53 protein-coding genes (2 of these 53 cut by a window edge) are annotated in these 57671 nt (G+C 43.2%); 39 read left to right on the forward strand and 14 right to left on the reverse strand.

Annotation, left to right across the window (positions count from 1 at the left end; all coding sequences use genetic code 11):
* From FCL54_RS16370 to FCL54_RS16385, 4 genes are all read left to right on the forward strand, one after another.
* Positions 1-550 carry the 3' portion of an ABC transporter ATP-binding protein gene (locus FCL54_RS16370; protein WP_138127812.1) on the forward strand. 149 nt of this gene lie to the left of the window's left edge, so only the last 550 of its 699 coding nucleotides appear in the window; the start codon falls outside the window, past its left edge; the stop codon is at positions 548-550.
* A gap of 108 nt (positions 551-658) precedes the next feature.
* A complete protein-coding gene (locus FCL54_RS16375) occupies positions 659-1375 on the forward strand; it encodes a (Fe-S)-binding protein (protein WP_138127813.1) in 717 nt (238 codons plus the stop codon).
* A gap of 17 nt (positions 1376-1392) precedes the next feature.
* Entirely contained in the window at positions 1393-2820 is a 1428-nt protein-coding gene (locus FCL54_RS16380) for a LutB/LldF family L-lactate oxidation iron-sulfur protein (protein ID WP_138127814.1), read from the forward strand.
* Positions 2817-3524 carry a LutC/YkgG family protein gene (locus FCL54_RS16385; protein ID WP_138127815.1) on the forward strand — a complete coding sequence of 236 codons (708 nt, stop codon included), beginning with the start codon at positions 2817-2819 and terminating at the stop codon, positions 3522-3524. The genes FCL54_RS16380 and FCL54_RS16385 overlap by 4 nt, the downstream gene beginning before the upstream one ends.
* Before the next feature lie 415 nt (positions 3525-3939).
* Here FCL54_RS16385 and FCL54_RS16390 read toward each other — a convergent pair whose 3' ends face one another.
* Positions 3940-4842, reverse strand: a complete 903-nt coding sequence (locus tag FCL54_RS16390; protein ID WP_138127816.1) for a LysR family transcriptional regulator — start codon at positions 4840-4842, stop codon at positions 3940-3942.
* A gap of 483 nt (positions 4843-5325) precedes the next feature.
* On the opposite strand from FCL54_RS16390, the gene FCL54_RS16395 reads away from it, so the two are divergent.
* The 10 genes from FCL54_RS16395 (at position 5326) to FCL54_RS16440 (ending at position 18121) form a co-directional block, all read left to right on the forward strand.
* Complete coding sequence (locus tag FCL54_RS16395; RefSeq protein ID WP_138127817.1) at positions 5326-7500, forward strand: malate synthase G; 2175 nt, start codon at positions 5326-5328, stop codon at positions 7498-7500.
* Between the two features lie 308 nt (positions 7501-7808).
* Positions 7809-8495 (forward strand): FadR/GntR family transcriptional regulator, encoded by a 687-nt coding sequence (locus FCL54_RS16400; RefSeq protein WP_246055308.1) that lies wholly within the window; start codon positions 7809-7811, stop codon positions 8493-8495.
* A 69-nt stretch (positions 8496-8564) separates the two neighbouring features.
* On the forward strand, positions 8565-9860 hold the full coding sequence (locus FCL54_RS16405; protein WP_138127818.1) for an FAD-binding oxidoreductase: 1296 nt from the start codon (positions 8565-8567) through the stop codon (positions 9858-9860).
* Position 9861: 1 nt separating this feature from the next.
* Positions 9862-11262 carry a (Fe-S)-binding protein gene (locus FCL54_RS16410; RefSeq protein ID WP_138127819.1) on the forward strand — a complete coding sequence of 467 codons (1401 nt, stop codon included), beginning with the start codon at positions 9862-9864 and terminating at the stop codon, positions 11260-11262.
* A gap of 5 nt (positions 11263-11267) precedes the next feature.
* Positions 11268-12731, forward strand: coding sequence for an FAD-linked oxidase C-terminal domain-containing protein (locus FCL54_RS16415; RefSeq protein WP_138127820.1), 1464 nt, complete (start codon positions 11268-11270; stop codon positions 12729-12731).
* Between the two features lie 48 nt (positions 12732-12779).
* On the forward strand, positions 12780-13556 hold the full coding sequence (locus tag FCL54_RS16420; RefSeq protein ID WP_138127821.1) for a fumarylacetoacetate hydrolase family protein: 777 nt from the start codon (positions 12780-12782) through the stop codon (positions 13554-13556).
* A 102-nt stretch (positions 13557-13658) separates the two neighbouring features.
* Positions 13659-14426: an IclR family transcriptional regulator gene (locus FCL54_RS16425; RefSeq protein ID WP_138127822.1), complete on the forward strand. Its 768-nt coding sequence runs from the start codon at positions 13659-13661 to the stop codon at positions 14424-14426.
* 324 nt (positions 14427-14750) lie between these two features.
* Positions 14751-16541 (forward strand): L-lactate permease, encoded by a 1791-nt coding sequence (locus tag FCL54_RS16430; RefSeq protein WP_138127823.1) that lies wholly within the window; start codon positions 14751-14753, stop codon positions 16539-16541.
* A gap of 158 nt (positions 16542-16699) precedes the next feature.
* A complete protein-coding gene (locus FCL54_RS16435; protein WP_138127824.1) occupies positions 16700-17011 on the forward strand; it encodes a hypothetical protein in 312 nt (103 codons plus the stop codon).
* A gap of 264 nt (positions 17012-17275) precedes the next feature.
* Entirely contained in the window at positions 17276-18121 is an 846-nt protein-coding gene (locus FCL54_RS16440) for an STAS domain-containing protein (RefSeq protein ID WP_138127825.1), read from the forward strand.
* 61 nt (positions 18122-18182) lie between these two features.
* On the opposite strand, the gene FCL54_RS16445 is transcribed toward FCL54_RS16440, so the two are convergent.
* Complete coding sequence (locus tag FCL54_RS16445; RefSeq protein ID WP_138127826.1) at positions 18183-18884, reverse strand: aspartate/glutamate racemase family protein; 702 nt, start codon at positions 18882-18884, stop codon at positions 18183-18185.
* 142 nt (positions 18885-19026) lie between these two features.
* Here FCL54_RS16445 and FCL54_RS16450 point away from each other — a divergent pair, with 142 nt between their 5' ends.
* Both FCL54_RS16450 and FCL54_RS16455 read left to right on the forward strand, forming a co-directional pair.
* A complete protein-coding gene (locus FCL54_RS16450) occupies positions 19027-19641 on the forward strand; it encodes a PH domain-containing protein (RefSeq protein ID WP_138127827.1) in 615 nt (204 codons plus the stop codon).
* A 223-nt stretch (positions 19642-19864) separates the two neighbouring features.
* Entirely contained in the window at positions 19865-20503 is a 639-nt protein-coding gene (locus tag FCL54_RS16455) for a 3'-5' exonuclease (protein ID WP_138127828.1), read from the forward strand.
* A gap of 146 nt (positions 20504-20649) precedes the next feature.
* Here the strand turns inward: FCL54_RS16455 and FCL54_RS16460 are convergent, their stop codons facing one another.
* A complete protein-coding gene (locus FCL54_RS16460) occupies positions 20650-21339 on the reverse strand; it encodes a response regulator transcription factor (protein WP_138127829.1) in 690 nt (229 codons plus the stop codon).
* 146 nt (positions 21340-21485) lie between these two features.
* Between FCL54_RS16460 and FCL54_RS16465 the strand changes: the two genes are divergently transcribed.
* The 7 genes from FCL54_RS16465 to FCL54_RS16495 all read left to right on the forward strand — a co-directional run bounded on the left by FCL54_RS16465 (position 21486) and on the right by FCL54_RS16495 (position 28987).
* Positions 21486-22382, forward strand: a complete 897-nt coding sequence (locus FCL54_RS16465; RefSeq protein ID WP_138127830.1) for a R2-like ligand-binding oxidase — start codon at positions 21486-21488, stop codon at positions 22380-22382.
* Between the two features lie 68 nt (positions 22383-22450).
* A complete protein-coding gene (locus FCL54_RS16470; RefSeq protein WP_425467138.1) occupies positions 22451-23944 on the forward strand; it encodes an aldehyde dehydrogenase family protein in 1494 nt (497 codons plus the stop codon).
* A gap of 49 nt (positions 23945-23993) precedes the next feature.
* Complete coding sequence (locus FCL54_RS16475; RefSeq protein WP_138127832.1) at positions 23994-25205, forward strand: iron-containing alcohol dehydrogenase; 1212 nt, start codon at positions 23994-23996, stop codon at positions 25203-25205.
* 324 nt (positions 25206-25529) lie between these two features.
* On the forward strand, positions 25530-26129 hold the full coding sequence (locus FCL54_RS16480; protein ID WP_138127833.1) for a flavin reductase family protein: 600 nt from the start codon (positions 25530-25532) through the stop codon (positions 26127-26129).
* 114 nt (positions 26130-26243) lie between these two features.
* Entirely contained in the window at positions 26244-27143 is a 900-nt protein-coding gene (locus FCL54_RS16485) for an EamA family transporter (RefSeq protein WP_138127834.1), read from the forward strand.
* A gap of 189 nt (positions 27144-27332) precedes the next feature.
* Positions 27333-28244 (forward strand): ABC transporter ATP-binding protein, encoded by a 912-nt coding sequence (locus FCL54_RS16490; RefSeq protein ID WP_138127835.1) that lies wholly within the window; start codon positions 27333-27335, stop codon positions 28242-28244.
* Positions 28241-28987, forward strand: coding sequence for an ABC transporter permease (locus FCL54_RS16495; RefSeq protein ID WP_138127836.1), 747 nt, complete (start codon positions 28241-28243; stop codon positions 28985-28987). The genes FCL54_RS16490 and FCL54_RS16495 overlap by 4 nt, the downstream gene beginning before the upstream one ends.
* 192 nt (positions 28988-29179) lie before the next feature.
* Here FCL54_RS16495 and FCL54_RS16500 read toward each other — a convergent pair whose 3' ends face one another.
* The 4 genes from FCL54_RS16500 to FCL54_RS16515 all read right to left on the reverse strand — a co-directional run bounded on the left by FCL54_RS16500 (position 29180) and on the right by FCL54_RS16515 (position 31156).
* Positions 29180-29626, reverse strand: coding sequence for a PH domain-containing protein (locus FCL54_RS16500; protein WP_138127837.1), 447 nt, complete (start codon positions 29624-29626; stop codon positions 29180-29182).
* 132 nt (positions 29627-29758) lie between these two features.
* Positions 29759-30202: a hypothetical protein gene (locus FCL54_RS16505; RefSeq protein WP_138127838.1), complete on the reverse strand. Its 444-nt coding sequence runs from the start codon at positions 30200-30202 to the stop codon at positions 29759-29761.
* Positions 30203-30364: 162 nt separating this feature from the next.
* Entirely contained in the window at positions 30365-30715 is a 351-nt protein-coding gene (locus FCL54_RS16510; protein WP_171016884.1) for a hypothetical protein, read from the reverse strand.
* Positions 30716-30835: 120 nt separating this feature from the next.
* Positions 30836-31156 carry a YciI family protein gene (locus tag FCL54_RS16515; protein ID WP_138127840.1) on the reverse strand — a complete coding sequence of 107 codons (321 nt, stop codon included), beginning with the start codon at positions 31154-31156 and terminating at the stop codon, positions 30836-30838.
* Between the two features lie 507 nt (positions 31157-31663).
* Between FCL54_RS16515 and FCL54_RS16520 the strand changes: the two genes are divergently transcribed.
* From FCL54_RS16520 to FCL54_RS16540, 5 genes are all read left to right on the forward strand, one after another.
* A complete protein-coding gene (locus FCL54_RS16520; RefSeq protein WP_138127841.1) occupies positions 31664-33511 on the forward strand; it encodes a sigma-54-dependent Fis family transcriptional regulator in 1848 nt (615 codons plus the stop codon).
* Positions 33512-33751: 240 nt separating this feature from the next.
* Positions 33752-34708: a thiamine pyrophosphate-dependent dehydrogenase E1 component subunit alpha gene (locus FCL54_RS16525; RefSeq protein WP_138127895.1), complete on the forward strand. Its 957-nt coding sequence runs from the start codon at positions 33752-33754 to the stop codon at positions 34706-34708.
* Complete coding sequence (locus FCL54_RS16530) at positions 34708-35736, forward strand: alpha-ketoacid dehydrogenase subunit beta (protein ID WP_138127842.1); 1029 nt, start codon at positions 34708-34710, stop codon at positions 35734-35736. Before FCL54_RS16525 ends, FCL54_RS16530 begins: the two co-directional genes overlap by 1 nt.
* A gap of 511 nt (positions 35737-36247) precedes the next feature.
* A complete protein-coding gene (locus FCL54_RS16535) occupies positions 36248-37507 on the forward strand; it encodes a dihydrolipoamide acetyltransferase family protein (RefSeq protein ID WP_138127843.1) in 1260 nt (419 codons plus the stop codon).
* A 152-nt stretch (positions 37508-37659) separates the two neighbouring features.
* On the forward strand, positions 37660-38712 hold the full coding sequence (locus tag FCL54_RS16540) for a 2,3-butanediol dehydrogenase (protein ID WP_138127844.1): 1053 nt from the start codon (positions 37660-37662) through the stop codon (positions 38710-38712).
* Positions 38713-38810: 98 nt separating this feature from the next.
* On the opposite strand, the gene FCL54_RS16545 is transcribed toward FCL54_RS16540, so the two are convergent.
* Complete coding sequence (locus FCL54_RS16545) at positions 38811-38918, reverse strand: YjcZ family sporulation protein (protein ID WP_425467137.1); 108 nt, start codon at positions 38916-38918, stop codon at positions 38811-38813.
* A gap of 272 nt (positions 38919-39190) precedes the next feature.
* A complete protein-coding gene (locus tag FCL54_RS16550; protein ID WP_138127846.1) occupies positions 39191-40321 on the reverse strand; it encodes an NADH-dependent flavin oxidoreductase in 1131 nt (376 codons plus the stop codon).
* A 294-nt stretch (positions 40322-40615) separates the two neighbouring features.
* On the opposite strand from FCL54_RS16550, the gene FCL54_RS16555 reads away from it, so the two are divergent.
* Entirely contained in the window at positions 40616-41266 is a 651-nt protein-coding gene (locus FCL54_RS16555) for an SDR family oxidoreductase (RefSeq protein WP_138127847.1), read from the forward strand.
* Positions 41267-41348: 82 nt separating this feature from the next.
* Here the strand turns inward: FCL54_RS16555 and FCL54_RS24835 are convergent.
* Together FCL54_RS24835 and FCL54_RS16570 are read right to left on the reverse strand one after the other, a co-directional pair.
* Positions 41349-42895, reverse strand: a protein-coding gene (locus FCL54_RS24835) for an IS3 family transposase (RefSeq protein WP_425467139.1) whose coding sequence is annotated in 2 segments (ribosomal slippage) — positions 41349-42262 and positions 42262-42895 — 1548 coding nt in all. Because the reading frame shifts where the segments join, the coding sequence is not laid out codon by codon here.
* 145 nt (positions 42896-43040) lie between these two features.
* Positions 43041-44003, reverse strand: coding sequence for an acyltransferase family protein (locus FCL54_RS16570; RefSeq protein ID WP_171016885.1), 963 nt, complete (start codon positions 44001-44003; stop codon positions 43041-43043).
* 382 nt (positions 44004-44385) lie between these two features.
* Here FCL54_RS16570 and FCL54_RS16575 point away from each other — a divergent pair, with 382 nt between their 5' ends.
* The 3 genes from FCL54_RS16575 to FCL54_RS16585 all read left to right on the forward strand — a co-directional run bounded on the left by FCL54_RS16575 (position 44386) and on the right by FCL54_RS16585 (position 47335).
* Positions 44386-45045, forward strand: a complete 660-nt coding sequence (locus tag FCL54_RS16575) for an ArsR/SmtB family transcription factor (protein ID WP_138127851.1) — start codon at positions 44386-44388, stop codon at positions 45043-45045.
* A gap of 38 nt (positions 45046-45083) precedes the next feature.
* The gene (locus tag FCL54_RS16580) at positions 45084-46313 is read left to right on the forward strand and encodes an MFS transporter (RefSeq protein ID WP_138127852.1); all 1230 of its coding nucleotides are present in this window, start codon (positions 45084-45086) and stop codon (positions 46311-46313) included.
* A 302-nt stretch (positions 46314-46615) separates the two neighbouring features.
* Positions 46616-47335, forward strand: a complete 720-nt coding sequence (locus FCL54_RS16585) for a hypothetical protein (protein ID WP_138127853.1) — start codon at positions 46616-46618, stop codon at positions 47333-47335.
* 141 nt (positions 47336-47476) lie between these two features.
* On the opposite strand, the gene FCL54_RS16590 is transcribed toward FCL54_RS16585, so the two are convergent.
* Complete coding sequence (locus FCL54_RS16590) at positions 47477-48247, reverse strand: PAS domain S-box protein (RefSeq protein ID WP_138127854.1); 771 nt, start codon at positions 48245-48247, stop codon at positions 47477-47479.
* Between the two features lie 260 nt (positions 48248-48507).
* On the opposite strand from FCL54_RS16590, the gene FCL54_RS24085 reads away from it, so the two are divergent.
* The 3 genes from FCL54_RS24085 to FCL54_RS16600 are packed head-to-tail and all read left to right on the forward strand — an operon-like array spanning position 48508 to position 50358.
* Positions 48508-48657, forward strand: a complete 150-nt coding sequence (locus FCL54_RS24085; protein ID WP_171016886.1) for a hypothetical protein — start codon at positions 48508-48510, stop codon at positions 48655-48657.
* Positions 48658-48674: 17 nt separating this feature from the next.
* Positions 48675-49157, forward strand: coding sequence for an RNA polymerase sigma factor (locus tag FCL54_RS16595; RefSeq protein ID WP_138127855.1), 483 nt, complete (start codon positions 48675-48677; stop codon positions 49155-49157).
* A 13-nt stretch (positions 49158-49170) separates the two neighbouring features.
* Complete coding sequence (locus tag FCL54_RS16600; RefSeq protein ID WP_138127856.1) at positions 49171-50358, forward strand: hypothetical protein; 1188 nt, start codon at positions 49171-49173, stop codon at positions 50356-50358.
* Positions 50359-50538: 180 nt separating this feature from the next.
* On the opposite strand, the gene FCL54_RS16605 is transcribed toward FCL54_RS16600, so the two are convergent.
* The gene (locus FCL54_RS16605; protein ID WP_138127857.1) at positions 50539-51423 is read right to left on the reverse strand and encodes a hydroxymethylglutaryl-CoA lyase; all 885 of its coding nucleotides are present in this window, start codon (positions 51421-51423) and stop codon (positions 50539-50541) included.
* The gene (locus tag FCL54_RS16610) at positions 51420-52085 is read right to left on the reverse strand and encodes a GntR family transcriptional regulator (protein WP_138127858.1); all 666 of its coding nucleotides are present in this window, start codon (positions 52083-52085) and stop codon (positions 51420-51422) included. Before FCL54_RS16610 ends, FCL54_RS16605 begins: the two co-directional genes overlap by 4 nt.
* Before the next feature lie 214 nt (positions 52086-52299).
* Between FCL54_RS16610 and FCL54_RS16615 the strand changes: the two genes are divergently transcribed.
* The 4 genes in view from FCL54_RS16615 to FCL54_RS16630 are tightly spaced (at most 33 nt apart) and all read left to right on the forward strand, a layout consistent with a single transcriptional unit that may run on beyond the window.
* Positions 52300-53505, forward strand: a complete 1206-nt coding sequence (locus FCL54_RS16615; RefSeq protein WP_138127859.1) for a CaiB/BaiF CoA transferase family protein — start codon at positions 52300-52302, stop codon at positions 53503-53505.
* 11 nt (positions 53506-53516) lie between these two features.
* Complete coding sequence (locus FCL54_RS16620; protein WP_138127860.1) at positions 53517-54128, forward strand: isochorismatase family protein; 612 nt, start codon at positions 53517-53519, stop codon at positions 54126-54128.
* A 33-nt stretch (positions 54129-54161) separates the two neighbouring features.
* Positions 54162-56216, forward strand: a complete 2055-nt coding sequence (locus tag FCL54_RS16625; RefSeq protein WP_138127861.1) for a hydantoinase/oxoprolinase family protein — start codon at positions 54162-54164, stop codon at positions 56214-56216.
* Positions 56213-57671: the 5' portion of a hydantoinase B/oxoprolinase family protein gene (locus tag FCL54_RS16630; RefSeq protein ID WP_138127862.1), read on the forward strand. It continues 311 nt past the right edge of the window; 1459 of the gene's 1770 nt are visible here — the first part of the coding sequence; its start codon is at positions 56213-56215; the stop codon falls past the right edge of the window. Before FCL54_RS16625 ends, FCL54_RS16630 begins: the two co-directional genes overlap by 4 nt.

Here is a 57671-nt window from a genome sequence, read left to right on the forward strand (position 1 = left end):
ATTAAAACCGAAGCAAGGGACAATTACTTTTCTTGATGAAGATATTACGAATAAGAATCCGGATGAACTGGTTAGAAAAGGAATATCACTTGTGCCCGAGGGGAGAGCCATCCTCTCCGGCATGACAGTGCTAGAAAACCTGGAAATGGGTGCCTACCAACGGAAGGGCTCTATCAAACAAGACCTGGATAAGGTGATGGAACGATTTCCAATTTTGAAGGAACGCCAGTCGCAGCTTGGAGGAACACTTTCAGGCGGACAACAACAAATGCTGGCTATCGCAAGGGCGCTAATGGCAAAGCCAAAACTTCTATTGCTGGATGAACCTTCGATGGGCCTGGCGCCATTGATTGTAAAAGATATCTTCCAGATCGTAAAGGAAATTAATGAAGAAGGAACGACTGTTTTACTAGTAGAACAAAATGCACGGCAGGCGCTAAAAATTGCCGATCATGCGTATGTTCTTGAAACAGGCAGGGTCATAAAAAGCGGATCTGCAAAAGAACTGCTTAAAGATTCCAGTATTAAAGAAGCATACCTTGGACATTAGGGGCCGGGAAAGTTTGTCCTTCTTATGGAAGGACTTTTTTCTTTCAAAAGGAAAAGCGGAAATGTATTTAAATCATGATTTTTTCTTCTTAAATAGGAGGGCCGTACAATGAAAGTATCGTTGTTCATTACTTGTTTAGTAGATTTGTTTTCATCTGAGACCGGAAAAGATACGGTAGAATTACTTGAAAAGTTAGGATGTGAGGTCGAATTCCTTGAAGCCCAGACATGCTGCGGACAACCGGCATATAACAGCGGCTATATAAAAGAAGCGAAGGAAACGATGAAACATATGATCAACACCTTCGAAAACGCAGAGTATGTCGTGTCGCCCTCAGGATCATGTATCACGATGCTGAAGGAATACCCTGAACTGTTTAAAGATGAGCCAGCATGGCAAAGAAAAGCGAAAAATTTGGCGGACAAATCCTACGAATTAACGCAATTTATCGTGGATGTTTTAGGTGTTGAAAACGTTGTGGCGAAATATGAAGGAACTGCTACATATCACACCTCCTGTCATATGACCCGTCTTTTAGGAGTGAAAGAAAGCCCGATGAAGCTTTTGCAAAATGTCGAAGGACTCGATCTTGTCCCGTTACCCCATGCTCACGATTGCTGTGGTTTTGGAGGGACCTTTTCCGTTAAAATGCCAGATATATCTGAACAAATGGTAGACGAAAAGGTTCACCATATCGCTGAAACAAATGCCGATGTGGTAATCGGAGCAGATTGCGGCTGCTTGATGAACATCGGCGGAAGAATCAATAGGCTCGGAAAGCCAATAGAGGTTAAGCATATCGCGCAAATCCTGAATCGTTCCTGATAGGAGGAGGTCTATCAATGAGTATGAAAATTGGCCAGGAGCCTTTTACAAAACGGGTTTCAACTAGTTTGCAAGACTCATTTATGAGAAATGCCGTATCATCTGCACAGAGCCGGTTAACTGGCGTGCGGGAAGTGATTATAGATGAACTGGGCAATTGGGAAGAGTGGAGGGAACTATCTGCTTCGATCAGAAAGCATACGATTGAAAATCTGGACTATTATCTACACGAATTAAGCGAAAATGTCATAAAGAGAGGGGGCAATGTCTATTTCGCCCGGACACCTGAAGAGGCTAACGATTACATAACATCTGTTGTAAAGAAACAGGATGCCAAAAAGGTAGTGAAATCGAAATCGATGGTGACGGAAGAAATAGGACTGAACAACGCTCTTTCAAATTGCGGCTGCGAAGTAGTGGAGACGGACCTGGGAGAATATATCATTCAACTTGCTGAAGACCCTCCCTCCCACTTTCTAGCTCCTGCACTCCATAAAAATAGGGATCAAATCAAGGAAGTTTTTAAGACAAAACGGGGCTATGTAAACTCTTCAAATCCTGAAGAACTTACCCAATTTGCGAGAGAACAGCTGCGAAATGAATTTTTATCCGCTGATATAGGCATAACAGGTTGTAATTTCGCGATTGCCGATTCAGGAACGATTTCACTCGTGACCAATGAGGGAAATGCAGAAATGGTAACAACGTTTCCGAAAACGCAAATCTCAGTAATGGGAATGGAGCGGATCGTCCCTTCCTGGAAAGAGTTTGATATTGTTGTCAGCATGCTTGCCAGGAGTGCTGTCGGGCAAAAACTATCGACCTATGTTTCCACATTGACAGGACCCAGGGGAGAGGGAGAACAGGATGGTCCCGAAGAATTTCACCTGGTGATCCTTGATAACGGCAGGTCCAAAATGATCGGCACAGAATTTCAATCAGCGCTGCATTGTATCCGTTGTTCCGCTTGCTTGAATGTATGTCCTGTCTATAGGCATATCGGCGGCCATGCTTACGGCTCGATTTATTCAGGGCCGATCGGCGCGGTGATTTCTCCTATACTCGGTGGTTATGAGGAATATAAGGACCTTCCTTATGCTTCGACCCTGTGTTCGGCTTGCACGGATGCCTGTCCGGTGAAAATTCCGCTTCACGAACTACTTTTAAAGCACAGGCAAAACATCGTGGAAAAGGAAGGAAAAGCACCTTTCCAGGAAAAGATGGCAATGAAAGCGTTCAAGCTGGTAACAACATCAGAATCAATGTATCGTTTCAGTGCAAAGACAGCATCTTTCTTCTCAAAATCTTTCATTAAGGAAGATACGTTATCGAATGGCCCCTTCTCTTTAAAAGAATGGACAAGATCCAGGGAATTTCCTGCACCTTCAAAAGATAACTTCAGGACCTGGTATGCAAATAGAAAGAAAGGAGCCGTGGAAAAATGAGTACTCCGGGAAAGGTAGAAAATCGGGAAACGTTTTTAAAACATTTGACGGAAAAGCTGGGAAGAAAAGAGATGAGGCAGAACGTCCAACTGCCGGAATGGGAAGCGCAACCGCAATACAAAATATTAAAAGATGCATCACCAGAAGAACTCGTCGAGGTTTTTAAAGCAGCGGCTGCAAAGATAAATACCCCTGTTCTAGAAACAACGATAAGTGATCTGCCATCAACGCTTAAAGAGGCAATCGTTCAACTCAACGGAAAATCGGTGGCCACCTGGGCGGACCCCCGGTTCGATGATTATAATCTGAAGCAAGCGCTCGAAGAGTTTTCCCTTCACACATGGGATTCTTATTCTGCCGAGAAGAACATCATCGAAACAAGAGATGCGGATGTTGGCATCACCTTTAGCGATTATACCCTGGCTGAATCGGCAACTGTTGTACTGACGACGTCGCCTGAAAAGGGCCGTTCCGTAAGCTTATTGCCCGAATCCTTTATTGCTCTTGTTCCTAAAAGTACGATCGTGCCCAGGCTTACTCAGGTAACGGACAAAATAGACGAAGAGATTAAAAACGGAAGCGAGGTCTCTTCCTGCATTAAGTTTATTTCCGGGCCAAGCAACAGTGCCGATATCGAGTTAAGCTTTGTAACAGGGGTACATGGACCGGTTCATGCTGCTTACATAATAATTAATGACTGTTAGCAGTTTAGATAATGGCACCAGTAGGAAGCGGGATGAGCAAAGCAACTATTGAGCACCTGGAAATCCGGGAGTTGGATTTATAGGTCATATGATCCTCTATTTATGAAAAAACACTGCTTTTGAAAAAAAATAAGGTCATATGTTCCGCTATTTGCTCAATATCCAATCAAAATAGGCGTTTGACCGGTAAATAACGGAACAGATGTCCTATATTTGTTTTGAAATACCCCCTTTGTCACAAATAACGAACCTGATGTCCTCAAACGGGAGAAATCCGGCGCATTCATGTTTTGCACCGGGGATGCTAACCACCCGATCGCAGAAAGGGAGTCAACCAGGAGTTGAAATCAACATTCGAAAAACTGCGTTTTTTAAAAAGAAACCAGGGAATCGCATTCGTGCTACTCCCTGGTTTTTAAATCGTATTCTTTTCTTCAATGTGAAAAAATTCGTTCGCCATCGTGATAAATTCCCGGACAGTATGAGGCAAGTATTTGTTTTTCTTCCACACCATGCCGAGCTCCAGGCTAATGTTCGAGTTTGTCAGCGGGATAGCGATTATATCTGGTTTTGAGATCGAAGTTGCAATTTTACTCGGCAGCAATGCGACTCCAAGCTTTGCCTCGACCATTTCCACCATAAAATCCTTCTGGGAACTCTGGCAAACGATATTCGGATAAAATCCTTTTTGGGAACATTCATCTACGATACGGTCATGAAGGGTGAAGTCCTGGCGGTATAAAATGAAAGGTTCCTCTTCCAGCTTCAATAAATTCACTTCTTTTTCTGATGCCAGGTGGTGCTCCCTGTGCAATACAAGCATCAACGGGTCCTGGATGACTTTCCTGATCTCGAAATTTCCTTTCTGGACGGGCAAGTTGCAAAGCAGACCGATATCCAGCGACCCATCCTCAACCCCCTGTTTAATCTTTTTCGAACCGACTTCAGTTAGGTTGATCTCAACGAGCGGATAGGTTTCTTTATATTTACTGATCAGTTTAGGAAAAAAGGCAGCACCGATGATTGGAGGGATGCCGATCTTGATTTCGCCCTTTTTTAAACCGCTGATATCCGACAGCTCTGTTGTCATGTTATCAAAAGCCTTCAAGACACTTTTCGCATTATCCAAAACCGCTCTCCCCGCATCGGTCAATTCGAGCTGCTTCGAACGGTAAAACAAAGGAACCCCTAGCTGTTCCTCCATATTCTTAATCGCCTTACTCAAAGAAGGCTGGGAAACATGCAAGGTAGAAGCAGCCTTCGTAAAACTCAAATGCCTCGAAACCTCCACAAAATACTCCAACTGCCGAATATCCAAAACAATACCTCCCTATTAAACTCCAAATAGATATTTCTTTAAATAAGACCACAAAGCGATACATCTTTGCTCCCCCTTAAAACAAGATTACCGTAATCTTGTTCTTAAGGAGCGAAGCGACAAGGACTCTGATGTGATAAAAGATTCGTCATGCTCGCATGTAAGAAGCATTTATCACAGCAGGGGCCGGGGGGAGCAAAAAATGCTAACCACCAGGCAGTATCATTAATAAAAGTCTATTATAACTAAAATGCATAATCAACATTCTAAATATGTATTTTTTATATTTGTCGAAATATTATAAACTATACATAACAAACCGGATAGATGAAGCGGCTAAACAAATCAATTCTCATTGCAGCCATTCCATACGAACAGCATCAACGAGATTCGATTTACTGAAGAAAACGGCTCAAGCCACCCTTTCTTCGACAGACCGCTCCCTACTTATCTATCTAACAATTAACCTGAGGAGGATTTTTTATGGCAGATTATATTAAAGTCAATAATCTTCAAGTGGCTCCGGAGTTATATGATTTCATCAATGCAGAAGCGATCCCGGATAGTGGTGTGTCGGCTGACGCGTTCTGGGCGGGATTAGAAGAGATCGTCGCTGACCTCGCTCCGATCAACAAGGCGTTGCTTAAAAAGCGTGACGCGTTACAAGCAAAAATCAATGAGTGGCATAAAGAAAACAAGAATCAATTCGACCTTGATGACTATAAATCCTTTTTATGCAACCTGAACTATTTAGAACCAGAGGCAGAACCGTTTCAAGTGACAACAGAAAACGTAGATGATGAAATTGCTAACCAGGCAGGACCACAGCTAGTCGTGCCGGTGAACAATGCCCGTTACGCGATCAATGCTGCAAATGCCCGCTGGGGAAGCCTGTATGATGCGCTTTATGGAACAGATGCGATCAATGATGAAGGAGGAGCCGAAGCAAAAGGAGCGTATAACCCTATCCGCGGTGAAAAGGTTATTGCTTACGCTAAGAACTTCCTTGATGAAACAGCTCCGTTAGCAGAGGGAAGCTATGCGGATGTAGAATCTTTTAAAATCGCTGAAGGCAAACTGTCTGTTGCCCTGACTACAGGCGAAACAACAGGACTGAAAGACGATTCCCAGTTCGCAGGATACAAGGGGGATTCCACAGATCCAGAAGCAGTGCTTCTTAAGAACAACGGCATCCATCTGGAAATCCAGATCGACCGCAATCATCCGATCGGGCAATCCGACAAAGCAGGTGTAAAAGATATCTATGTAGAATCAGCGTTAACAACGATCATGGACTTTGAAGATTCCGTCGCAGCGGTTGATGCAGAAGACAAGGTGGTTGTTTACCGAAATTATCTAGGATTAATCAAAGGGGATTTGTCGGTCACGTTCCAGAAAGGCAGCAAAACACTTACAAGAACCCTTAATCCTGACCGCAACTATATTTCTCCTGATGGTGAAAAATTAACATTGCCTGGCCGTTCCCTCATGTTCGCGCGTAATGTTGGCCATCTTATGACGAGCAACGCGGTACTGGACCAGGACGGCGAGGAAGTGCCAGAAGGAATCCTCGATACGGTGGTCACAGGATTGCTAGCCAAGCATGATGTGCTGGGGGACGGAAAATACCAGAATTCGAAAAAAGGGTCTGTTTATATCGTTAAGCCTAAAATGCACGGTTCAGAAGAAGTCGAGTTTGCCAACGAGCTGTTCAACCGGACGGAAGACCTTGTCGGCGTGGAGCGCAACACATTGAAAATCGGCGTGATGGATGAAGAGCGCAGAACTACCCTGAACTTGAAGGCGTCTATCAGCAAAGTAAAAGAAAGGATCGCCTTCATTAATACAGGGTTCCTTGACCGTACTGGTGATGAGATCCATACCTCGATGGAAGCGGGACCAGTTATCCGTAAAAATGAGATGAAAGCTTCCAAATGGTTGCAAGGTTATGAAAAATCGAATGTACTCGTTGGCCTTTCCGCTGGCTTCCAGGGTCATGCCCAGATTGGAAAAGGAATGTGGGCGATGCCGGATATGATGGCTGCGATGCTGGAGCAAAAAAGCGGCCAGCTTCAAGCGGGAGCAAATACAGCATGGGTACCATCGCCGACTGCTGCAACGCTTCATGCCCTGCATTACCATAAGGTTAACGTAGCGAGCGTACAACAACAGCTGGCAGAGCTTTCTGAGGATTATACAGATGATATCCTGCAGATTCCTGTTGAGGCAAATCCTGACTGGAGTCCTGAGGAGATCCAGGAAGAGCTGGATAACAACGCACAGGGAATCCTCGGCTATGTTGTCCGCTGGGTAGAGCTTGGTGTCGGCTGTTCGAAGGTGCCGGACATTAATAACATCGACTTGATGGAAGACCGCGCTACACTGCGTATTTCCAGCCAGCATATGGCAAACTGGCTCCACCACGGCATTTGCAGCGAAGAGCAAGTGCTTGAAACATTGAAGCGCATGGCCAAAGTAGTAGATGAACAAAATGCCGATGATCCGGAATATCGCCCGATGGCAAAAGACTATGATAACTCTGTTGCGTTCCAGGCTGCCTGCGATCTTGTTTTCAAAGGATATGAACAGCCGAGCGGTTACACAGAGCCAATCTTGCATCGCCGCCGTATCGAAGCAAAATCAAAGGTTCTTGCATAAAGGAATAAAGGAAAAGTGGCTGGCTCATAAGTGGCTTGCTTCCTCAGCACAGCATCCAGATAAACATTGATACACGTTTATCTGGATTAGGTGTTGGAGGAGCCTGACACTTTGCCTTTTAGTCAACCCGCACTTTTTCCTTTTTTGCTGTTACATATTAAATAGGACTATCGTTATAATTTTTAGAATACTCAAAATATTAAATTGAAACTTAACCCTGAACGTGCTTTAATGAAGTTACTTATCAGATATGTGATTTCAGAAAGGTGGTGTTCCTCCTGAATGTTGAGAAGATCTCTTCTAAGAAAGTGTCAGAGAGGGTTGGAGAGCAAATTGAAAACTTGATCATAACAGGCCATTTTCAATCCGGGGAAAAGCTTCCTTCCGTTCGGGAATTGTGCGAGCTTTTTGATGTTGGTAGGTCAGCTGTAAGAGACGCGATTACCACGATGAAAGGGAAGGGCCTTGTAGATGTTCGGCATGGTGAAGGAACCTACGTTCAATCTTATGATCCAGCTCAGCTTTTTCGTTCAAACATGCTGTTACCGGATATGAAAGATATCGAAGCATTGTTCCAGGTCCGGGCTATTTTAGAAACGGAAATGGTAAAGATGGCTGCTGAAAACCGTACTGAAAAAGACTTAAGAGAGATGGAAAAAACGATTCGCAGGATGAGAACTGCCTGTCACGAAGAAAACGAAACATTAGACTATCATTTTCATAAAACCATCGCAAAAGCAGCGGGCAACCATATCCTTTATCAATTGATGGAGTTCATTTCTTCGACAACACAAAAAGCGATGGTAGACTTCCACGGATACATTGCAGAAGACGAAGCAATACTTTCCAACATTATAAACCAGCATGAGCAAATCTTTGAAAATATAAAACTTGGAGATGGAGAAGGTTCCTCAAAGGTAATGCATATCCACCTTGAAGAGGTTAAAAGGTTGATGCAAAAAAGTATTCTAAACGAAACCGAGTCTTGCCTTTAAGTTAGTAGTTTCCCTTTTTTTAAGAGATGAAAGAAACTGCGTTTGTTATTACGAAACAAAGGGGTGTGTATGTTGGAGTTAAAAGAGGTCATGGATAACAAGATCCTGGCAGATAAAAGGTTTGGCAATACCGGGCTTTCTCTTATTTCGGTAAAAAGCGAAGAGGAAATCGCCGATGTGCTGAGATCTGCGAATGAGAAAGGAAAAACAGTTTCGATCGTAAGCGGAGGAACAAAGCGAGGCTATGGAGGGCTTAAAGAAGAATACGATGTCGTTCTGTCACTGGCAGAATACAGGGGAATCGTAGAGCATACTGTCGGAGATATGACGGTGACCGTTCGACCGGGAACAACGATAGCCGAGCTACAGAACTTCCTTCGTAAGCATGATCAGATGGTTTCGCTCGATCCGAGTTGGCCGGAACAGGCGACGATCGGCGGTGTTATCGCCGCGAATGAGAGCGGTCCCAAACGGTTGAAATACGGATCGGCAAGGGATCTGGTGATAGGGCTCAGAGTAGTCTATCCCGATGGAAGTGTTATTCGTACAGGCGGAAAGGTCGTCAAAAACGTAGCAGGCTATGACATGAACAAATTGTTTATCGGAGCGATGGGAACACTCGGCGCCATTTCAGAAATAACCCTTAAGCTTCGCCCGGTTCCAAAGGATGAGAGCCTCGTTCTTTTATCTGTAAAAGAGGAGCATGTTGACGAGCTCAAGACTTTTGCAATCAAAGTCCAGGATTCCATGGTCGAGCCAGTGACACTTGAACTCGTGAATCCAACCCTCTCAAAACAATTATGGGACAGGGAAGCGTACACACTGTTGATGGGATTCGAGGATGTTCCGAACGCCGTTCAATATCAGGAAGAATGGGTACGGGCACAAAAGCCGAAAGAAGCTGTGATGGATGTACTGCCTGCAAACGAAGCGATGGATTTCTGGAATAGGTTTGCCAACATTGCGCCAAACAGCTTGACTGATAACAGCGAGAATGGAGAAGTAAAAGCTAATCTAAAAATAGGAAGCAAGAACATGCAGGTTATGGACGTTCTGAAGGAAGCGGATCGATTCCAGCGGCAATACGGAGTGACGCTGGCTGCCCACGGCGGGCTTGGCCACGGCTTAACCAATGCATATCTGACAGGCTCGGAGGATCAGATCAAGGCCGTTGTTCGTGAGCTGCGTGATTTTGTTGAAAGTAAGCAGGGGTACGCAGTCCTGAAACATCTTCCGTTCTATCTTCGTGAGGAATTGAACGTTTGGGGCAAGGGCCAGTCTTATCATTTTCTCTTTGAAGGCATCAAAAGAAAAGTTGATCCGAATAACTCGCTGAACCATCAACGCTTTGTAGGGGGGATATAAAATGGCTGTCACTGAAAAGGAACTGCAGGCAAAGCCAGAACCATCCTGTGCTTCGACGAGCTTAAGCAACTACCTGTGGGATGACCATCCGGATGAAAATAAATGGGCCGACTGCGTCCACTGCGGAATGTGTTTGGAATCCTGTCCGACATATTTGGAAACAGGCCAGGAACAGCACTCTCCCCGCGGCCGTGTCCATCTGATCAAGTCAGTAGCAGAAGGAAAGCTAGAAGTGAACGAACAGTTCATGGATCCGGTATTCCAGTGCCTGGATTGCCGGGCCTGCACGACGGCATGTCCGGCTGATGTAGATGTGGGCGGATTGATCGAGGAAGCACGCGGCCAGGTCCGGCAGGCGATGCCTTTAACTGGATGGAAAGGAACCGTCAGCAATTTCTTTTTGAAGGATTTGTTCCCTCACCAAAACCGTTTGAATATGCTCGGCGGATTGTTAAAGTTCTACCAGAAGAGCGGCCTGCAGAACGTTGCTCGTAAAACAGGGGCAATGAAGGTGATGCCAGAGCATCTTGTCCAGATGGAAGCGATCATGCCGGAATTGAAGAAACCAGTGCAGAAGAGATACAAAGATGTGGATGTGATCCCTGCTAAAGGAGAGCCGAAAGCAAGAGTATCGATGCTTACCGGATGTATCATGGACGTGATGTTCAGCGATATCAACCAGGCGACGATCAATGTTCTGACACATAACAACAATGAAGTAGTCCTGCCAAAAAACCAGACCTGCTGTGGTGCCCTACATGTTCATGCCGGCGACAGGGAAACTGGAAAGAAGCTTGCAAAACAAAATATCGAAGCATTTAAAGACGCTGACAAAGTCGTGGTCAATGCGGCAGGATGCGGCTGTGCGTTAAAAGAATATCCGGAGCTGTTCCGTAACGATCTAGAATGGAAAGAAAAAGCAGAAGAGTTCTCTAAGAAAGTTGAAGACATTTCAAAATACTTGTATGATACCGGCTACGAAAAGCCGAAGAGTCCGATCAATAAAAAGATCACCTATCATGACGCATGCCATCTTGCCCATGGCCAGGGAGTTCGCCACGAGCCCCGACAGTTACTGAAAGACATTCCGGGAGTCGAGTATGTGGAACAGCCTAACGCAGATACATGCTGTGGAAGCGCGGGCATCTATAACATCACAAACCCGGAGATGGCAGGAGCAGTGTTAGAAAGAAAAATGGAAAACGTCCCTGATGACGTAGAGATGATCAGCATGGGTAACCCTGGATGCATGCTCCAGATGGCGGTCGGCGTCCAGAAGTACGGCCGAAGGGAAGAAATCGTTCATACGGTTCAACTTTTGGATTGGGCATATCAGGAAGACGAGAAAAACGGTATTGGAAAAAGTTCAGCTCAGCAAACGATAGCTACAGGAAAGGAGTGACTGGAATGCTTTTTGCGAAAAAGAAGAAAAAAATCGACGGAGATAAGCATTATGTAAGCCTGGCGAACATCGTAGGGGAAACGGCGATCCTCTATAAAAAAGAAGATCTCGTATCCTATGATTGTGATGGGTTTACGATTCATAAATCGATGCCAAAAGCAGTCGTCTTCCCGAAGAGCACAGAAGAAGTGGCTGCTGCCGTTAAATACTGCGCAGAGAACAAGATTCCTTTCCTTGCCCGCGGTGCAGGAACCGGTCTGAGCGGGGGAGCGATCCCGCTTAACGGGGAAGTGATCATCAGCCTTGCGAAGATGAAACAGTTGCTGAGCGTCGACTTCGAAAATAGGCAGGCTGTTGTCCAGCCGGGCTTTGTCAACCTGAAGCTGACGAACTCGATCGCCAACAAAGGCTACTATTATGCTCCAGATCCATCTAGCCAGTACGTTTGCACGATCGGGGGAAATGTAGCGGAAAACGCAGGAGGGGCACACTGCCTGAAATACGGGGTAACCACAAACCATATCTTAGGGCTTGAAGTTGTCCTGTCGAACGGAGAAATCATTGAGATCAGCGAAAATGGCATACCGGATGCACCGGGTTATGACCTGCTCGGCCTGCTCACAGGCTCAGAAGGAACGCTCGGTATCGTGACGAAGATTACCGTGCGAATCTTAAAGAACCCGGAAGGAAAGCAAACCGTGCTCGCTTACTTCGATAAGGCAGAAGACGGGAGCCATGCCGTTTCAGACATTATCTCTGCCGGTATCGTACCTGCTGCACTTGAGATGATGGATAAGACAGCGATCGAAGGAGTAGAGGCAGGTACCTATCCTGTCGGTCATCCGAGGGACATCGAGGCACTGCTCTTGATCGAAGTGGATGGTGTTGCTGCCGGTATCGATGAGCAGATCGAAGAAATTTTGAAGGTATGCAAGCAGCGGAATGTAAGAGAAGTAAAGGTTGCTGAAAGTGAAGAAGAAAGAGGGAAATGGTGGGCGAACCGAAAAACAGGCTTCGGGGCGATGGGAGCGATCTCCCCTGATTATCTCGTGCAGGATGGTGTTATACCAAGAAGCCGGCTTCCTAAAGTACTGCAAAACATATCAGAAATCAGCAAGGAATCGGGCTTGCGGATCGCAAACATTTTCCATGCGGGTGACGGCAACCTGCATCCGTTGATCCTGTTCGATTCCAGAATTCCCGGAGAAACAGAAAAAGCGGTTAAGGCTGGAACAGCGTGCTTGAAAGCATGTGCTGATGTCGGCGGTTCCATCACAGGCGAGCATGGGGTTGGGATTGAAAAGATCGAGGAGATGCGATTTATCTTTACGGACGAAGAGCTCGAAGCTCAGACAAAGATAAGAGAGGTATTCAATCCAGAGAACTTGCTAAACAAAGGCAAGCTTTTCCCGACACCGAGCCGTTGTATGGACGTGAAAAAAGTCATCAAAGAAGCTGCAGCAAATTAAAAGGTAATTAATATAGCATTTTAACGAAATAGAAATGGAGTGAAGAGGATGAAATTTACAAGATTCAAACAAGATGGTAACGTGCAGTATGGTGTTGTTACGAATGAAGGGATCAAACCGATAAACGGCAATGTTTTCGGCGAATGGGAATATATAGGGGAAACCGTTTCAGCAGACCAGGTTGAGCTACTAGCACCAGTCGAACCGAACAAAGTGATCGGAATCGGTGCCAACTATGTGGGCAACAAGGAAGAACTTCCTTCCTCTCTTCCCGACATCCCTGTGTTTTTCTTTAAACCGGCATCTTCAGTAGTAGGGCCGGAAACAGACGTTGTTATCCCTGAAGCGATCGAAGAGGTGAAGTTTGAATCGGAACTGGCAGTTGTGATCGGAAAGGAAGCAAAGAACATCTCGAAGGAAGAGGTGCTTGATCATGTTTTTGGATACACGGTCGGAAACGATGTGACAGCACCGCAATTCTTCCATGAAGCTGGCCACTGGACGCTCGGAAAAGCATTTGACACCTTTACCCCGCTCGGCCCTGTTGTTGAAACAGAACTTGATCCGTCAACCGTTTTTGTGAAAGCGGATGTGAACGGGGAACAAAAGCAAAACAGCCCGACCAATCTCATGATCGTTCCGCTGCTGGAGATGGTTTCATACCTATCAAGGGTGATGACACTGCAGCCAGGGGACGTTATTTTAACAGGTAGCCCATTAGGCGCACACTTTGTGGGTGACGGAGATGTTGTCGAATGTAAAATCGATGAGATCGGAACGCTGAAAAATAAACTCATAAAGCTGCCTGTAGCCGTACAATCTTAATATGTGATTCCCTTCACCTCAAGTCTTTTTTCATTCTGTTCAATTATTAGAAGCATCCAGTATGCTATAATAAAGCAGAATAGAGACTTGAGGTGAAACCGTATGGAACGGGTTAATATGGTGAAATCTGTTGGCCGCGCGCTTGAAATCATCGACATAGTCAGTTCGAACAAAAACGGCTGCGGTGTGACAGAAATCGCAAACCAGATCGATATTAATAAAAGTTCTGTGTACAGGATTTTATCTACCTTAGAAAGCCACGGGTATATCGAACAGAATGAAGTAACTGGAAAATATAAAATAGGCTATAAATTCCTGCAGATCAGCTCCAGGTTGTTGGATTCGATCGAACTGCGTGAAGAGGCAAAACCTTTTTTAAAAGAGCTTGAAACACTGACAAACGAAGTTATCCACCTTGTGGTCTTTGATGAAGGTGAGGTCGTTTATCTAGAAAAGCTAGAAGGAAACGAAACATTGCGAATGCATTCGAAAGTGGGGAAACGGGCTCCGATGCACTGTACCTCAGTTGGAAAAGCTATTCTCGCGCATCTGCCTGAACAGAAGGTGAGAGAGGTTCTCGAAGCTAAAGGGATGCCGAGGCACACCGAAAAAACGATCATCGATCCCGACCGATTCTTAGAAGAACTGAAGAAGGTTAAAAACCAGGGATATGCGACTGAAATCGAGGAAAATGAATATGGGATCACATGTATCGGTGCTCCTATTTTCGATAATACCGGAAAGCCGATTGCCGCTTTCAGCATCTCTGGTCCAAGGATGAGAATGACAGATGAAAGGCTTGATTTCTTAAAGGAGAAAGTCATCGAGGCTGCAAAAAATATCTCAGCAAGGCTTGGCAATCCTGCATAACTATTGCTTGTGAAAAAAGGCGAGCGATTCATAACAGTGAGTCGCTACGCCTTTTTTGTTTGGGACTTTTAGGGCGCCAAAAATCAAGGAAAATAGAACTATAAAAATTTTCTAAATATTGTTGAAATTAGAATGTGCTTTAGCTATAATTATTGCGAAAGGTTGTATTATAACAGTAATATGGTTTGTCAAACCGCTGGTGGTTGCTTTTTTTTGGAACAAAACAGAAACCGTGTTTCGTAATACGAAACAAAAGGTGGTGAACTTGTAGAATACGTCGGTTGAAGAGTTGGAAAAATGAAAACTTAGCATGGGAGGACAATAATGAACACTGGATTGTTAGCGCTGTTATCGTTGTTGCCAATTGCTGCTGTGGGTATTTTTCTCGTCGGATTAAGGTGGCCGGCAAGTAAAGCGATGCCGATATCGTACATAATTGCCATCGTACTTGCACTCTTTGTATGGAAAGTTCCGGGAGCGATCGTTGCCGCTGCCTCTGTCAATGGCCTTGTTGTTGCTGCGACACTTCTTTATATTATCTTTGGTGCAATTTTATTATTGAATACTTTGCAGGAAAGCGGAGGTATCAAGACGATTCGGGAAGGGTTCATCGGAATTTCCCCGGACAGGCGTATTCAGGTAATCATCGTAGCCTGGTTGTTTGGATCCTTTATCGAAGGATCAGCTGGATTTGGAACCCCGGCTGCAGTTGCGGTTCCGCTATTAGTAGGATTAGGATTCCCGGCGATGGCAGCTGTTGTTGCGGGAATGGTGATCCAGAGTGTCCCTGTATCCTTTGGCGCTGTCGGTACACCTATCCTTGTAGGAGTTCAAACAGGACTTTCGGCAGACCCGAACATTTCGAGTGATTTTCTGTCCCTTGTTACGATGATTGGAGGAAGGGTTGCACTTCTTCACACGATCGTTGGTACGCTTATCCCGTTATTTGTAGTTGCACTTATGACTAGATTCTTTGGGAAAAACAAGTCGTTCAGAGAAGGGATAAAAGTCTGGAAGTTTGCCCTGTTCGCCGCTTTTTCGATGACTATTCCTTATTTGATCGTGGCCAACGTACTCGGACCGGAGTTCCCTTCTATGGTAGGCGGTCTGGTTGGGTTAGCGATCGTGGTCACGGCTGCTAAAAAAGGATTCTTGATGCCGCCAAAAGAAGAACACTGGGATTTTGAAGAAAAATCGAAGTGGGACCCATCCTGGACTGGAAGGATCGAAATCAAAGACATTACTCACAAAAGCGGCAGCATGTCGATGGTACGCGCCTGGACTCCTTATGTATTAGTCGGATTATTTCTTGTACTCACAAGATTGAAAACGCTGCCATTTTTAGAGTTGATGCAATCATGGGTCGTTTCGATTCCAAATATGTTTGGTACAGAGATAACAGCAAGTTTCCAGCCGCTCTATTTGCCTGGTACCATCTTCATCCTTGTTTCCTTGATCACGTACTTTATCCACCAGATGGATCTATCCGCCTACAAACGGGCGTGGGCTCACTCGGGTAAAACGATGATCGCAGCTTCGACCGCTCTTGTGTTTACCGTTCCTATGGTTCAGGTTTTCCTCAATACGGGAGGGGGAGCGGCAGGATATGAAAAGATGCCGATCGAACTTGCGAATGGTGTTGCATCTTTAACAGGTGATATATGGCCATTGTTTGCCTCTTTCATCGGAGGGATCGGAGCCTTCATCGCAGGAAGTAACACCGTAAGTAACATGATGTTCTCCTTGTTCCAATACGATGTAGGTTCACAGATCGGGGTAGACGCTTCCTGGATCGTAGCGCTTCAAGCAGTTGGCGGAGCGGCGGGAAATATGATCTGTGTGCATAACGTTGTCGCTGCTTCTGCAGTAGTAGGCCTTGTTGGAAAAGAAGGGGACGTTATCCGAAAAACGCTAATCCCGTTCATTTATTATGCAACAGCAGCAGGCGCACTCGGTTACTCGATCGTATGGACAGCTGAAAAAGGTATCTTTAACATCGGAACCATTATCGTTGCCGTCATTGCAGCACTCGCAATCTATGTGATCGCTTCTAACAAAAACAAAACAACGATTGAGACATATAGCAACCAGAAGCCATTTAAACCGGCTAAATAATAAACCTCATAAAAAAGCTAGCTAGTATTCATTTAATTTAATAAAAGTCAAAGAGGCATGCGGGGATGGGGATTCCTGCGTGTCTTTTTGTAATATTCTTCCTTATAGTGTAAAATGGTAATATGTTAGAATTTTCTGTATAATATTGGAGGGATAAAATGGGAGAAACACTGCCGGGCTGGATCTGGGTGATTTACTACCTGTTTTTGACCGTAACACTGACAACGACGTTTTTTTGCCTGTGGAAGAAAAAGCTAGTGGTCCTATGTTTGATCAATCTCTTGTTTGTTGTCCTCGTCCCCGTGGTCAGTTTAGTCAGCAGCATGAGCCGAACGGAAGTAAACGAATTTGAATTTTTAGTGCAATCCTTGTCGCAAGGTGCGTTCTGGGCTATTATCGTGTTTATAGGATACCTTGTCATGTTTATATGGTGGGTGATGTTTTTTAGAATAGAAGAAGAAACCAGATGATAGTCGGATAAACAAAGAGGGCAGTTTCTCCTGATCTGAGAACTGTCCTCTTTTTGGTTTCCTATGGCCGATTTCTCGTAAAACGATTAGTGTACCTTATTCTAGTAATTCAAGGTCAGTTCTTTTTGTTGCTTTCATTTTTTTAGTAAACATTATCCATTTTCCCTATGATCAACACAAGGGGTTGGTTTTTTTAAATATAGCATGTAAAATAGATGTATTGTACTTCTTTAATCCAGACCTGTCTGTAAAGGAGAGGAGAACTTGAGAACCGAAAACATGTTAGTCGACATCAAATCTAGCATTAAACAAAACATTCTTAATAGAAAAGACGAACTACGGGACATTATCAAACAAGAGCGGGAAAGAAAGTATCCGAACAACTTGCAAGAAAAATACGATGCTCTGTTTCAATGGAGAGGCGACCTGATCGAGATGTATGCTGATTCGATCGTAATGGACACACAGGAAGCTGTGAAACATGTGGCAAAATGGGGAAGGGAAGTATCTGAGTTTCTGGTGGAAATCGATATGCCTCTTGATCTTGCCATTGATGAAATCCGTTATTATCGAAACTTTATCGGCGGGATGATCAGGGATATAGCCGAGAACGAAGGCATGGGTCTTAAGGAGTTCTATGAGTTGATCTCCTCCTATGATTCCGTTGTTGACCATGCAGTTCAAATCATAAGTGTTTCTTATATGCAGAAGCACAAAAGTAACCTGCACGCAGCAAAAGCTGAAATCGATGAATTGTCTGTGCCGATAATCCAGGTGTCCCATGACGTGGGTGTTCTCCCTCTTGTTGGAGATCTGGACACGGAGAGAGCTCGATTGTTGATGGATACTGTATTAAGTGAAAGCTCCAAGAAGGGATACAGCTACTTGATCATTGATCTTTCTGGAGTCCCGGTGATCGATACGATGGTATCCAACCAGATTTTCAAGGTCATCAGTGCCTTGAAACTTCTCGGCGTAGAAACAAAGCTAAGCGGAATACGTCCGGAAATCGCCCATACGATGGTTAACCTTGGGATCAGTTTCAAAGATACGTTATCCTTCTCAAGCCTTTATCAAGCTCTTGAGTATATCGGTTTTAAATATAATTAAATGAAACGAATATATAAGTCAGGCACGGAGCAGTAATATAGCTGCCCGTGCCTTTTTAATCCTATTGCTCATTTTCTTTCAACGCTTTATGCACAGCCTCCACAGCATGGATTACGGTCGTATCAAACAACGGAACCGCAGAATCTTCCTCTTTTACGAGTAAGCCGATCTCTGTACAGCCTAAAATGATTCCTTCTGCCCCGGTGTGAATAAGACCTTCCATCACCTTTTTAAAATAATTTCTTGATGCGGTACTTATATGGCCAAGGCAAAGTTCTTCAAAGATCACTTTGTTTACAGCCTCGCGTTCCTGTTTTTCAGGCACTAAAATGTTTATGCCGTGTTTTTCAATGCGGGATTTGTAAAAGTCCTGTTCCATCGTATATTTTGTCCCAAGCAATCCAACTGTTCGGAGCGATCGCTGTTTAATTTGGGTGGCGGTGGCATCAGCGATATGCAGGACTGGAATGTTGACTCTTTTTTCAATAGCTTCTACTACCCTGTGCATCGTATTCGTACATATGACCAGAAAGTCTGCACCCGCTTTTTCAAGAGCGTAAGCAGCATCACCAAGTACCTTCCCGGCCTGCTCCCAGTTTCCGTCCTGCTGATACCGTTCTATCTCCTCGAAATCCACACTGTAAAGAAGGCATTTTGCCGAGTGAAGACCGCCTAACCGTTGTTTTACTTCCTGGTTGATAATCCGGTAATATTCGGCGGAAGATTCCCAGCTCATTCCGCCGATAAGTCCAATTGTTTTCATTCATCTGCCCCCTGATCTTAACGCTTACTTATCCTTCATACTTCCATAATCTAGTGGTGGAATCCTTTTTTAATGGGGAGTGATATTATGAATCTATGTTATACTTTATTTGTAATTTAACGGAAATGAGAGGATGGTTGGTATGTTTAAAAAAGTAGCCGCAGACGCTCTCGGATTAAGTGACCTTGGCAGTGTTATCTCGCCAGCAGACTATGATAAAACAGATGCTGATGACTATGTGATGCATGAAGACGGAGAGAAGATATACTTTCTGATCAAATCGAAATCAGATGAGTATTGCTTCACGAACAAAGCGTTGATCCATCTGGACGGCACAAGCGCGACCAGCAAGAAGAGAACTTTATACCGTTATAACTATTATGCAAAATCTGTATCGGAAGTAGCGCTTGAAACGGCTGGAACGATCGACCTTGATGTGGAAATAAAATTCAAGCTCGGCAGCCAGGCATTTTCGATCGACGTACATAAAAAGCACATTTCAGAGGTAAAAGATCTATACAAAACGTTGTTGAAAATGGAAGAGATCACACAGGATAACAAGATTTACCTTGGCTTTGCTAGTCAAAGCCTGGAACTTGCTTCATCAGCACTCAGCCAGAGCAGAAGTAATGAAGGAAGCCTATCTAAGGAATTCAGTGAAATTAACCAGAACGCATTTGACTGGCTATCGAGACAAAAAGAACAATATACAAAGAAAGACTACGGTCACGTTTTTGAGCTTTTTATTAATAACTGATCGGGGAGCAGGCTGCGGCCTGCTTTTTGTGTGCATAAATAGGATCGGAGGCAGAGTTGAAAGTAAAATATGCGAAGTTGAAAATAAATCTCGGAAAGTTGAAAGTATCCCCCTGTTTTACCATAAATCCACTACTTTTATATTTTACTAGTAAGATAGAAGGGTTAAAATCGGGGCCAAACGGGTGTAAAATGGTAGTATTGGAAACATAAGGAGGACGAAAATGGATTTTATTGCGATAGATTTTGAAACAGCCAATTCCTCCCGGGCAAGCGCATGCTCGATTGGACTGGTAGAATACGAAAACGACGAGTACAAAGACGATTATTATACATTGATCAAACCGATAGATAACTATTTTAGCAGTATGAATACCGCGATCCATGGCATTACAGCTGAGGATGTGAAAGATGCGGAGGAGTTCCACACTCTCTGGGATAAAGAAATTCGGGAAAGGCTTGAAGGCAAGCTGTTGGTCGCCCATAACGCGAGCTTCGATATGAGCGTTCTTCGGAATGTGCTGGATGCGTACAATCTGCCCCATCCCAACCTTACGTACAACTGCACCGTCAATATCAGCAAGAAAACATGGACAGACCTGGAGAACCATAAGCTGAACACCATCGCGAAACACCTTGGCATTCGCTTCGATCACCACCATGCATTAGAAGATGCACATGTGGCAGCGCAGGTCTTTATGGAAGCGCTGAATCATCACGCTTCACCTCACTTAGATGACCTGTTGAAAAAGACCGGGATCACGAACGGCATGATCAGTGAGACGGGCTATACGCCGGCACGGCTCAGCAAGCCAAAGCCGAGAGCGAAAAACGCGCGGTCCAGACAGAGGGTATGGAGATAGATTGATAGCTGGCAAATAAAAAAAGCAGGTAGCGGCCTGCTTTTTTTTCGTATAAGAAAGTTTAACTTTTATAGTCTCAATGTCGTTAATAAGTCGCAACTACGCCTCTGTCTTCGTATCATGACTCGCCAATCGAGGTGTTTTCATTATTGTATGATCCCTTTTCGAAGTGCGATAGCGACTGCTTCTGTCCGGTTTCTAGCGTCAAGTTTGCGGGAGATGGCCGTTAGATAGTCTCTTACTGTAAACTCGCTGATCTCAAGACGCCCGGCGATCTCTTTCGTGCTGCAGCCGTTTGATAAAAGCTGCAGAATATCGCATTGCCGTTCGCTGAAATGGAGAAAATCTTCATGCTGTTTTGTTACTTTAAAAATAGATTCTGTAAGATGCTGAAAGTAATTTTCAAGCTGCCTGATAAGCTTTCGGTCGATCTGCCCGTTAAAGCGGTCGATAAACACGCAGCCGATCGATACATCCTGATGGCTGAGAGGAATAACTAGAAGAGAGGAAAGGGAGAACATGTTAACATATTTTTCAGGAAACGAAAATGTAGAGTTATTGATCACGATAAATTGGGACTTGTTTTTGACTAAAGCAGAATAGACATGCGGAATCGATCGGACATCCTCCCTGACTTCGTGAAAGGATTTCACCTTGCTTCCTTCAATGAACAGCACCCCTTCTCCAACATTAGTAAGAGGCGAATATGTAAAAATAGAAGCCCTCTGAAAAGGAAAAAGGGTCACCCCGCCTACCATTAATTTTTCAATTCTTCTAATAGGATCTTTTATTTGTTTTGCACTATTAATATAATCTTCTACCTTCTCGACAATCATCGACAGAATCAACCCCTACATTTTTAGTGATTGTAACGGTTCAACAAAATATTTAAGATAGAAATGTAAGCCTTTACATGTCAGAATTTTCTAAAATAAGTATACGTTATTTCCGCTTTTAATTCAATTGAAAGGGGGACGAGCCGATGGGCAGGAACGAAATAATCACTACAAGCAAAAGGGGGCTCCGTGAAGATTCTTTTCCGTACCGGCTCTATCAAAAGGCGAAGAAGTTCGGCACCTGGAATCCATCAGACATCGATTTTTCAAAGGATAAAGAGGACTGGAAGACACTGTTGCCGGAACAGCAAGAACAGATCTTAAAGCTCATCTCACAGTTTCAGGCAGGAGAAGAAGCGGTGACACTGGACCTGCTGCCGTTAATCATGGTCATTGCGAAAGAAGGGAGAATCGAAGAGGAGATCTTCTTGACGACCTTTTTATACGAGGAAGCAAAACATACCGAGTTTTTCCGGATTGTGTTGAATACGCTAGGGGCAAAAGACGACCTATCACACTATCATACACCGACATATCGAAAAATCTTCTATGAGATTTTGCCGGAGGCGATGGAAAAACTGGTTCACGACCATTCTCCAGAAGCAATGGCCGAAGCTTCTACTGTTTATAACATGTTTGTCGAAGGGGTTCTTGCAGAAACAGGATATTTTTCCTTCTACAATTCTCTTGATGCGTTGGGGAAAATGCCGGGACTGATGAAAGGGATCGGCTATCTGAAAAAGGATGAATCGCGCCATATCGGCTACGGTACATACTTGCTCCAGAGACTTATTTGCGAGAAGCCTTCGATCTACGAGCTTGTGGTCAAAAAGATGCAAGAACTAGCGCCTCTTTCGGTGAAATTAAACGAAGAAGGGATGAACGGCCAGGAAGTGACGAGCTTCGGCGGAACGCTCGAAGACACGGTAGCTTTTTCCCAGAAACAAATTAACGCCCGCATGGAGGTCATTGGAAGAGCAAGGTATAAGAGCCTTGATGAAATCTATAAAACAACTGACGCAGAGGTTGGCGTAACGAGTTAGAAAGGAAACAAACTATTGCTAAGGAGGTAATCATAGTGACGGTAAAAGTAGATGTAAAAAGCTTTCCGATGTTTATCAATGGACAGTGGGTGGCTTCACAGTCAGGGGAAACCTTTGATGTGTTGAATCCGGCGACAGGAGACGTAGTCGCAAAGGTTGCAAAAGGCAACGAAGCGGATGTGGACAACGCGGTAGAAGCTGCAAAGCAGGCTTTTGAAAATCAAGAATGGCGCGAAATGAAACCGAAGGATCGCGCGAATGTATTGAACGCGATCTCCCATCAGATCGTTGCCCATGCGGAAGAACTTGTTTATCTAGAGGTAATCAGCTCGGGAGGCACGGTGAGAAGGGTGTCCTCGAACGATATCCTTCAGATGGCTGACCTGTTTCAGCAGATGGCAAGCTTTGTAGTCGACTATCCTTTTTCAGAGACACTTCCTGTACCGCCGTTCCCGGGGCCATCACACAACTTCGTATGGAGGGAACCGATCGGAGTCTGTGCTGCCATCACACCATGGAACATGCCGATGCTGATCGCGTCATGGAAGATCGCACCCGCTTTAGCGATGGGAAATACGATCGTAATCAAGCCGGCAAGCTATACGCCTTTAACGACACTGAAGCTAGCAGAAATTATTTCGAACGTCGTCCCTCCTGGTGTAATTAATGTGGTCACGGGACCCGGGAAAGAAGTTGGCGAATACCTCGCTGGCCATCCTGGTGTGGATAAGATCGCGTTTACTGGATCGACAGAAGTAGGAAGGGAAATCATGAAGCTTGCTTCTGCGACTATCAAGAATACGACGCTTGAGCTTGGTGGCAAGTCACCGAATATCCTGCTGGAAGATGCAGATCTTGAAGTTGCCATTCCGGGTAGCCTTTTCGGTGTGTTCCTCCACTCAGGACAGCTCTGTGAATCAGGGACGAGGCTGTTTGTGCCGGACACCATCTACGAAGACGTTGTGAAAGCACTGGTCGAGAACGCGAAAAAGCTGAAGCTAGGAAATCCTCTCGATCAGGAGACAGACATGGGACCAGTTGTTTCAGAGAAACAGCGTGATACGATTTTATCCTATATCGAGACAGGAAAAAAAGAAGGTGCTACATTAGCATACGGCGGAAACGAAGTAACTATAGAGGGTTGTGAAGGCGGCCATTTCATCGAGCCTACCATCTTTACGGATGTAACGAACGACATGAAGATCGCCCGGGAAGAGATATTCGGACCGGTCCTTTCGGTAATCCGCTATTCCACTGTAGAAGAAGTGATCGATCTCGCCAACGATACGATCTACGGTCTGGCTGCCGGAGTCTGGACTAGAGATGTTAACAAAGCTTATGACATAACCCGGAAACTAAAGGCAGGGGTTGTCTGGATCAATGATTGGCACATGCTTCGCAATGATGCGCCGTTCGGAGGATACAAACAGAGCGGTATCGGCAGGGAGATGGGCAAGCATTCGCTTGATGCATATACACAGCTCAAGCATGTGCATACATCGATGGTGCCGCAGGTCGAGAAGAGAAGCTGGTATCAAATTTTATTTTCCCAGCCGGAGTAAAGTCAAATTGGAAACACAGGAATTTAAAATCTATTAGCGGGGTGGTTTCATGTTAAAAACAACCTTTTCCCAGTTCATGCTAAGAACAGGAATTTACAGTGGATCTAACACACGGGCGATGATTCCTGACCTTTTCCGAGGACTGGGTGCAAAAAGAGTCATTCTTTTCAGTGATAGAGGATTAGAGAAGGCTGGTATTGTAGAGAAAGTAGCACAGATATTTGATTTAACGTCGCATGGTGTCGGTCCCGAGCTGGTCGGTACATTTCTGGACATCACACAGGATGCAGAGAGCAGTACTGTTAATGAAGCGACTCGCTACGCGAGAGAGCTCGGAGCAGATGCACTGCTTGCAGTAGGCGGAGGAAGTGTACTTGATACGGTAAAAGGAGTTAAATACTCCCTTCATAACGGCCTTACCGATATTAAAGAAGCGATACCAGGGGGATTCAAATACGAAACGTTCCCTGAAGCGAGTTACATTCCTATCCCGCATATTTCTGTTCCGACAACAGCAGGAACTGGCTCTGAAGTTTCACCGATCGCCGTTATTTATAATGAAGAGATTCAATTGAAAACGAACTTGATCAACCCGTTCATCGCTGCTGATATGGCGGTATTGGATCCTGACCTAACAGTATCGCTACCAGCAGGAATCACAGCGTTCACCGGGTTCGATGCCTTAACACATGCAATCGAGGCACTTGCTTCCCCGACTGCAACATCCATCACGGATGCCCATGCACTTCATGCGATTCGCTTGATCGAACAAAACATCCAGACTGCAGTGGAAGAAGGTACGAACGTGAATGCGAGGATGGAGATGCTTCAGGCGAGCTTGATGGGGATCACTGCTTTCAGCTTCGCTTTGAATGCGATCCCGGTGCATAACTTTGCACACGCGTATGGAGCATTGTTCCGAATTCCGCATGGCCTGGCAAATGCAGTATTCCTGCCGGTTGTCATGGAAAGCATTCCACAGCTTTATCTTCCGAAGATTAAAGAACTGGCACAGGCCTTGTCTGTCGAGAACGAAGGTAACCCTGAGGAAGTGCTTAGCGCAGTAGTCGAAAAGATCAGGGCACTTCAACAACAGGTAGGTCTGCCAGCTGACTTTGAAAGCTTTCATTTGTCAGGGGAAGACCTCGATAGAACAGTAGCGGCAGTTGCTTCCGATCCAGCGGCAGTCGCGTTCCCGATGCCAGCAGAGCTGATTCGTGCAGTTGGAGAAAGAGTCGTCCCGTTAAAAGTGAAAAGCTAAGGATTATGAAAAAAGTCTTCCTCGGGAGGGCTTTTTTTATGTTAGGGAGAGGCCAGGTTTGTCGAAAAATCGATAAATTGGGATTTTCGTAGATATATTTCTTAATTCGAAGATAAAAACAAAAACTCGTAGATAAATTCTGTTTTTCGAAGATATATCTTAAGATTCGAAGATATATCCTGATACTTCCAGAAAACCTCAGCAAAAACATAAAAGGGCGATACGAAAATACCTTTCAATTTATGCAAAGACGGAAAATTGGTACTATTAAGGTAGATTATTGATGGAGAAATAAGTAACGTACCTATAGAAGGAGCGAAGCAAATGAACATAGACCCAAATGAAATTTCCGGAAAAGAACTTTACAAATTATTGATCGGCTCCGTGATACCACGTCCTATCGCCTGGATATCAACAGAGAGCAAAGAAGGTGTATTCAACCTCGCTCCGTTCAGCTTTTTTACAGTTGCCTCTGCAAAGCCTCCCATGTTATGTATTTCGATAGCTGCGCAAGGAAAAGGGGAACGAAGAGGAACGGTAAAGGACACGCTCGCAAACATCCGCGAACAGGAAGAATTCGTCATCAACTTCGTACCGTTCGAGCTGACAGAACCGATGCACAAAAGCTCTGCTAATCTGCCGAGTGAATCGAACGAATTTGAATATGCTGAAGTTACACCTGTGAAAAGTGTGAAAGTAAAACCTCCTGGCGTAGAAGAAAGCCCGATCAAAATGGAGTGTAAGTTAGACCAGATTATACGAACTGGCTCAAACTACCTTGTTATCGGAGAAATGATCCACTATTCGATCAAGGATGAATTTTATGCTGGAAATTACAAAACAGATATTGAAAAATTGAACCCTCTTGCAAGATTAGCTGGTAATTATGCCGGCTTAGGGGATATATTTGGATTAAGCGATTAAGAGGGAGTTGTCTTCCTAAAACAATAAGCACAATTTTGCTCCGCTCACCTTCATGTGCGGAGTTTTAAAGTGTTAAGATAGCTTTAGAAGAGAATCTTTGAGAGGGGGGCTTTTATGAAATTTAAAGGAATCCCGTTGGTTTTAACAGGTGCTGCAAGCTTTGGGTTCACACCTATCTTTGTTAAAAAAGGATTTGAATATGGTTATTCCCTTGGAGATTTAATCATCACCCAAATGTTTCTGGCTATGGTCCTCTTTTGGGTGATAACTCTATTGAAAGGTTTGAGTATAAAGGACATTACAAGGAAAGAAATCATACAGATCATTGCGGTAGGCACATCCGTTGGTTTAACGAGTGTCTTTTATTATGCAGCTTTACAGTATTTATCGGCTTCACTTGCTATCATTCTTCTCTTTCAGTTTGTTTGGATCGGCATGATTTATGAGTGGATTTTTGACAATAGCAAACCGACCCGGGTTAATTTGATTTCTACTCTAGTAACCTTAACAGGTGTTTTCTTTGCCTCAAATATTCTAGGTGGATCGGGTATGGATCTCCCCCTTATCGGACTGTTGCTGGGATTGTTGTCGGCTGTTTCGTATGCGGGTTTTATTTACTTTAGCGGGCAGGTTTCTACTAAAACGAATCCTGTTGTCCGAAGCGCTTTGATGGTAACTGGCTCATTGTTACTTGTCTCATTGATTTTCCTTAGAGACATACCAACAGTTCCGCTTGCTGATGTACGGCTTTTGGGTATCGGATTGGGAGTTGCTTTAGTTGGGGCAGTACTCCCGACTTTGTTCTTTGCGATTGGAGCGCCACTTATCCCGGGCAGGTTGGCGAATGTTTTAAGTTCCATCGAATTGCCTGTCGCGATCATTTCAGCGATGGTTATTCTATCTGAACAGGTGAATCTGCTGCAGTGGTTAGGGATCGGATTAATTATACTGGCCATTTTTATTAATGAGTTCGGGGAGAAATTTTTAAGTAGAAAAAGATATTTGGCGAATTGAAGTTGTTCAATTGACCAGGAATATCGGTTTTAAGCAAAACACCGTCCAAGTGCGGTGTTTTTTCTTTTAGAGGCGATTTTTTTTAAAAAAAATTAGCTAGTAACTTAACAGGGGGGATTTAAAAAATTGCAACTATTTTAATTGTCAACCGTATACAATAAATGAGTAAAAACAAGGAGGGGATTCTCTTTGGATTCCGTTATTACTGTAAAGCAGCTGCGGAAGCAATATGGGGATGTGGATGCTGTAAAAGATGTGTCGTTTTCAGTTGGCAAAGGAGAGATATTTGGGATCATTGGGCCGAACGGTGCAGGTAAAACAACGACGATCGAGATTTTAGAAGGGATCAGGAAACGCGACGGAGGGGAAGTCCAGGTTCTCGGAATGGACCCGGAAAAGAACCGCAGGAATTTGAATGCCAGAATAGGCGTCCAGTTTCAGTCAACCGCAATCCAGGAGAAAATAAAAGTTAAAGAAGCACTTGATCTCTTTTCATCTTTTTATCCCAACAATGATAATCTCGGGGATCTGATTGAAAAACTCGGGTTAGATGAAAAGATGGATGTCTATTTTGAGGATCTGTCGGGAGGGTGGAAGCAGCGTGTGACACTGGCACTTGCAACATTACATAGCCCCGAGATCGTTTTTCTGGATGAACCGAGTATGGGTCTTGATCCGCAGGCAAGAAGAGATCTCTGGGATATTATTCACTATTTGCGTGACAGGGGATCAACAATAATCGTGACTACCCATTACATGGAAGAAGCAGAAAAGCTGTGCGATCGGATCGCGATGATCTACGGTGGTAAACTAGAAGCACTTGGAGAACCGAAACAGCTTCTTGAAGACCTTGCGACAAAGTATTTATCTTTCTATTCGAGAGATGCAGACGAAAATATCCTTTCTAGATTGCCTGGTGTGATTTCCCTTGAGAACACAGAGGGGCATTACCGGATCATGACAGAACAGCTTCAAAGAACGTCTTACCATCTGTTTAAAGAAGGGGAAGAGCGGAACTGGACGATCGAAGGTTTCCAGTTCGAAAGAGGAACCCTCGATGATTTGTTCGTCCACCTGCTTCATAAGGAGGAAACGGCATGAATAGCCTATTAAAAGTAACGAAAACAGAAATCGTTCTGTTTTTCCGTGATAAAACAACTGTATTCTGGACCTTTTTATTCCCGGTGATCATGATCTGGCTGTTCGGTTCGATGTTTGGCGACCAGAAGATCAACGGACTTTCCTACAGCAGTGTGTATATTCCTTCCTGGATCGCAGTTAATATCATGACGGTTTCCTTTTTTACACTTGGGACAGTGCTTGCGAATTACAGGGAAAAGGGGATCCTCCGGCGTTATCAGCTCACACCGATCAAACCCTGGAAAATTCTAGCGGCCCATACGATCCAGGGAGCTGTCATCTTTGGCATTAGTGCAATCGTCATCTTTCTGTTCGGGTATTTCTTCTATGATCTTCAGCTGCCGGCATATATCGGAAGTACGTTTGGCGCGCTTCTGTTGAGTCTTATCTGCTTCTTCCCGTTCGGACTGTTGATGACATCACTCGCAAAAGACACGAAATCAGCAGCGGCGATAAGCTCATTGCTGTTAAACTTGATGCTGTTTTTATCGGGGGCCACCTTTCCTCTCGAAGTGATGCCGCAAGTCCTTCAGTATGTGGCTAAAATTCTGCCTCTTTATTATGTTGTTGAGCTGCTTCGTGCCACCTGGAACACATCTCCGCTCTGGGATAACGGTGTGGATGTACTCGTTCTTTTCTTAATAGGGGTTGCATCGATATTTCTTTCTACAAAATTTTTCCGATGGAGCGGGCAGAAAGTATAACTTAACCTTTTGATGTCTTTACACCTTGTAAGTGGGAGGGCGTTTTGAGGTGCAAAATAAGAAATAGCAAAGAAATTGGCACGCTAACTGACAACAGTATTGGCGTGCCTTATTTAAAAATTTTTAATTTATGACATAGGTAATAATAGGCGGCTTTTTATTAAAGTAAAGTAACCATTACTTTAAGTATATTTATTCACAAACTTGTATTTTTACGTTTTGACATCTTTTTTTTAATTCAGTAATAAACTCTCTTTTATTTCTGGGTGAAATTTTGATACTTCCCATAAATGTTGTGTTATTGAAAATTTCAATCGCATCCCTGGATGACAATATTCTATGCCCAATAAAGATTGAAGTTGTAGGTGATACCTTCATTACACTTTCATATGGAATTCGACTTCTAAATGGTCCACCTTTTATAAGTAAATAATCAGTATAAAAAATATACTTAACCGAAAAAGCAGTCCATAAAATAAAACTTATCACAATAAGGAATGATGAACTAAGAATTAGAACCACTGGTAATTGAGTGCCGCCTTCCGTGAATAATGGAAAAAATGATACTAAAGCAATAACGAGCACTACAATCAACGTAAAGTTGATAAAAAATGCATCTACTTTTGAATGAAAAACCATAAAGAAATATCACCTCCAAGATAAATATTGTCTTTGATACATTTCAAAAAATCTAAAGTTTCATCTTGTTAAATTAAGCTGCCCTTTAACTTAATAAGGAACTGCCACAATAAGTTGAACAACTCAACAATTCTAGCGTCGCGACAATTCATATTTTAAAAACGAGAGCATAACTGCCAAAGTTACACCGATAAAAAAAGTAATCCCATTGAAGTACAATTTATTTGTAAATTGACTAAACCAACCGATTTTATCAAAATACCACAGACTTTCTAAGCTTTTTTCAACACTTTGAACATATAAGATTTCAGCAATTAACAGCAATACTGCCGCAACCAGAGAACCAATCAAAATCCACTTTTTTCCCGTAAAAACTTTATAAGAAATTTTATAAATCCAATACAGAAAAGCTAAGTAAAGTAGTATTGTTGGAATCATTATTAAGATTGCGGGATTTCCGTTTCCAGAGGGATTAGTTGGATCGGCGGTCATTTTATAGATTAGAAAGAAGCCTATAGCTGAAAGGACACCAAAAAATAAAAGAGGCACCACATCGCTTTTAAAGCCTTTATACATCGATGACTTTCACTCCAATTAGAAATATTTCTTAACTAAAGAGACGAGTCGGAGGTATAAAAGTTTCAAATTCTAATTTAATTAGTTTTAACTTTTAACTTCTTAAACTAAACTGCCCCGTTTTTTTATAAGAATAGAGCTACTTCCAAATCCTATAATTATTTACTCGATCAAATAAAATCGCGTGTATACGTAATATCCATCAATCACTATTTCTCCAGTTCCATCTTCTTGAAGGTGGTAACTTGCTTCTTTACTGCTTCTATCATCACTTAACACAAGACTATATACTGAACCTGGACCTTCCCAGGTGTCTGTGCGTTTTGAATTGTTTATCTCTGAAATGATTTCATTTACTTTTTCTTGATTAGTTGTTTCATATAATACTTTATCAGTTGAGGTGTTTATAACAGAAACGTTATTGTAGTTTTCATTTATCAAAGGCTCTTTACTACACGCAACAAGCGATAAACACATTAATATAGTCAAAATAACAACTTTTCTATGGGTCATTGAAGTTAACCTTCCTAAGTTTTATTGAAAAAATCTTATTAAACAAAAATGCCCGTTACTCCAATAAGAAAGGTGCGATCTCCTTCTTGAAGAAACGCATCCGTTAGTTCAAGTGTGTTTTTAATTAGCTAAATTTTCTTTAGTTTGAGGTATTTCTATTAGCCAATTATTATTCTCATTTGCTTCGATTAACTCATTTACTTCATATGTAGCATAATAACCTTCTTTGATAAACGGGTCGCTTTCAACAAGATTTATCGCTTCCTCAATTGCGTCACAAATAAGTATTTGCATTGCCTTATCATTATCCTTAAAGGGTCCACAAATAAAGAGCTTTTTATTTGCGGTTAAGTTTTGCAAATGTTTCACGTGACTGTTTAATAATTCCTTTGTTAGTTCCCCTTGCTTTTTATCCTTTAAAATTGCAACATATTTTCCCATAAAATCCCCCCATTAAATAAACAACCATTCTTTTTGTAACGGTATCTTTTAATAATTTTCTTCAACATACTGCCCTATAGATCAATAAGGCTTTACTCTAGTTTATCATTATTTGGAAATAAATTGTCAGTAAAAAGACAACTCAAATGACAGGGGGATTGGCATTCATTTTAAACTGTACAATAGTTATTCTACGAGATACGAGGTCAATTTAGTGCCATTCAAGACAAAATTTCACAATAACCCTTTTATTCACAAGAAAAAATGTCGAGTCAATTCACACGCCATTTAGTGTGTCATTTTATAGCACCCAAAATCGGAACCCTTTATTGTAAGAGGAAGGGCGTTTTATTTTTTGGGACTTTAAAACAACGAAACTATTAGGACCTCGTTCTCATTTTTAATAAAAGAAAGGGATTTCCAGATTACACATAGAAGTTTTTAATGTTAAATAGCTACGGACTTTTATGACTGCCCGCGATAAATCTGTTAAACGAGGTGAAACAGATGGACATTGCTGTGCCTTTGAAGAGAGAGGTATGGAGCCGATTCGTACAGGAAGGTGTTCTTGATTCTGCCCGGATACGAAAGCGAATCTCAGAGTCATGGTATCTTTGCCAGCAAAAGGGAGTGAATCCGTATAACGGAAAGGGTGACCAGATTCTTACTCGCCCTTCGCTTGACCGCCGGCTTAAGGACAATAAGATCTTATTTGAAATCGCGCTTCCTTACGTGGAAAAGCTTCGTAAACTGTTTGGAAATGCAAAGTCTATGGTGCTGCTCACTGATCGAAATGGCTATGTGTTAAAAGCGACAGGACATTCCGATACACTTGAACGGGCGCTGACGATCAACTTTATGGAAGGCGTCAAATGGACGGAAGACAAAGTCGGAACAAATGCGATCGGAACTGCGCTTCGAATCGATGAGCCGATCACGATCATCGGAACAGAGCATTATTCGATCGCTTCCCAGCCGTTCGTCTGTTCAGCAGCTCCGATCCATGATGACGAAGGGACGCTTGTAGGGGTGCTGGATGTAACGAGCCCGATCGACCAATCGATGCATGAACATGCCCTGGCAGCTGTTGCTTCCACAGTTTTTGCGATCGAACAGGAATGGCAGAGGCGTGTGAGGGAAGATGAGATTGAACTGTTGAAATATACGTCAAGTGACGATGATTTTTCCTCCGCCGTAATTCTCGTTAATAACAAAGACCAGATCGTTTGGATGAATAAAAAGGTAAAGCAAACCTTCTCTATGCAAGAAAGAATCTCGATGATGGAAGTACTGGATGCAGGGTTCACAGCAAAAACAAAGATTCCGATCTCCTCTTCCAATCACGATGGTGTGATCGGCTACAGGATGAAGATCGAACGAAAGAATAAAGCGCCTTCGATTCCTTCCATTGAAAAATTCGGGTTTCAGTTTGAGGGTGTAGTAGGGACGAGTCAGGCCTTTCAAAACGTGCTGTGGAATGCAGAGAAAGTTGCGAAAACGGATGTGACTGTCCATATTCATGGTGAGACGGGTACTGGTAAGGAGAGTATCGCAAAAGCTATCCACGAGAACAGCGATCGAAAAGACGGACCTTTTATCGCCATCAATTGTGGTGCGATTCCGGAAGCGTTGATGGAGAGCGAGCTTTTCGGTTATACAGCGGGCTCTTTTACAGGCGCCAGCAAAAACGGCTACAAAGGGAAGATACAACAGGCCGACGGTGGAACACTGTTTTTAGATGAAATCGGGGAAATCCCACACAGCATGCAGGTTGCGCTGCTTCGTGTTTTCCAGGAAAGCCAGGTTATCCCGATCGGCGGCTCTAAACCTGTTGATGTAAATGTAAGGGTGATCACTGCCACTCATCGAAACCTGCAGGAATTGATGAACAAGAAACAGCTTCGGGAAGATCTCTTTTACCGGATCTTTGTATTCCCGATCTATCTCCCGCCTCTCAGGGAACGAAAGGAAGACCTGCTTGCTTTCATCGATTATTACCAGAAGAAAAACAACTGGCATGTAACATTGCCTCATGAAATTTTGACTGAGCTTCATAACTATCACTGGCCTGGAAATATCCGCGAACTCTTTAACGTGTTAGACCGGATGCGAATTTTATATGATGCCGAACTTCCCCCTGACAGATTGATGGAAAACCTGCTCATTCATTTGCCGAAAACTGCTGAACACCAAGAAGCACAACGAGATGAATTATCTTACCGCGAAAAAATCGAAAAAGAAAAAATGATGAACATGCTGAAACAAACGGATGGGAATGTCTCACTCGCAGCCCAAAAGCTGGACATGCCGCGAAGCACCTTCTACCGCAAGCTAAAGAAGTTCCAGCTAAACTAGCATGAGAAAAAATGAGACAAACTTGGACACTGTCTAAACCTGTCCCACTTGATTGGACAATCTTATAAACAAAACCACTTCAAAACGCTTATCTGAAAGCGTTTTCTTTTTTGGCATGAAACTTGCAATTAAAGTTGGTGAAGGGAATCCACCTTTTCAAAAAATAAGAATGAGGAGGAATGGACAGTGGCAGTTATTAAATCAGAACAAAAGAAGTTGTCCAGTGAGAAAGCGAAAGAGATGTTCCAAAAGATGTGTGAGATCCGCCATTTTGAAGACAGGGTACATGAGATCTTCAGTACTGGCGTGTTGCCTGGATTTGTTCATTTATATGCCGGAGAAGAAGCGGTCGCGGTAGGTGTTTGTTCGCATCTTGATGATAAAGACAGTATCACGAGTACACACAGAGGGCACGGCCACTGTATCGCGAAGGGCTGTGACCTGGAAGGGATGATGGCTGAGATCTATGGGAAAGCGACAGGCTTATGTAAAGGGAAAGGCGGATCGATGCATATCGCCGATGTTTCAAAAGGAATGCTCGGCGCAAACGGAATCGTCGGTGGAGGATTCCCGCTCGCAGCAGGTGCAGGCCTGACGGCAAAAGTGAAAAAGAACGGAGCGGTCGCGGTATGTTTCTTCGGTGACGGTGCGAACAACCACGGCACTTTCCATGAAGGGATCAACTTAGCAGCAATCTGGAATCTTCCGGTTATTTTTATCGCGGAAAACAACGGCTATGCCGAAGCGACGCCATTCGAATATGCGTCAAGCTGTACCTCTATCGCGGATCGTGCGGCAGGATACAACATTCCTGGAGAAGTGGTCGACGGAAAAGATGTGCTCGCAGTTTATGAAGCGGCTGAGCGAGCGGTCGAACGTGCCCGCAATGGCGAAGGGCCGTCATTGATCGAATGCCGGACATACCGGAACTATGGACACTTTGAAGGAGATGCCCAGACATATAAAGGAGCGGAGAAAGAACAGCATCTAAGCGAGTTCGATGCGATTCTGAAGTTCCGTGAATACTTAACAACTGAAAGTATTGTGAGTGCCGAAGAGCTCGATGAAATCGACCAGAACGTAAAGGACGCAGTGCAGAACGCGGTTGCGTTCGCGGAAAAGAGCCCTGATCCTCAGCCTGATGAACTGTTGACGGATGTTTATGTGTCTTATAAAGAAGCTGGAGGTGATCAATAATGGCGAGAATCATTACTTTTGCAGACGCAGTGAACGAAGCGATCCGCCTTGCGATGAAAGAAGACGAAAACGTCATATTGATGGGGGAAGACGTGGCAGGAGGAGCCGAGGTCGACCATCTTCAGGATGAAGAAGCATGGGGCGGTGTAATGGGCGTGACCAAAGGGCTTGTCCAGGAATTCGGTAGAGACCGGATTCTCGACACCCCGATCGCGGAAGCAGGATACATCGGGGCATCGGTAACAGCGGCTGCTACTGGACTAAGGCCGATCGCAGAATTGATGTTCAACGACTTTATCGGGAGCTGCCTTGATGAAGTGATGAACCAGGGAGCCAAGCTTCGTTACATGTTTGGCGGCAAAGCGAAGGTACCGTTAACGATCCGTACGATGCACGGAGCAGGATTCAGAGCGGCTGCCCAGCACTCGCAGAGTTTGTACGGTTTGTTCACGGCGATCCCAGGGATCAAAGTCGCTGTTCCATCGACACCTGCTGATTGTAAAGGACTATTGCTGCAGGCGATATTCGATGACGATCCAGTGGTGTTTTTCGAGGATAAAACGTTATACAACATGAAAGGCGAAGTAGAAGAAGGAGTTTACAAGATTCCGTTCGGAAAAGCAGACATCAAGCGGAAAGGGTCAGACCTGACGATTGTGGCGATCGGCAAGCAGGTGCACACAGCACTAAAAGCAGCCGACCAGCTGGCTAAAAAAGGAATCGAAACCGAAGTCGTCGATCCGAGAACATTATCACCGCTTGATGAAGATACCATTCTGTCTTCTGTTGAAAAAACAGGCCGCCTCGTGATCGTCGATGAAGCGAACCCACGCTGCAGTGCGGCGACCGACATCTCCGCACTTGTCGCGGACAAGGGCTTCGACTTCCTTGATGCGCCGATCAAAATGGTAACAGCACCTCACACGCCTGTACCGTTCTCGCCGGCATTAGAAGACCTCTACCTGCCGACACCTGAGAAAGTGCTGCAGGTTGTCGATGAACTGATCGGCGGAGAGCTGGTAGTTTAAAAGGAAGAAATAGCGTGTTGCTTCGGCGGCACGCTCCTTTTAAACGTAAAGATGCCTTTTAGGAGAAGTTTATGCTAGTTTGAAAGACTTATTCGAGATTCAGAGAGAGTTGTTCTGGATTCGGGAAGAGTTGTTCGTGGTTCAGAAGGGCTTATTCTGGATTGGGATAGATTTGTTCTTGATTCAGCGTATTTTATTCTTGGTTCGTGGCGATTTGTTCCTGGTTCAGAAGATTTTATTCTTGGTTCAGCGGTTATCGGGGGTTCGGATTCGATTTTAGGGGTTTCGAAGCGGTTTATAAGAGGTTCGGAGCGGTTTATAAGAGGTTCAGCGCGGTTTATAGGAGGTTCAAAGCAGTTTGTAGGAGTTTCAGAGCGTACAATCAGAACTTCAAAGCAGTTTATTGGATCTTCAGACTAACTTTAGAGGTTTAGCGCGATGTATTAAAGCTTCACCGCAATTTATTGGATTTTCACAACATAACTACAGCATAAAAGGAGGAACGCGATTCATGTCAGTGCAAATTATTATGCCAAAGCTTGGAATGAGCATGGAAGAAGGAACCGTTGTGGAATGGCTGAAGAAAAAAGGTGACCCTGTTAAAAAAGGGGAAACCGTTGCAGTCATCAGCTCGGAAAAAATAGAAAAAGACATTGAGGCACCGGGGGAAGGATTTCTGATCGAAATTTCTGCCGAACAGGATGATGTGGTGGCAGTGGGGAAACCGATCGGTTATATCGGACAACAGGATGAGAAGGTAAGTAAAGAAGACACCCAAAAAGCCGAACCACAGGGGCAGGAAGAAGTAGCCGCAGCTGTAGAGGCGCCTGTAAAAGAAGAAGAGCCGAAAACAAAGCAGTTCAAGGTCAACAAACCACGGCTGTCACCTGCTGCAAGAAAACTGGCTAAAGCAGAAGGAGTTGAGGTTGAGAGTTTAGTAGGTACAGGCCCGAACGGAAGGGTAACAAGAGCAGATGTGGAACGCGCGATTCAAGAGCAGAAAGCATCCAACACATCACAGCCTGCTAAACAACAAGCAGCAGCTCCTCCGCCGCCAGAGAAAAAGCCTGAACGTAAAGAACAAAAGGGCAACAGCCGCAAAGTGAGCGGGATGCGGAAAGTCATCGCGGAAAGGATGTACAATAGCCTTCAGCAGACCGCACAGCTTACGATCACCATGAAAGCTGACGTAACAGAGCTGATGGCAATTCAGAAAAAGGCGAAGGCAGACCTTGAGGGCGAGGGTGTCAAACTAACAATCACTGACTTTATCGCGAGAGCAACTGTCCTTGCACTTCAAAAGCATCCGCAAATGAACAGTACCTATGAGAACGAAGAAATTACAACCTACGAGAATGTTCACCTTGGAATTGCAGTAGCTTTGGAAAACGGCCTTGTCGTCCCTGTGATTACTAACGCTGACACTCTTTCCACCGGTCAAATCTCACAACAAATACGAACTATAAGCCAGAAAGCTAGAGAAGGAAAGCTTGCACAAGAAGATATGAAAGGATCTACCTTTACGATAACAAGCCTTGGAGCATTTGGAGTCGACTTCTTCACACCAGTACTCAATCCGCCAGAAGCCGGGATTCTCGGTATAGGAAGAGCGGAGGCGACCCCTGTTTTCGTAGGAGAAAACGTAGAGAAGCGGTACATTCTGCCGTTGAGTCTCACATTCGACCATCGAGTTCTTGACGGGGCGCCAGCCAGTGAGTTTTTAGGAGAGGTGAAGAGCTATTTAGAAAAGCCGTATCGATTGTTTGTGTAGAGTCTTAGATAGTGAGGTTCGCACAGCACAAATAGGCGAACCTTTCTTCTAAATAAAGCGGATTTTTGTGAGTGTTTTCACATACTTTTAAAACCTGCTGATCTATCATTAAAATGAAAGCATTTAATTTTGTAACTGGGGAGGCAACGAACATGAAAAGTGCACGCTGGTATAACGCAAGAGATATCCGAGTAGAAACTGTAGATGAACCTGAGATCCAGCCGGGGAAGGTTAAACTGAAGGTGGAGTGGTGTGGCATTTGCGGAAGTGACCTGCACGAATATGCGGCCGGACCGATTTTTGTTCCTGTAGAAGAAGAGCATCCGGTAAGCCACGAAAAGGCGCCAATCATTATGGGGCATGAGTTTTCAGGAGAAGTAACAGAGGTAGGCGAGGGTGTTACTAAAGTGAAAGTCGGCGATCCGGTAGTGGTAGAGCCGATTCTTAGATGTGGCGAATGTGATGCATGTAAGCAAGGAAAGTATAATCTATGCGATTCGCTGGGTTTTCACGGCCTGTCCGGAGGAGGCGGAGGTTTCTCGGAGTATACGATGGTCGATGAAAAGATGGTCCATAAAATGCCTGAGGGGCTTTCTTACGAACAGGGGGCACTCGTGGAACCTGCTGCAGTCGCTTTGCATGCGGTACGTTTAAGCAAATTGAAAGCCGGTGATAAAGCAGCTGTCTTTGGTACAGGGCCTATTGGATTGTTAGTAATCGAAGCGTTGAAAGCCGCAGGTGCATCAGAAATTTATGCGGTTGAACTATCTCCTGAACGAACCGAGAAAGCAAAAGAACTTGGTGCTACCGAGGTTATTAATCCTTCAGAGGAAAATGTGGTAGAGAGGCTGCACGAGCTAACAAACGGAGGAGTCGACGTTTCTTTCGAAGTTACCGGGGTTCCTGCTGTTCTTCAGCAATCTATCGACAGTACTTCGTTTGAAGGCGAAACAGTCATCGTAAGCATCTGGGAATCGGACGCATCGATTTTGCCGAATAACATCGTTTTAAAAGAAAAAACTGTGAAAGGGATTATCGCCTACCGTGATATATTTCCGGCAGTCATGGAATTGATGACGAAAGGTTACTTTGCGAGTGATAAGCTAGTAACGAAACGGATAGGACTGGAAGAAATTGTTGATCAGGGATTCGATGCTTTGATGGAACAAAAGAGCCAGGTGAAGATACTGGTTAAGCCAGAATAAAGGATACAGGTTTAAGAGAAGCTAGTTTCCTTTTCTACCTACCTTCCCATACGCAAAAAAATCCCCTGAGCGCGTCTCTCAGGGGAAATACCAAAATTTTAGTATACGTAAGAAGCTCCGATGATAATCAATAGAATGAATAGAACAACATACAGCACAAAAGTGTTGTATCCACCGTAGTAGCTCATAAGATCAACTCCTCTCATCCTTTTGGTATATTCTATGTAAATTGCTGGTAGAACGTTTGGACGAGAGTTGATTCCTAAAGAAATTCTACTATCGTGTAGATATTAAAATAGGAGACTGGGAGCTAACTTTTCCGTGCCTCGCAAAATAAAACGATGGGGCTGACTCTTGAGTGTCTGGCTCTCTCCGTTTAGCACAGTATCTAGATGAACATTGGTGAAAGTTCATCTAGATAAAGTGTTGGAGGTGCCTGACACTTTGCTTTTGAGTCAGCCCCATCTTCATTAATAACCTATTCTACGCCAGGGAACCATCCCGGAGTATTTACAATCGCTTGCCACAGGGGATCTGGAACAACCAGTTCATCCTGCTTGCTTTTATCTAACGTTGTTGCGATATCTTCTTCATTGCCGTTCTGGATTTTTTGCACCCAGTCCGGATCGATGATGATTTCTCTTCCAAGTGCCAGAAGGGGGAGCCCCATTTCCATTGCTTTGACCGCATCATCTGCTGAATAGATGGAACCGACACCGATCAGCGGCACACGATTACCGATCGTTTCAATAAGCAGTTCAACGCGTGTTTTATCCGTATCAACGCCTCTTCTTGGTTTTGAAGTAAAGTCCATTAGCGAAACATGAAGGTAATCGAGTCCCTGATCAGCAAGAGTGTCGACTAACTGAAGCGTCTGGTCCATCGTGATCCCCGGTGTTTCAGGTTCTTCCGGAGAAAAACGATAACCGATGATGAAAGGCTCATTCGCGTGTTCTGCTACCACGTTTTTCACCTTTTCGATTACTTCTAACGGGAACGTCATTCTTTTTTCGACACTTCCGCCATAACGGTCTTCGCGGCGATTGGAATGAGGGGAGAAGAACTGCTGGATCAAGTATGTGTTTGCTCCGTGAATTTCAACCCCGTCAAAGCCTGCTTCGATCGCACGGCGCGCAGATTCTCCAAACGCATCCACGATTTCTTTGATTTCTTCCTCGGATAACTCTTTGGGAACGATCCCTTTTGTCTGGCCCTGTTCGGCAGGAACGCTGCTCGCACTGACGATCTGGCCGTCAGGGACAAGATCAGGAGGGCACATTCTTCCGCCATGGAAGATTTGCAGGATTGCTTTCGCGCCTTCTTTTTTTATGCCGGTCGCCAGTTGCTTTAAGCTTGGGATCAGATCATCCCGGTGGCTTCCGAACTCTCCTTTGAAACCTTTGCCGTTCGCTGTTACGTTAGCGCATGCTGTGATCACTGTGCCAACACCTTTTGAGCGGCGGGCATAATAGTCCACCTCAGCATCCGTAACGGAACCATCCGGATTAGATGAAAAGTTCGTCATCGGTGCCATCATGATACGGTTTTTTAGTTCAATGCCATTTTCAAAAGTAAATGGTTCGAATAGTGCGTTATATTTTTGGTTCATAATTGCCTCCTTAATTTCTGCAGTGGAACTATAATAAAGCAATCGGAAAGTACAGCACAAATAATATGCTTTGCTTATATGGGACCTTTTATGAAAAAAAACACCCGAGCAGGCTGTATTCGCTTTACTTCGCTCTTGGTCAGTAGAAAACAAATTCCATATTTTGTAAGTGGGCATATTCAGCAGCCGATCCCGGTTTGAGTTTCTGGACATCGCCCTCTTATTCGCTTTACGATAGAAAGGGAAGAAATCAAAATGGAGTAGGTATTAAACAATTCAGAAAGGGTGGAAAAAATGAAAGTTCTTGTAGTTGGGGCAAATGGCCAAATCGGAAAACATCTTGTTTCATTAGTTCAGGATAATGATAGCCTGGAGGCAAAGGCAATGATCCGTAAACAGGAGCAGGCTTCCTTTTTTGAAAATTTAGGTGCTGAGACGGTAATGGCAGATCTGGAAGGTGAAGTCGAAACGATTGCAAAAGCTGCTGAGGGAGTCGATGCGATCGTGTTCACAGCGGGTTCAGGACCGCACACTGGCAGTGATAAAACACTTATGGTCGATTTGGATGGTGCGGTAAAAACAATCGAGGCAGCTAAAGTTGCCGGTGTGAAACGGTTTATTATGATCAGCTCGTTTGATACAAGGCGTGAAGCAATCCAGGCTGCTCCGTCATCCTTTGCTCCATACGTTGTGGCAAAGCACTATGCAGACGATTGGTTAAGGCGTACAAATCTCGATTATACGATTATTCATCCTGGCGCCCTCACCAATGATAAAGGAACTGGTGAAGTGAACGCGGCAGAAGAAGTCGAGAGAGGCCAAGTTCCGAGAGAAGACGTGGCGAGTGTCATCGTTGCCAGCTTAGAAAATGATTCAACGATAGGGAAGGAGTTCCAGGTTGTGGCTGGAACGAAGCCGGTTAACGAAGCGATAAAATCTCTTTAATAATTTTCAAACAATGGAAAACAGGCGTGCCGATCTATGAACTGCTCCCTGTCAAGTAGACAGTGGAAATAATTAAAACTCGCTAAGCGGCTTTAACCCTGTATTCTAAGGGACTAAGGCCGTTTAGTCTTTTCTGTAAACGTTCATTATTATAGAAATTCATATAATCCTTAATCGCCATTTCAAGCTCTTCAAATGTTTCATACTTCTCTAAATAATATTTCTCGCACTTCAGCGTTCCCCAAAAAGACTCTATGGGGCCGTTATCAATACACTTTCCTACTCTGGACATACTTTGTTTCATTTCGGCCTTCTTAATTCTTTTCTTAAACTCATATGACGTATACTGAAAGCCACGATCACTATGAATTAAAGGCTTAGCTCCAGATGCCTTTTCAATCGCTTGATCTATTGTTTTCATTACTAATGGATTATTATTCGATTTTCCAACTATGAAACTAACAATGGAGCCATCATACAAGTCTAAAATCGCACTTAAATAAGCCTTTTGAGAGGTGCCATACTTCATTTCCGTCACATCGGTAACCCATTTCTCGTTAGGTTTCACAGCTTGAAATTCACGGTTTAGTACGTTCTCAGCTACGTGGCGGGGATTGGACCGGATGTACTTTTTAGACTTTCGACGTATAACCGATTCGATTCTGGCAACCTTCATAAGCCGGTAAATACGTTTTTGGTTAATTTCCATCTCAAATAAACGTCGAATATACAGGGTCATTCGACGATATCCTAAAATTCCCTTTAACTCCCTATGTAACCGTTTCATTTCATTTAGGATATTTTCATTTAGCTTTTCGTTTTCCGATGGCAGACGACGCAGCCACTTGTAGTATGCAGATCGTGCAATTCCTGCAATTGCACATAACTGAACGATTGAAAACCCTTCTTTGTGCAGCTCCTGAATGGCCAGGTATTTCTCTGTTAAACGGACCTGGGTTAGCGACGCCTCCTTTCGATTTCCTCTAACTTTTTTAAGAAGGCAAGCTCCGCACGTAACCGTTCATTTTCCCTTTCCAGCTGTTTTTTCTCCAGTTGATTCCTTTCTTCAGCTGTAAGCTCTTTTTCCTTTTTGCGACGACCACGTTTATCTTCCAATCCTTCCTGGCCACTTTCCAAATACTTTTTCACCCATTGGTAAGCCTGTTGGTACGAAACGTCATATTTATGGGCAGTAAGGTTATAATCCTTATCATTTTCAAGACAGTATTTTACGATTTCGATTCTTTCTTCTAATTCAGTCGTTCTACCTTTTGTCATAGAGCCTTTTTTCCCCATCCCTTTTAAATCTCTATGACCATTATAAGCTTTAATCCATCTCCTTAACACAGAGTCACTGGCTATTTCATATTTGCGACACACTTCCATTAACGATAAATCACCAGAGAGATATTCCTGGACCGCAGTTAGCTTAAGCTCTTTCGAATACCTATTCGGTTCACAAGAATTATGAAGCCCTTCCATACCAGAAGTGTCATATAGATACTTCCATCTACGTACGGTATAGCCAGCCACACCGTATTGGATCTGAAAATCTTTTATAGATTCATCTCTAGATTCATAAGCTAGAATAAGCTCATATTTTTCCTGAGCAGAATAAGTTCTCCTCATAACCATGAAAAACCCCCCAAAAAGGTAAACAGATTTTTATTAATTCATCTGTCTACCTTTTGGGGAGCATATCACTACCAGAGATTCGGCACGCCATCTTTATTGTGATTTTTCCTTTGTACCCCAAACTGGAATCCAAAGCTTTTTATTGCGAGTTCCCAATTCGAAGCGGCCTGCTTCCAACAAGTACCGAAAATATCGGTGCACTAAATATGACGGAAATTACGATCGCCAGCAATATAGCGAACAATCCTTCACTGGCTTCCACGATCCTGGAAAAGTCCTGCTCCAGGAACCACTTGATCAAGAATCCGTGTAACAGATAGATCGCAAACGTATGAGCTCCGACAAAAGTCAGTTTGATAGGCCTTGTTGTGATCACGTTGAAAAACGCAAATGTAACGATGCTTGCAGCAACGTAATAGATCATCCTAATCACAAGTCCGAAAGAAGAAGCATACACGTTTGTCCCGTAAAGGATTTTAGAAATGTTGTCTATATCGAACACCATCATACCTGTGAAAGCAATGCTCAATACTAAAACAGAAGCGATCTTCACATGCTTTCCTTCTAGCTTAAAGGGAAGCCCTCTATTTCCCATATACATGCCCAGCATGAAGAACGGCATGAATACAAACAACCGGTCGAGTGACAGAAAACGGTCGACCTCGAAAAAACCGATCAAAAGGCCTGGCAAAAGGCTGGCACCTGTTACAACATAAGGATTCCATTTTATTAAAAGCGGGGCAACGGCTTTATACGCAGCAATACAAATTAAAAACCACATCGCCCATCTTGGAGTCAGAAACTCAATAGAAAACGATTTAGTATAGAGCATATTGTAGTACAGCGCATAAATCACCTGCAAAATCAGATAAGGGATCACAAACATTGTTAAAATCTTTTTATAGTAGTCCTTTTTATGGACATTCCTCGTGAAATACCCTGCGATGAAAATAAAAGCAGGCATATGAAAGATAAACATAAAGTGATAGATTGCATATAAAAGCCGTGAATCATCTATAAATGGAGTCAATAGATGGCTGAATACAACGAGAATGATAAGAATGGCTTTCGAGTTGTCAAAATAAGCTATACGTCCTGACATCGTTATCATTACCTCCCAAAGTCAACTAGGTTATACCATTCGAAACAGTACGAAGATATGTATACCCCAAATTGCGACCAATTCTATCCACAAATTGTGAAAAATTTTTAAAAAGCTTGTAGAAATAGGAAAGGTACCGTTTTCAAAAAAAGTGAAAAAAGTTGGAAAAACCTTTCTATCTCTTTTTAAATCAATTATCAAACTCTTCTTTCAGCCTGTCCCAGTTTCTTGATTTTTATATCTCCTTTTTCTCAACCGATATTATAAAAAATTTCCAAACCAAACTAATGAAGGATATCTTTCGCTTTTTTACAAAGCTTATTATTCCATGCTATAATTCAACTAATCAGTTGAATAGTTGAACGGGATAGGAGGTATCTTTTTGGAAGCTAGAAAATTTAAAGATACGATTTACAGTGAATTTTCTCGGATTGGCAAGGTTCTCTCTAGTCCAAAGCGTCTGGAGTTATTAGACTTGTTATCTCAAGCACCTAAATCAGTTGAACTTCTGGCGAATGAAACGAAAATGAGCGTGGCAAATACTTCAAAACACCTGCAGGCCCTTCTTGATGCCCGTCTGGTCGTTTTTAGCAAAAAGAAAAATTTCGTGATTTATCAATTGGCAAACCCTAAAGTGCTTAACCTTCTTTATGCAATCAAGGGCATTGCCGAAGAACAAATTGCGGAAGTGAATATACTGCGAGATGAATTCATCGGAAGGTCAAATCAAATCGAAACGATTGGCCTGGAGGATTGGATAAAAAGAAAGAACGAAGAAGACCATCTTCTCATCGATGTTCGTCCCAAAGCGGAATATCAAAGCGGCCACCTTGATGATGCCATGTCCATTCCGATCTCTGAATTGAATGACTATCTTAAGAGATTGCCAAAAGACAAAGAAATTATTGCGTATTGCCGCGGACCTTATTGCGTGTATGCGACAGAGGCAGTTGAGCTGCTGAAGGAAAAAGGATACACAGCGATTCGATTAGAAGCGGGAATCAACGAGTGGAAACTGATGCAAGAAAATCAAATCCATTAAAAAAGAGAAAAAAATCAAAACCATGGGGAGGTGGGAGGATGGAAAAATTAGTAGATAACGTTAAAATCGGGGTGAGAGAAAACATCATCCAGTTTTCATTGTTAGTTATCGTTAACTTGTTTGTGGGTTCTATGGTCGGGCTTGAACGTACCATCCTGCCCATTATCGGTGAAGAGCATTTTGGCATAGCGTCAGCAAGTGCAGCTTTATCATTTATTGTGAGCTTCGGTTTTTCAAAGGCCGTTGTTAATTTTTTTGCCGGGAACCTGGCAGATAGGGTCGGCAGAAAACAGGTGCTTTTGTTTGGATGGGGCGTTGGTTTGTTTGTTCCTCTTCTCGTTATCTTTGCCCAGTCATGGTGGATGATCGTATTCGCTAACATCCTTTTAGGGTTGAACCAGGGATTAACCTGGTCGATGACTGTTAATATGAAAATCGACCTGGCAAAACCGACACAGCGGGGGCTGGCAGTTGGGTTGAACGAGTTTGCCGGTTATCTTGGAGTTGCCTTATTTGCCGCAGTTTCTGGATACGTTGCATCGACCTATTCCTTGCGCCCTGAACCGTTTTACATTGGAATAGCTATTGTTATTATCGGATTTATTCTTTCTTTGACCGTCAAAGATACAGGAGCGCATCTGAAGGTTCAGAAACAGAAACAAAAGAAAAAGGCAGAGATCGACGCTAAAGAAGTTTTCAAGCAAACAAGTTGGACAAACAAAGATTTGTCCGGTGCCAGTTTCGCTGGACTTTCGACAAACTTAAAGGATGGCATGGCATGGGGGCTGTTTCCTTTGTTCTTTGCTTCAAGTGGATTAACAGTCGGGCAGATCGGAACCATCGTTGCGGTATATCCCGCTGCATGGGGATTTTTTCAACTGTTTACAGGCGTATGGAGTGATCGGATCGGGCGGAAATGGTTGATCACAAGTGGTTTGTGGGTTCAGGCTCTGTCGCTCTGGTGGATTTTATTTTTTGACGGTTTTGTATTATGGATTCTTGGAGCGATCTTATTGGGTATCGGGACAGCGATGGTTTATCCAACATTGATCGCTTCGATAAGTGATGTTGCCCATCCCGACTGGAGAGCTTCATCCATGGGAGTATATCGTTTTTGGCGTGACAGCGGGTATGCGTTTGGTGCGTTGATCGCAGGGGGATTAGCAGACCTGTTCAGTGTTGACTGGGCGATCGGCTTAGTTGCATTTTTGCCGCTCTTAGCCGGAATAAATACTTCCATCCGAATGAATGAGACGTTAACAAGGTAATACGTTGTAACTCGCATGTGCAAGAAATTAATTATCTGATCGCCTTTAATGGTGGTCTTTTTCTTTTACACTCTAAAATTCTTTGACTTTATAAAAGGATTATTGGTACAGGCCGTTGAAAATGTTCTAAATAATTATAATTCAATTAATAACCAACCACTTTGTCCTCATGTCGTCTGGATTTTTTTGTTCTATACTTAGAAAAGAGATTATCTTTTCGTATTAAGTAATAAGTATATTTTTTCCACAGAACTTAGTGAATCTATGGTTTTTTTTAAGACGAAAATGGCTGGAGGGTTGTCATGATAAACAAAGAATATGCTTACCCATGTGTTTATTATTATCTTCCGGATCGGCAAAAGGGGAATGAGTATAAAATATACGGCGTCTTTCCGGATCTGCATGCACCTGGCATTCCAGGCTGCACTTTTGTCTCTAGTCAGGAAAATGCTTATGAAGCTGCAAAAGAAACATTGATAAACGCACTTATAACGGTTATTGAGGCAGGGATCGGTTTTCCGAACGCGACGAAATCGTTGAAGGATGTTCCAGTAAATGTAGATGTAGATATGGGGCAGGAAGAGCCGGTTTTCATCAAATTTGGTTTTGTAACAGTATACTTATCGATCGGAAACAGAAACGGTACGGAATCTTACAAACAGGAAACAGTAGAAGGAGATCGTTCAAAGGAAGGAAACAAGACGACCAATGAGAGGTTTGCAAAACAGAAGGAGAGGGCAGGTTCTGGACAAACAATCCTTTCTGGAAAAATAGAGGGGAATCGTTATATCATTACCGCTTTTGCAGGCAAGCAGATCAAAGAGACCACTTTCACACCGACAAAAATGCGGGAACTCTATCATGTTATTGGGAGCAGAGGGGAATCTATTACGCTAAGCTTTGGCCTAAAAAAGTTCGAATTAGACTCCAAACAGTCGATACAGTTGAGAAAGGAATTAGAAGTGCTTATACAGGAAATGATCAGGAAACAAAGGGAAGAAGGGCTGTCGGCAAGAAAATAAAAGAATAGCAGATAATTTTGAGCAGGCGGTGACCTGCTTTTTTCACTGTTAAATAGATAAGAAGGAAACGCTCGAAAAAAATAGGAGCGGAGATTATACTTCCCCACTCCTTTTCAATGTTTTAACCAGATGATGTAACTATTAAGGCCTGGTTAATTTGCGTAACGCCTGTTGGACAGTTTGTATTGCCGTAATGGAAGATAAATCATTTCCATGGAGCACCGCTTTTTGCGCGAGTTCTGGACGCAATCCTGTGATAACAGGAGAAATGTCGAGCAATGTTAAAATTGAGCTAATTCTGTATAAAAAGTTCGCCACTATGTTATCAATATTATAAGTTCCGGAAAAATCGATGATCAAATAATCCAGGTTTTTGTTTTGCAGCTTTGAAGGGATGGATCTCGTTAGGTGTTGAGCCTGGGATTGGTTGATTTCTCCCACAAGCGGCACTACCGCTATCCCTTCAGATACCGGGACGACTGGAGTCGATATCTCAGTCATCACTTGCTTAAGCTTTTTCTCTGCTTCTTTCCTGCTGGTAATGTCCCGAAGAATCGATTGAATGGCATCTTTGTCCCCAAACTTGCAGGGGTGGCAGTAAAGTTCTACATCTACTTCTAAGCCATCAAGTCTTCTAACTTTTAGTTCAATAAGCTCGCCGACCTGGTTTTCTTTTGATGCTTTTCGGATTCTTTCTTTTATATAATCTAAATCTTCATTTAAAAACACTTCCAGAACAGAACCACCAATAATGTCTTCTTTTTCAGCTTTTAGAAAGTCTGCACCAGATTGATTTATATATAAAACCTTATGATCTGCATGGATGATTGTAGTCTCGAATGAGTATTCCACGATCTGTCTGTACATATCTTCTTCGTTAATCACAGTTTTTCCATTCTCTTCCTCAATCATTTTACACATCCTTAATTTAATTATTTCGGTATTCTAAATACCCTTATTTCAATGTTAAACCTTTCCGGTCGGAATTTAAATATTTTCAGGAAAATTAGTTTAAAAGTTTTAGTTTAAAAGAAGTATTTCTAAATATTTTTTAAAAAAGTTCCATCAGTTTTCATCACCTAATCGTTATCTATATGAAAAGGCAGCCAACAAATAAGAAATGCAGGGAACTGAGAATGGTATTACCGGGTTAAGATAGGGAGGAGTTTGGGATGAGAAACAGGATGACTTATATGCGGATTTCTTTTCACTTTCGCCCATTTTTTCATATAAAAGTGGTCAAGGTGGCGGAGGAACTGGATTGCGAAGAAGAGAATGTATTGCTTAAAACGTTCAACGTACAATCCCCGTTCAGGATATGAGGATGTGAGGTCCTCACGTGAATCAAGCACCAGAAAGGTTGTCAGACATGAAGGAGCTCTATCAGCAGTATAAAAAAGAATTGACCCGGTTTGCCATCTCATTAACCAAACAGGAAATGGAAGCGGAAGATCTGGTACAAGAGACATTTTCAAAAGCGCTAAAAAACCAGGAGCTTTTAAAGGATCTCCCTTCCTATAAGATCCGGGCCTGGCTATATAAGGTTCTTAAGAACAAGTTTCTGGATCAGAAACGAAAGAAACGGCATGAACGCTATGTCGAGGAGTCAGATGAACCGGTATTTCATGTTGGGGATTATAATGACATCGAGATGATGGAGCTGTTAGACCGCTTGCCTGGAGACCTGAAAGATATCGTTGTTAAAAGATACTGGCTTAATATGACGAGCAAGCAAATCGGGGAACAGTATGAGGTTCCTGCATCAACGGTCCGCTATCGGCTTCAGGTTGCGATCAATTTATTAAGAGAATGGATTATATAAGGAGGAATTTAAAATGAGAAACATTGGTAACGTAAACGAACTTGATCTTACAACAGCGAAGGAAGAAGATGTCCAGGGCTTAGAGGTAGGAAACGTCCGTGTTGTCTATTACACACCGGCGACCGCAAACCTGGTCTCTAAAATAAGCTTTGGAAACATCGGCAGCACAGTTGTAATAGAAGAAGGCATTCAAATACATCGTGGCAATCTTACAGTAGACAAAAACAATCTACACAGGCTTCAAGGCGTGTTTGTTTCGGGAAACCTCATTCTAAAGAACAATATCACAGAAGAGGAGGTATCTGAACAGATCGAAACATTGAGCGTAGGCGGTGACATCATCTGTCCAACCCATCTTGCAGCAATACTTCAGTCAAAAGTTTCCGAGTTAACAGGCAATGTGAAAACCTATGAAAACCAGTATCGAATCCTGGAAGGAAAAACAAAACTTACGATGCCACTGGTTCGCTCGATGGCTCCAGATACTGCACTTTTTGTTAGAGGTAAGTTTGTGATGGTGGATGATCTTCCTGATGACCTTTTAAGAGAAAAGATCGCCACGCTGGATATCCAGGGGAAAGTCATTATGAAAGAGGAGTACCTTCCATTCTTCTATGAAACAGTGGATGACCCAAACACGCTCAAACTGGAGATTATTCCTGAAGGATACACGTTTATCGAAGGAGCGCTCGAACTAAACACCCATAATATTGAGCGATTCAACGGTGACAAGCTTTATGTGGCAGATGCGATCACTTTTGCAGAAGATGTTACCAAAGAACAGGTTCAACAGCATATCGGTGGTCTTCAATCTGAAGAAGCGATCGTATGCCCTGGAAGCATCCAGAGCGAAGTGTACAAACTTTTAAGCGACGTCTCCACAACTGTATTGACTTATGAAGATGAACTGCTGCTGGTTACCGGCAATCATCTTCTGACAGCGAGTGAACTGGAAAGCAGGGACAACAAAGTAACGATCATCAACTTTGGTGTTACCGAACTGGATAGTGGCGTTACCAGCGAACTCCTCAAAGAAAAAGTAGCAAATGTCGATAACTTTGGGGTAATCAGAACAGCCGGAAAAGAGCACGGTGCGATCCAGGCTAAACTTCGAACAGCGAGCGGAGTAGTGCAGGAGAAAAAAGAAGACGAGGAGAGTGAGGAGAAAGGGATCGGGAATGTGAATTATTTGAAGTTGTAGGGTGGAAAGGCAGGGGGATCCTGCCTTTTTGTTTTATTATCAAAAAATGGTTTAGAATCTGCTATATTTGAATTTTATTTAATAAACAATATAGACTTAAAAAAGAAACAGGAAACAAGGAACTGCACCTGTTTCTTTTCCATTTGACTTAGCATTCATTGTTGCTGCCTCTTTATATTTTTACACTACTTCAGCTTTAGAAATCATCCCGGGTAATGGACGGCCGATTACTTTTTCCATCCATAAAGAGGTTTTGATCAATTCAGAAAGATCGATTCCCGTATCTATTTTCATTTGATGAAACATGTTTACCATGTCTTCGGTACACACATTACCTACCGCCTTTGGTGCAAATGGACAACCGCCAAGCCCTGCGATTGAAGAGTCAAAAGCAGTTACACCCGCTTGATAGGCAGCTAATACATTAGCAAGTCCCAATCCCCTGGTATTATGGAAGTGAAGCCGCAGTTCAAAATCATCTCCAAACGATTGCTTAAAAGCCTGAGTAACCTCTGTGACTTGTTGAGGATTAGCCATTCCTGTGGTGTCCGCAAGCACAATTTCTTCACATCCTGCTTGAATGAACGATTCAGAAATATGTAATACTTTTTCTACTGAAACTTCTCCTTCATATGGGCAGCCGAATACCGTTCCAAGAACACCTGCAACCTTTCTGTTGGCTTCCTTTGCTTCTTTAATGACAGGTATTAATTCATCCTGCGATTGCTCCACAGTTCTTCTCGCATTCTTTAAATTAAATTGGTCGCTTGTAGCAAGCACAATATTGACAGTATCAATTTTTGTCAAAAGTGCCCGGTCCAGTCCAGAGCGACTTAACACGAGCCCTGCATAACTAACATCCTCCCGATAAGGGACAAGTTTCATTACTTCTTCGGCGTCTGCCATTTGCGGAACTACTTTAGGGTTTACAAAAGAAACGGCTTCTATCTTTCGGATGCCAGAATTAATTAATCTATTAATCAATTGGACTTTTTGATCTGTGGAAAGGAATTCCTTTTCGTTTTGTAAACCGTCTCTAGGTCCTACCTCACAAACTTCTATCACTTTTTTTCCTCCTCTTCAAAAAGATCATTTTCCTCTATATGTTTTAATACATGGTCTCGTCCCTGATAAATATGTTCGAGCATAGCGGTCTTTGCTCTTTCTCTATCCTTTGAATAAATCGCACTATACATTGTTTCATGCAATTCTAGTGAGCGGTTAAGTTGTTGTTGGTTGTACCAGTAAAATGAACGAAACACAAGAGGAAGTACAGTGACATTAGAAATGTGGAATCGTAAATGTTCATTTTGTGATGCTTCAAGAACACCCTGATGGAAGTTGTTATTTACATTCATAATCTCTTTGATCTGTTCGGAGTCTTTTGCATTTGTTTCTTTTAAAATTTTTCTGAAGTTATCATTTGCTTCTTTCATCTTTTGTAAATTTTCATCATTTCTCTCAATGGCGCCCTGTGCAGCAGCATACCCTTCCAATAACGCTCTCAGATCATAGATTTGTTTAATATCTTCCCTGGTAAACTTTCGGACAATAACTCCTCTTTTTAAAGGAGTAATTAATCTTTCACTCTCCAGACGTTTTATCGCCTCCCGGATAGGAGTACGGCTTAGCTTTAGCTCTTTTGCAAGACTTTCTTCTGTTAATCGTTTTCCTGACTTGTAGTCACCTTGAATGATTGCTTTTTTAATAAAGTCATATGCTTCCATTTTCAACACCCCTAAGCACATTGTATACAAAGTAGGTTTAATGTTCAATATTCAGAAAATTTTTCCTAAAAATATATTCGGAATTAAACCTGTTAAATAAGGGTATTTGTCATTTTTAAAAATTAAAGTATTATAAATTTATGAATTTTCAGTTGATTGTTTGTATACAAAGTGATACGATTTCTTTAAATTAGTCATCCGGGGGTGTTTAACAATGGAAGAAGAAAATAAGCTGCCTTTACATGGAGTAAGAGTGCTTGAACTTGGTACCCTTTTAGCTGGACCTTTTTCAGGGAGACTCCTTGCAGACTTTGGCGCAGAAGTCATTAAAGTAGAGCCGCCAGGAAAGTCTGACCCGATGAGAGACTGGGGAAAAAAGAAAGATGGAGTAGGATTATGGTGGCCGATTCAATCAAGGAATAAAAAGTCTATTACACTCAATCTTCGGGAAGAAGAGGGACAAGCAGTCTTAAAAGATCTTGTAAAAGAATCAGATATTATTATTGAAAACTTTAGGCCTGGAACGATGGAAAAATGGGGCCTTTCTTACGAAGAACTGTCAGAAATTAACCCGGGAATCATAATGGTAAGAACTTCTGGGTTTGGACAGACCGGACCATATAAGAGCAGGGCCGGATTCGGAAGTGTTGCTGAAGCGATGGGAGGCCTTCGTTATGTAACAGGTTTTCCTGATAGACCGCCTTCGAGAATCGGAATTAGTATTGGGGATACGCTTGCTGCCCTGTTTGCAACGATCGGTTGTTTAACAGCACTCCATGAACGTGAACGATCAGGAAAGGGACAGATTGTTGATACGGCAATCTATGAAGCTGTTTTTTCCGTGATGGAAAGTACAGTTCCCGACTATCTTTTAACCGGGTATCTCAGAGAGCGAATGGGAAATATTTTGCCAGGGGTTGCTCCTTCCAATATTTATTTAACACAGGACGGTACATACATCGTGATCGGAGCGAATGCAGATGGCGTTTTCAAAAGATTATGCGAAGCGATGGGCCAGCCTGAGCTAGCTAATGATCCGGATTATGCAACACATGATGCCAGAGGAAAGAATATGAAAGAGCTTGATGCGCTCATTGAGCGATGGACAAAGTCTTTGCCTGCAAAAGATTGCCTGTTGCTTTTAGAAGAACACGGGGTTCCATCCGGTATGATTTACAGCGCCAAGGAAATTGTCGAAGATCCACACTATCAAGATAGAGATATGATTTTATCAGTAGATCACCCTGAGCTCGGAGACTTTCCGATGCCAGGTATCGTCCCAAAGTTAAGCAGGACACCGGGAAAGGTTAATCATCCTGGAGCAGAAAAAATGGGTAAGAACAATGATGAAATCTACGGAGATCTTCTAAAATATAACGACCATAGAATCGAAGAGTTAAAAGAAAGACAAATCATATAAGGGTGATACCCATGAAAGAATCGTTTGAAGGATTTGGAGAGAATATTCAGCCTGGTGAAAGGCCAGCCGTAGTAGTTGTTGATTTTATCAAAGGTTTCACTGACCCACAGTGCAAATTAGGATCTAATCTGGATGAAGAAGTAAACAATACTAAAAAGCTTTTAGATGCAGCCAGAAGTAAAAAGCTTCCTATCATTTTTACAACTGTAGTCTATGAACCCCACTTTCTGGATGGGGGCTACTTTATAGAAAAGGTTCCCGCCCTAAAAAATCTAACAGCTGAGAGTGAATGGATAAAAGTCGATGAACGATTGGAAAGGAGGGACGATTCAGAACCTCTGATCACAAAAAAGTATGCCAGTTCATTCTTTGGAACATCCCTTTCTTCTATTCTTGCTTATCATCGTGTGGATACGCTTATTGTTACAGGGTGTACCACCTCGGGATGTGTAAGGGCAACGGTGGTTGACGCACTCCAATATGGTTTTAAGCCAATCGTGCCTGAAGAGTGTGTCGGCGATCGATCGGAACAGGCTCATCGCGCAAACTTAAACGATATACAGACTAAGTACGGAGAAGTTATAGGTATCGATTATTTACTTGATTTTTTGAAAGCGCTTTAAAGTTTTCACTAAAACGATAAGGGGGACTAAATGATGTATCGAATTGCAGTTGATGTAGGTGGAACTTTCACAGATATCGTGCTCCAAAATGAAAAGACGGGTGAGATCTTTGGAACTAAGACACCTTCAACACCAACAGACCAATCCATTGGGTTAATGAACGGAATTAAAAAAATCTGTGAGGAAAATAATGTTGCTATCTCAGAGATCCAATCTATCATCCACGGAACAACTGTAGCGACCAATGCTGTACTGGAAGGCAAAGGAGCAAAAGTTGGCCTCATTACAACAGAAGGATTTGAACAGATTCTACATGTAGCCAGGTCCTGGACACCAGCTCCGATCAGTGCGTGGATGGGCTTTCTTAAACCTGATCCCCTTGCAGACCTAATTTATACTCGTGGAGCTAAGGAAAGGATTACAGCCCAGGGGGAAATTCATACAGAACTGGACGAGGAACATATTCGTTCAGAAATCCAGTCGCTTTACGAGCAGGGTGTCGAAAGCCTTACTGTTAGTCTTGTTAACTCCTACGCAAACCCCACACATGAACAACGCATAAAAGAGATTGCTGAGGAAATTAACCCGGATATTCTCGTTACCGTTTCTTTTGATATTCTTCCGGAATTTCGTGAATATGAAAGAACTTTAACAACCGTTATGAATTCCTATGTAAGGCCTCCAATGCAAAAGTATCTGAACAATATTCGAAATAAAATGGATGAACAGAAGCTGGACAGCCGTATTAGTATCGTTCGATCGGATGGAGGACTTATGAGTATTCCTGCTGCTTCCTCTCGTCCTGTCCACACAATGCTTTCAGGACCATCAGGAGGAGTTACGGCATCTGCTATGATCGGGGTCCAGACTGGTTATCGGAATGTTATATCTTTTGATATGGGAGGAACATCTACTGATGTTGCCCTGACCTATGACGGAACTCCCCGTGTTTCACGTGAGACGAAGGTGGGCGTGTTTCCAGTAAAATCCCCTTCCCTCGAAGTAGTCAGTATTGGTGCAGGAGGAGGTTCGATTGCCCATGTTCCTTTAACAGGAGCCCTTCGAGTCGGCCCTCAGAGTGCAGGTTCAGAACCAGGACCGGCAAGTTATGATAGAGGAGGGGAAGATCCTACTGTGACCGATGCCAACGTAGTGCTCGGATATTTACCACCCAGTCTTGTTGGCGGAGAGATGCAATTAAATGTAGAAGCTGCGAAAAAATCGATGGATAGTGTGGCTGAAAAGCTAAATACAGATATCTATCGTGCAGCCAAGGGTGTATATGACATTGTTAATGAAAACATGTATGGAGCTACACGTGTGGTTTCAGTTGAAAAAGGTTATGATCCACGCGAGTTTTCATTACTTGCTTTAGGCGGCGCAGGTCCACTCCATGCAAACGCACTTGGAGAACTAACCGGATGCTTCCCTGTTATTGTCCCTCCGACCCCGGGAGTTTTGTCAGCACTAGGATTTTTACAATCGGATATTCGAAATGAATATTCCAGGACATTCATCCGTACGTTAAGCCAGCTTGATACCCGAGAAATTATTTCCGAACTAAACAAACTAGGCAAGGAAAGTGATGAATGGTTAGATCAGGAAAAAGTAAACGAAAAACAAAGGAAAATCAAATATGAAGTAGATGTTCGTTATTTCCGTCAGGGGCACGAGATTCCGATCGAGGTTACAAAAGACAAGCTTGAAAAAGAAGGATTAGGTATTTTAAAACGGACTTTTGATGAAATCCACGAAAAGGTCTACGGTTTTAAAATGGACACCGAGGTTGAAGTGGTTAACATCCGTGCTGTTGCGATTGGTAAAGTGCTATCACCTGCTATCCCGCTTTCAGAAGAGGGAGGAGAAGACGCGTCTCAAGCGATTGTCGATGAAAAGCATGAAGCTTATTTTGATGGAGAATTTGTGAATGCACCAATTTATGAAAGAAGCCTCTTAAGGCCGAATAATAAAGTTTCTGGGCCGGCGATCATAAGCCAGAAAGACACGACGACGCTAGTGCTCCCGGGTTATACAGCTGAGATCGATAAGCACATGAATATCCTTATCCAGAAAGGAGATTTAAAATGACGAAAATTGATTCCATTACTGTCGATATTATTGAAAACGCCTTAAAGAATGTTAAAGAAGAAATGGATGTAACGTTATTTCGCTCAGCCATGTCACCTGTTATTAGGGAACAGCATGATTGCTTCCCGATGATTACTGATCCGGATGGTAAGATGGTGGTCGGAAACTTCGGTTCACATGTACCTGAGGTTATTAATCAATTTCCAGAAGGTGTTAATGAAGGGGATGTCATATTCTTGAGTGATCCATACAGTTGCGGTGGATCTATCTCTCACATTAATGACTGGATGGTAATCATCCCAATCTTCTATCAAGAGAAGATTGTCGGCTATTCATCAATGTTTGGACATGTGATGGACGTGGGCGGGCCAGTTGCCTCAAGTATGCCTGTAACAGCCAAAACAATTTACGGAGAAGGCGTGCGCTTTCCTCCGGTGAAGCTTTTTGAAAAAGGCGAGTTGAACAAGGCGATCATTTCCATCATTAAAGCAAATACAAGGACTCCAATTGAGAACTACAGTGACCTGATGGCAATCGTTGCTTCCTGCCGTACAGCTGAAAAGCGCGTACAGGAGTTATGTGAACGATTTGGGGCAAAGTTTTATCTTCAGGCCCTTGATGCTTTACTAGAAAGAACTAATGTGATGATGCGTCAGCTTATCCAGAACTTCCTGCCCGAGAAACCTGTTTCTTTTGAGGATTACATCGATGATGATGGGTTAGGAAACGGTCCTTATAAGATGAAGTTAACGATTTGGAGAGAAGGAGACAATGCTTACTTCGACTGGGAAGGAACAGATAAACAATCGCCGGGTCCGATTAACTATTACCTGAGTGATTCCATGTTCAAAATGTTTATCGGCGCATTTCTTATCTCGGTGTTCGACCCTGCGATCATGTTTAATGATGGGTTCTATGATGTTCTTCATGTCAAAACGCCTGAAGGGTGCTTGATGAGACCGAAACAGCCTGCAGCCCTCGGTTGCCGTACCCATGCTTTGAGCCGTTTGTTCGATGTGCTTAGTGGAGCGCTTTCGATTAACACACCACAAAATAGCCCTGCAGCTGGATATGGAACAAGCCCTTACTTCATTTATTCAGGGTACGATGAAGAAGACCGATATTTCAACTTGATGGAAGTTATGTATGGAGGATTGCCAGGACGTCCTATCGGTGATGGACTCGATGGGCATTCCTGGTGGCCGGCATTCGTTAACATTCCAACTGAATATCTAGAAACCTACTATCCGTTACGAGTGGAATACTATCAAACAGGAACAGATTCGGGCGGAGCAGGACTTCATAGGGGCGGTAACTGTAATGAAAAGCTTTATACATGTCTGGCTAAAGGATCCGTATCAATCCACGATGACCGTTCGACCATCCAACCATGGGGAATCAACGGTGGAGAACCAGGTTCCTCATCCTCAAAACTGTTGATTAAAAAAGACGGCA

This window comes from Exobacillus caeni (assembly GCF_005747095.1).
Taxonomy (GTDB): domain Bacteria; phylum Bacillota; class Bacilli; order Bacillales; family Guptibacillaceae; genus Exobacillus; species Exobacillus caeni.

Excerpts from the sequence above, each read along its gene's own strand:
- FCL54_RS16375 (WP_138127813.1), top strand. The coding sequence starts at position 659 with ATGAAAGTATCGTTGTTCATTACTTGTTTAGTAGATTTGTTTTCATCT.
- FCL54_RS16380 (WP_138127814.1), top strand. The coding sequence starts at position 1,393 with ATGAGTATGAAAATTGGCCAGGAGCCTTTTACAAAACGGGTTTCAACT.
- FCL54_RS16385 (WP_138127815.1), top strand. The coding sequence starts at position 2,817 with ATGAGTACTCCGGGAAAGGTAGAAAATCGGGAAACGTTTTTAAAACAT.
- FCL54_RS16395 (WP_138127817.1), top strand. The coding sequence starts at position 5,326 with ATGGCAGATTATATTAAAGTCAATAATCTTCAAGTGGCTCCGGAGTTA.
- FCL54_RS16405 (WP_138127818.1), top strand. The coding sequence starts at position 8,565 with ATGTTGGAGTTAAAAGAGGTCATGGATAACAAGATCCTGGCAGATAAA.
- FCL54_RS16410 (WP_138127819.1), top strand. The coding sequence starts at position 9,862 with ATGGCTGTCACTGAAAAGGAACTGCAGGCAAAGCCAGAACCATCCTGT.
- FCL54_RS16415 (WP_138127820.1), top strand. The coding sequence starts at position 11,268 with ATGCTTTTTGCGAAAAAGAAGAAAAAAATCGACGGAGATAAGCATTAT.
- FCL54_RS16420 (WP_138127821.1), top strand. The coding sequence starts at position 12,780 with ATGAAATTTACAAGATTCAAACAAGATGGTAACGTGCAGTATGGTGTT.
- FCL54_RS16425 (WP_138127822.1), top strand. The coding sequence starts at position 13,659 with ATGGAACGGGTTAATATGGTGAAATCTGTTGGCCGCGCGCTTGAAATC.
- FCL54_RS16430 (WP_138127823.1), top strand. The coding sequence starts at position 14,751 with ATGAACACTGGATTGTTAGCGCTGTTATCGTTGTTGCCAATTGCTGCT.
- FCL54_RS16435 (WP_138127824.1), top strand. The coding sequence starts at position 16,700 with ATGGGAGAAACACTGCCGGGCTGGATCTGGGTGATTTACTACCTGTTT.
- FCL54_RS16445 (WP_138127826.1), bottom strand. The coding sequence starts at position 18,884 with ATGAAAACAATTGGACTTATCGGCGGAATGAGCTGGGAATCTTCCGCC.
- FCL54_RS16450 (WP_138127827.1), top strand. The coding sequence starts at position 19,027 with ATGTTTAAAAAAGTAGCCGCAGACGCTCTCGGATTAAGTGACCTTGGC.
- FCL54_RS16455 (WP_138127828.1), top strand. The coding sequence starts at position 19,865 with ATGGATTTTATTGCGATAGATTTTGAAACAGCCAATTCCTCCCGGGCA.
- FCL54_RS16460 (WP_138127829.1), bottom strand. The coding sequence starts at position 21,339 with ATGATTGTCGAGAAGGTAGAAGATTATATTAATAGTGCAAAACAAATA.
- FCL54_RS16465 (WP_138127830.1), top strand. The coding sequence starts at position 21,486 with ATGGGCAGGAACGAAATAATCACTACAAGCAAAAGGGGGCTCCGTGAA.
- FCL54_RS16470 (WP_425467138.1), top strand. The coding sequence starts at position 22,451 with ATGTTTATCAATGGACAGTGGGTGGCTTCACAGTCAGGGGAAACCTTT.
- FCL54_RS16475 (WP_138127832.1), top strand. The coding sequence starts at position 23,994 with ATGTTAAAAACAACCTTTTCCCAGTTCATGCTAAGAACAGGAATTTAC.
- FCL54_RS16480 (WP_138127833.1), top strand. The coding sequence starts at position 25,530 with ATGAACATAGACCCAAATGAAATTTCCGGAAAAGAACTTTACAAATTA.
- FCL54_RS16485 (WP_138127834.1), top strand. The coding sequence starts at position 26,244 with ATGAAATTTAAAGGAATCCCGTTGGTTTTAACAGGTGCTGCAAGCTTT.
- FCL54_RS16495 (WP_138127836.1), top strand. The coding sequence starts at position 28,241 with ATGAATAGCCTATTAAAAGTAACGAAAACAGAAATCGTTCTGTTTTTC.
- FCL54_RS16500 (WP_138127837.1), bottom strand. The coding sequence starts at position 29,626 with ATGGTTTTTCATTCAAAAGTAGATGCATTTTTTATCAACTTTACGTTG.
- FCL54_RS16505 (WP_138127838.1), bottom strand. The coding sequence starts at position 30,202 with ATGTATAAAGGCTTTAAAAGCGATGTGGTGCCTCTTTTATTTTTTGGT.
- FCL54_RS16510 (WP_171016884.1), bottom strand. The coding sequence starts at position 30,715 with ATGACCCATAGAAAAGTTGTTATTTTGACTATATTAATGTGTTTATCG.
- FCL54_RS16515 (WP_138127840.1), bottom strand. The coding sequence starts at position 31,156 with ATGGGAAAATATGTTGCAATTTTAAAGGATAAAAAGCAAGGGGAACTA.
- FCL54_RS16520 (WP_138127841.1), top strand. The coding sequence starts at position 31,664 with ATGGACATTGCTGTGCCTTTGAAGAGAGAGGTATGGAGCCGATTCGTA.
- FCL54_RS16525 (WP_138127895.1), top strand. The coding sequence starts at position 33,752 with ATGTTCCAAAAGATGTGTGAGATCCGCCATTTTGAAGACAGGGTACAT.
- FCL54_RS16530 (WP_138127842.1), top strand. The coding sequence starts at position 34,708 with ATGGCGAGAATCATTACTTTTGCAGACGCAGTGAACGAAGCGATCCGC.
- FCL54_RS16535 (WP_138127843.1), top strand. The coding sequence starts at position 36,248 with ATGTCAGTGCAAATTATTATGCCAAAGCTTGGAATGAGCATGGAAGAA.
- FCL54_RS16540 (WP_138127844.1), top strand. The coding sequence starts at position 37,660 with ATGAAAAGTGCACGCTGGTATAACGCAAGAGATATCCGAGTAGAAACT.
- FCL54_RS16545 (WP_425467137.1), bottom strand. The coding sequence starts at position 38,918 with ATGAGAGGAGTTGATCTTATGAGCTACTACGGTGGATACAACACTTTT.
- FCL54_RS16550 (WP_138127846.1), bottom strand. The coding sequence starts at position 40,321 with ATGAACCAAAAATATAACGCACTATTCGAACCATTTACTTTTGAAAAT.
- FCL54_RS16555 (WP_138127847.1), top strand. The coding sequence starts at position 40,616 with ATGAAAGTTCTTGTAGTTGGGGCAAATGGCCAAATCGGAAAACATCTT.
- FCL54_RS16570 (WP_171016885.1), bottom strand. The coding sequence starts at position 44,003 with ATGTCAGGACGTATAGCTTATTTTGACAACTCGAAAGCCATTCTTATC.
- FCL54_RS16580 (WP_138127852.1), top strand. The coding sequence starts at position 45,084 with ATGGAAAAATTAGTAGATAACGTTAAAATCGGGGTGAGAGAAAACATC.
- FCL54_RS16585 (WP_138127853.1), top strand. The coding sequence starts at position 46,616 with ATGATAAACAAAGAATATGCTTACCCATGTGTTTATTATTATCTTCCG.
- FCL54_RS16590 (WP_138127854.1), bottom strand. The coding sequence starts at position 48,247 with ATGATTGAGGAAGAGAATGGAAAAACTGTGATTAACGAAGAAGATATG.
- FCL54_RS24085 (WP_171016886.1), top strand. The coding sequence starts at position 48,508 with ATGAGAAACAGGATGACTTATATGCGGATTTCTTTTCACTTTCGCCCA.
- FCL54_RS16600 (WP_138127856.1), top strand. The coding sequence starts at position 49,171 with ATGAGAAACATTGGTAACGTAAACGAACTTGATCTTACAACAGCGAAG.
- FCL54_RS16610 (WP_138127858.1), bottom strand. The coding sequence starts at position 52,085 with ATGGAAGCATATGACTTTATTAAAAAAGCAATCATTCAAGGTGACTAC.
- FCL54_RS16615 (WP_138127859.1), top strand. The coding sequence starts at position 52,300 with ATGGAAGAAGAAAATAAGCTGCCTTTACATGGAGTAAGAGTGCTTGAA.
- FCL54_RS16620 (WP_138127860.1), top strand. The coding sequence starts at position 53,517 with ATGAAAGAATCGTTTGAAGGATTTGGAGAGAATATTCAGCCTGGTGAA.
- FCL54_RS16625 (WP_138127861.1), top strand. The coding sequence starts at position 54,162 with ATGTATCGAATTGCAGTTGATGTAGGTGGAACTTTCACAGATATCGTG.